This is a genomic window from Vibrio nigripulchritudo ATCC 27043, assembly GCF_000222685.1.
Taxonomy (GTDB): Bacteria; Pseudomonadota; Gammaproteobacteria; order Enterobacterales; family Vibrionaceae; genus Vibrio; species Vibrio nigripulchritudo.
The window spans coordinates 1-57,671 of sequence record NZ_AFWJ01000090.1 but is presented as its reverse complement, the minus strand read 5'-3'; the positions used below and the strand labels follow the sequence as shown (position 1 = coordinate 57,671).

Here is a 57,671-nt window from a genome sequence, read left to right as displayed (position 1 = left end):
AACGACGGTATGGGCTGGCCAATCAGTACGGTTGGTACAGCTGAAAACCTTCTAAAAGCAACCTTGAAAGAGCTTGCTGCTAATCAGTTTGAACTCACTTTACTGCTCGCTGATCAAGAGGGTGACTTGTTTGCTACAGCGGACGGTCTATCTGATTGGATCAACCATTTCATCTCTGGTTTTGGTTTAGCAAATCAGGCTTTGCAAAAAGTTCCTACAGACGTAAAAGAAGCGCTGGGCGATTTGGAAGAGATCTCCAAGCTTGGTATTGATGAAGAAGACGACTTGAATGAGCAAGCTATTTTGCTGGAACAGGTGATTGAACACGTCAAAGCATGTGTATTGACCGTTCACGCTGAATTTGGCGTAAAACCGAGTGAAGTGAAAAAGCCGACGATCCACTAACCGGAATTAGTTATGAAGCAGTATGATGTTGTTATCGCTGGTGGAGCCATGGCGGGAGCCACTCTGGCTCTGGCATTGGAGCAACACAGCGATTCATCTTTGTCGATTGCTGTTATTGAGCCCTATAAAGTCGAGCATACCAGCCATCCTGGTTACGATGCGCGCTCTATTGCCTTGTCCCATGGCACCTCACTTTTACTTGAAAAGATGAGCCTGTGGGAACAGGTACGTCCTCAGGCGACCCTGATCGAACATATTCATGTTTCTGACCGTAGCCATGCGGGTATCGCGAACATTGACAAAAGCGACGTTAGCCTCCCTGCTTTAGGGTATGTGGTTGAATTAGCTGATGTTGGTCGTATTTATCAGTCAAGGCTAGATGCCGCTCCAAATGTAGATTTCTTATGCCCTGAATCGGTCAAAGCTGTCGAAAGGCACACCGAAAGGGTCATCATTACACTGGCATCTGGTGAAAACATTGAAGCCAAACTGTTGGTTGCGGCTGATGGTGCTTTGTCGCCGTCGGCACAAAGTTTGAACTTGCCGCTCAGCGAGCACGATTTTGAACAGGTGGCTTTGATCGCTAACATCAGCTTGTCGCAACCACATCAGGGGCAGGCATTTGAGCGATTCACTGACTCGGGGCCGCTCGCTTTGTTACCTATGTCCGACAATCGGATGTCATTAGTCTGGTGTCTCAGACCAGACAAGGTCGAAGAAGTATTGAGCATGCCTGATAACGCGTTTCTTACTGCGTTGCAAAAAAGCTTTGGCTGGCGACTTGGCGAATTTACCAAAGTGGGGGAGAGGGCGTCGTACCCGTTGTTGATGCGGTCTCGTGATCAAATCATATCCCATCGCTTTGCTGCTGTCGGCAATGCTGCCCAGACACTTCACCCAATCGCAGGACAAGGTTTTAACCTCGGTATCCGTGATGTGGCATCACTGGCTGAACAAATCACCAAACATTTGGAAGACCCAGGTCACTACTCGGTGCTGAGCGCTTATCGGACCCGACGCGAACAAGACAGAAACAAAACCATGGATCTGACTTCCGGGCTGGTTCACTTGTTTTCTAACGACTACGTGCCGATGCGTGTCGGTCGCAATCTAGGATTAATGGCATTTGAAGCCTCAGGGGCGGCAAAAGCATCTTTGCTCGCCAGAGCGCTAGGAATGGTAGAAAGATAATGATGCAAAGTTTTGATATCACCATCATTGGTGGTGGCATGGTCGGCCTATCAGTTGCCGCGCTGTTGCAGGATACAGATTTAAGAATCGCCGTCATTGAAGGTCGATTGCCAGATACCAAGCTATATGATTTGCCGGATGTGCGCGTTTCCGCTTTAAGCAGGGCGAGTGAAAACATTTTAAGAAATGTTGGAGCATGGCAGGGTATTGAAAACCGACGTGCTGCGCCTTACGAAGCGATGAATGTATGGGAACAGGATAGCTTTGCCAAGATTGAGTTTGATGCCGCTGATATTTATCAGAAAAACTTAGGGCACATCGTTGAAAACCGCGTCATTCAACTTGCTCTGCTAGAGCAGGTTGAAAAACAGGATAACGTTACTCTGTTTGCCCCTGAACGTTGTAAAGACGTGGTGCTGGGTGAGAGCGAAGCTTGGGTCACCTTAGAGTCAGGAAGCTCACTGACCACCAAGTTACTGGTAGGAGCGGATGGCGCGAATTCCTGGTTGAGAAACAAAATCGACATTCCGCTGACGCATTGGGATTATGGTCATTCAGCCATCGTTGCCAATATTCGCACAGCAGAGCCACATCAAGGGGTAGCGAGGCAGGTTTTCACGCCCGATGGACCTTTGGCGTTCCTTCCTTTAGGGGAAGCCAATTTATGTTCGATCGTGTGGTCTATCGACCCACTCAAAGCCGAATTGCTGGTGGACATGGCGGAAGAAGAGTTCAACAAAGCTCTAACCAGTGCATTCGATGGCAAGCTTGGCTTATGTCAGGTAGAAGGTGAGCGTCAGGCTTATCCACTTAAAATGCGTTACGCTCGCGACTTTGTACGTGATCGAATTGTTCTGGTTGGCGATGCTGCACACACCATTCACCCGCTTGCTGGTCAGGGAGTGAACCTGGGTTTACTCGACGCTGCTAGCCTGGTGCAGGAGATCATGCAGCTATGGCAAAAGGGCGAAGATATTGGACTGAAACGCAACCTTCGACCGTTCGAGCGATGGAGAAAAGCAGAAGCCGCAAAAATGATTGCAGCGATGCAAGGGTTTAAAGAGCTATTTTCTGGTGACAATCCGCTTAAGAAGTTTGTCCGTGGAGTGGGGCTGTCTGTGAGTAATGCGGTTCCGGTTGTCAAAAATGAACTGATACAACACGCCATGGGAATGAAAGGGCACTTGCCTGAAGCGACTAAGCTTAAAAAATAACCTCACCAAGTTAAAGCAATGAAAAAGGGTCGGTAATCCGACCCTTTAAAATTCTCTGTTATGCATTTAATAATTATGCATGAGCGCATCTTAACCGCATGATTTCCTGATTGATTTCTTTTACTGCCTGGAAATGACGCTTTTCTGCTTTTTCAGGAAGAATCAACTTGCCATTGTCGAATTCAAATTTCCCTACGCCATATATATAAATTCTACCTTTAAACAACCGACTTATGTGTTTAGCTATCATACTAGGTGTATAGCGCTTAAACAGTCTCATACTTTTATCCTTATTATTTGTTGCGCCACGAATTATACGAAACTTCGTGTGACAGTATTGTGACTGAACAGGGGTTAAACACAGCTTAATGCGATGTTTTTAGCGTTTTGTGCCGCCGTCGGCATTTCGATGATATAAATGCCTTTCATCTGTGACACTCTCCTCACTTTATGCCACAAACCCCTTCAGCAAGAACTGCATTGCTTTGCCATAGTTTTATGACATTTATAAGAATAGACCATGTCAGAAATAAAAAAGTTTCAGGCAAAAAAATGCCCGATAGGAAAATCGGGCGAATAGTCACAGATGCATTACACAAAAAGTGGATTTAACTGATTGATTCAGCGGATTCACTTTCCTTGTTAAATGAGGGCTTTAAGCTCAAATGAGCAAGGGGAACTCATATTAACAAGTAACATTTACACTACATCATAATTGCCGAGATCACTATTTATTCATAAAAATAAAATAAAAATTCACTTAGTAAAATTACTAAATGTGACTTGTGTCAATTATTTTTGATTTCTGAAACGTGTTTATTAACTTTGAGTAAGAAATTAGCGCGTAATTTCAGCAAAAGTTGGCGATAAAAGAGACAAAAGATCGCTTGTGAGCAATTCAATACCTGCCATGTTGGAGCCGCTGCTAATTGTGACACGTGTTAAAGAAGTGATTTGCCTGTCAAAAATGATAGGCATGGGGGTTGCGAGTAAGAGGGGAGTGACACATCCAAGTGAATAGCCAGTCAAGCTTTCAATTTCGGGAGTGGATGCACATGTCATTCGTCTTGAGCTCAAAACGGCTCGCACTTTTTTGGGGTCTGCTTGCTTATCTCCGGGAACGCAAGCTAGAGCAAATTGCCCGCCCATGTCTTTGAGCAGAATGCATTTGACCATGATGCGAGGATCGATTCCACGCTGCTGCGCTGCGTCTTCAATGCTGACGGCTGGAGTCTGGTGAGGCAGCAGGCGAAAGCTCACCTGCTGTTTATCTAGATATTCGGTAACCTGAGTGTGGAAGTTATTCGTCATCAAGAGAATATGGCAGTGCAGAAATGGTCCATTTGGAGTTTTCCTGACCTTTAACTCGAAGAACAGTGTCTGCTTCCAAGTTATTTGGCAATATCAGCAAACCTTCAGCTGCGTTGTCTTCGTACTCAAATTGTACGATCAGTTTGCCAGCACCACGCCAGTTTTCTCCTACCGCACGCTCTAGTTCGGCGTGTTTTGGTAAGGCTTCTTCGGTGCTGCCAGAGACTTTATACAGTGCCCGTTTGTTTGTTCCGCGATACTTTGCACGTGCAACCATTTCCTGACCTGTGTAACAACCCTTAGTGAAGCTGATACCGCCTAGTGCCTGAAGATTCATTGCTTGAGGAATATGTTGAGATTGCTCTTCTTCGTCGACTCGAGGGTGCGCTTCAGAAATATCGTACTTGTCCCAGATTGTGTCAGATACGCAGTGTGCTTTCTCGGCATCGAAAACCGATTTTGCGGCATCTTGGTTCAATAAAAGAACCCAGCGGACGTCGCTGACTTTTACCGCGGTTCCGCCTTCGATAATACGAACATCGTCACGAGATTCCGTACGAGCATCAATCCAGCTTTGTGCATTAATGCCTGTTACGCCTACAAGCCACTCGTCACTTTCTTCAATCGTAACTTTTGAAAACACGGCATACTTCTTTATTTCATGCAGCTCGGTTTTCAAAGCGCTTTTTCGGTGAATCAGTGCATAGCCACCATTGTGGTGGAAGATACGGAAAATGCTCCACATTTTTCCCTTGGCATCACAGTGTGCCCCGAAAGCCGACTCATTGGCTTCCAGTGAGACAACATCACACGTTACCTGACCCTGCAGGTAAGATTTCTTGTCATCACCGACCATGGTAATGGTGCCCCAAGAAGAAAGCGGACAAATGGCTAACTCGGGCAGCTCGGATTGTGAAGAGAGAGAAAAGGGCGTTAACGTTTCAAGCCAATCCATTGTTTCAGAACCTTAAAAGATGTTTGATGAGAGTATGGTAATCCGAGCGTGACAGTTTGTCAGCCTCCAAAATGAACAAAGCAAATCACACTCTGTGACTCGCATAATAGTTGTGACCTGATGAGATTGGTACACTTCACCCACAAAGGAGTCAGCTAAGGAATAATAATGTACACCGCCGAAGAAAAAGCACGGATTAAATGGGCGTGTCGACGTGGAATGTTGGAACTCGACGTGGTGATCATGCCTTTTTATGAAGAGCAGTTTGAAAGCCTATCAGAACAAGAACAAAAAGATTTCGTCTCCCTTTTGGAGTGCGATGATCCTGATCTGTTTACGTGGATAATGGGGCATGGCAGGAGTGACAATTTGAGTCACGCAGCAATGGTAGACAAAGTCGTTGCTTACAACCTCAGTAAAGTCCGTTAATCTCTCGTATTCATTTTATGCCCGGCTCTGCCAACTAACCTTTTTGGCATTCCTAAGCTGGGCATTTGTTGCATCACCTGCTCCACTCCTCCTCACCTGTTTTGTATTTTTAACGCTTTTTCCTTATTTTCGAAGGGTTCTTTCAGCTCGTGAACCGACCGGTTTGTTGCGCTGGGAGAATGAGCGAACATTCTATGTTAATCGCGACAAACGAGTGTTAAGCCATGCGTGGACAGAGGTAGCGTTTGTTGGCGTGCTTTTGATTTTTGAAGACAAATCAAGGCTATTTGTTTGGCGAGATACATGCAGCGATGAGGAATATCGAGCGCTGTTACGTAGCCTTGGATTATTAGGAACAACAAATCCTAAGGAGCAATAAAAAAGAGCACCGGAGTGCTCTTTTAGTGCAATTATTATATTCAGATTAAAACTTTTCCGGAACCAGAATAGTCGGGCCGCTGTTTTCGGCAAGATTCGGGTAATCCAGAGTGTAATGGAGCCCACGGCTTTCCTTGCGTTCCATCGCACAACGAACCATCAGCTCCGCAACCTGAAGGAGGTTTCGCAATTCCAAAAGGTTATTGGATACGCGGAAGTTACTGTAATACTCGTGTGTTTCCTGTTGAAGCAGCTGAATACGACGTAGCGCTCGCTCTAAACGTTTATCCGTTCGAACGATGCCCATGTAGTCCCACATAAACAGGCGCAGCTCATGCCAGTTGTGCTGGATGACGACTTCTTCATCTGAGCATGTGACCTGGCTTTCATCCCACGCCGGTAAGCGAACGGCTAATTCTGCCTCATCCAGCTTGCTGATAATGTCGTCTGCTGCTGAACGAGCGTAAACCACACATTCTAGTAGCGAGTTAGAAGCCATACGGTTCGCGCCATGCAACCCGGTGTAGCTGACTTCTCCAATCGCATAAAGATGAGTCAGATCCGTTGCACCCTGCTGGCTGACCATCACGCCACCACAGGTGTAATGGGCTGCTGGCACGATGGGGATTGGCTCCTTGGTCATATCGATACCCAGATCTTTCAATCTCATATCGATAGTCGGGAAGTGCTTAGTGACAAACTCTGGATCTTTATGGCTGATGTCGAGGTACATGCAGTCTGCACCCAAACGCTTCATTTCGAAGTCGATGGCACGAGCAACCACATCACGTGGCGCAAGTTCTTCACGCTCATCAAAATCTTTCATGAAGCGAGATCCGTCAGGGCGTCTTAGATAAGCGCCTTCTCCGCGAAGAGCCTCGGTTAAAAGGAAGTTACGCGCCTCCGGGTGGAACAGACAAGTTGGGTGGAACTGGTTGAATTCCATATTGGCTACCCGACAACCTGCACGCCAGGCCATCGCAATACCATCGCCTGAGGAAACATCCGGATTAGAGGTGTATTGGTATACCTTGGACGCTCCACCTGTAGCCAGCACAACAAACTTAGCTCGTACTGTTTCAACGTGTTCTTGGTTACGGTTCCAGATATAGGCGCCAATTACCTTCTTCTTATCACCGCCGACTTTGTCTTCGGTAATCAAATCCAGTGCATTGTGACGCTCTAAAACCTGAATGTTCGGGTGACTGTGTGCGTTATCTTGCAGTGATGTCTGCATTGCCATGCCTGTCGCATCAGCAGCGTGCAGAATGCGTCGGTGACTATGACCCCCTTCACGGGTTAGGTGATAGCGTGGGCTTTCATCGGAGTCATCTTCTTCGCGATCAAACGGAACACCACCGTCTATCAGCCACTGCACACACTCTTTCGCGTTTTCTGCGATGAATTTGACTGTGTCTTCTTCACAAATGCCACCGCCTGCAATTTGGGTGTCTTGAACATGTGACTCAATGCTATCGGACTCATCAAATACTGCAGCGATACCACCTTGAGCATAATAGGTTGCTCCCTCGCTGCGCGGTCCTTTACTCAGTACGATGACTTTCCCGTGTGGCGCCACTCGTAATGCAAGCGATAGACCCGCTGCACCGCTGCCAATCACCAGCACGTCGCACTCATGTTCTCGGATATCGTTCATATAACTTTAAAAATCCCAGGTTATCTTAGAGCCTGCCCAAATTGACTCTCTTATGGCAATCAGCCTACGCCGATCCCCTGATTAAATATTTCTTCTTGGTGGTGTTTATTATCTTTATCTGCACCTGCTTGGGCAAATACAATGAAGGTTACATCACATTGCTAGATAAATTTGGCAAAAAAAATTCGTCGTGTTGAACTTTCTTTGACTATATCAGTCACAATAGTGCTCATGTAGGCGGTGGTGTCAATACTACATTTGACAGAACTTAATGTTCATACCTGCGAAGGTAAGTGCAAATAACAATAGGAGTGGACGCTCGAATGAGCGAGCAGTTAACTGATCAAGTACTAATTGAGCGGGTCCAACGAGGAGATAAACAAGCATTCAATCTTTTGGTCATTAAATACCAAAACAAAGTTTGCAACTTGATTTCTCGATACATAAACAACTCTGGTGATGTCGCAGACGTAGCACAAGAGGCTTTTATTAAGGCGTATAGAGCCATCCCGAATTTTCGGGGAGAAAGTGCTTTTTATACTTGGTTATATCGGATCGCCGTTAATACAGCTAAAAATCATATTGTTGCCCAAGGGCGCAGACCGCCAGCAACCGATTTGGATGCTGAAGAGGCAGAATATTACGAAACCGGTAGTGCATTAAAAGAAATATCGAACCCAGAAAACATTACGTTGTCCAAAGAATTGAAAAGCGTTGTTTTTGATGCGATTGAAGCACTACCAGAAGATTTGAAAACAGCAATGACATTGCGAGAACTGGATGGTCTTAGCTATGAAGAAATAGCCGAGGTTATGGATTGCCCAGTCGGGACGGTTCGTTCTCGTATATTCCGAGCTCGTGAAGCGGTTGAAAAGAAAATTCAGCCACTTTTACAGCGTTAGGTCAATGAGTTAAATGGTGAAAATAATGGCTGACAAAGAACAACTTTCAGCACTCATGGATGGAGAAAGCGTGGATCAGGCTTTGATTTCTGAGCTTGAACACGATGCGGAAGGTCTGAAGTCTTGGCAGAACTATCACTTAATTGGTGATGTGATGAGGGGGGAAGCCCCAGAGCGCACTGATTGGGACATTGCAAACAGCGTAGCACTCGCGTTAGAGAATGAGCCTGCTCACTCTCCTGTTCATGTGAGTGAACAAATCGTCACACCAGCGGTTGAGTCACAGCCAACTCCTGATGTTGCACGTGTCAGCATGCCAGGCTGGTTAAATCAGTTTGGTCAGGTTGCGATGGCGGCGTGTGTGTCGCTGGTCGTGATTCTTGGTGTCCAGCAATATAACGGTGAAAACGGCGCTCAATCTCAAAGTGAATTGCCTGTTTTGCAAACCATTCCGGTGATTGGCAGTGCAGAACCAGTAAGCTTAGCGCGTGAATCTGCAACCCCTTCTTCTAACGAAGCTCAGCTTATGGAGCAACGTAAACGCGTTAATGCATTGCTGCAGGATTACAACATGCAGCTTCGCTTCAACAGCGCAGAAATGGAAGAAGCCGTACACCCAACTAAGTCGGATATAGAATGAAGAAAATCCTGATCAGTGTGTTGGCACTGTTCAGTTTGAATGGATACGCCGCCTCTGCAGAAGAAGACTCTGCTGAGGCGTTGTTGCATCAAATGAACGAAGCAAGCCAGCAATTGAGCTATGAGCTGTCTTATATTCAAATCAAAAAAAACAGTATTGAACCCCTTCTTTATCGTCACGGTCGTCGTGACAAACAGCAACTCGCGCATTTAGTGTATTTAAGTGGACCTTCTCGGGAGGTCATCAAGCGCAACAATGAAATCAGCTATATTGAGCCAGATGTAGATCCGTTTTCTATCGAATCTGGACAAATGGTCGCACCGCTGATTCCACTGCTGAACACCCAGATAACCACACTCGAAGAGCACTATGATTTCGTCAAACTCGGACGAGCTCGTGAAGCGGGCACTCCTTGTCAAGTGATTCGAGTCGTGCCAAAAGATGGTCAGCGTTACTCATACGTTTTATGGGTAGATGAACGTAGCCACTTACCATTGCGAGCCGATCTGGTCGATCGCGATGGCGAAGTTTTAGAGCAGTACCGCACCATTTCTTATGCGGTGAACGATAAAATCTTTGATTTGTTGGCGGGGTTGAACGATGTCAAATTGCCTGATGTCATCACGCTTCCAGAAAACCATACGGACAATTCTTTCTGGCAGGTTGGCTGGGTACCTAATGGGTTTAAAGCTAACCCAATGAATCGTTATCGAATGGCGAGAACCAACAAAGTGGTTGAAAGCCAGATGTTCAGCGATGGTCTGTTCAGCTTTTCAGTTTATATTTCTGAAAAAGATGAACTTTCACTGAAAGGACAACTGGTTCGTCAGGGGCGCAGAACTCTGCACAGCTTTGTAAATGGTAACGTTGAAATATCCGTTGTCGGGGATATTCCTCCCTCTACCGCCAAACGTGTGGCACAATCTGTCACCATGAAGGCAACGACAACCCAATAATTCCTATGATGACGGCATTGGCGACTGTGGTCGCAAGTCACCCCTCTAAATCAGGATTTCGTATCCAACTCAGCTGTGAGCAACAAACCAGTTGCTCCAGTTGTTCATCTCAAAAAAGCTGCGGCACAGGTGTGGTGAGCAAAGCGTTTGGAAACAAAGCGCACGCTTGGTATCTAGAAAGCCAAAAAGCTCTTGTTCCAGGTCAGGTTGTTGAAATTGGCTTACCTGAAAAGCAACTGTTGCAATCTGCGGCATTGATTTATTTGTCACCCATCGCATTTCTGTTTGTTGGTGCGGCGCTTGGCCATTTCTGGCTTCAGCCACTACTTGGTGCTGGTGAGCTTGCTGTCATTGGCATGTCTGTGTTGTTTGCATGGATAGGAACTCTCTCTGCTAAGCACTGGATAGGTAAACTTGAGCAAGAATCAGAAGAAAAAGTGTCGCTGATTCGAGTGCTGGGGAAGCCTTTGACAGGAATTGGTACATTTCAGGATAGCGGCAAGCCCTGAAATTGGGTAGAATCTGCCAACTTGATCGAAATACCAACAAATGATCGGTATTTCTCCCATCCATTTTTGTAAGAGTTTAGTCACACCAACCTATGAAGCACATTCGTAACTTTTCGATTATCGCCCATATCGACCACGGTAAGTCGACCCTATCTGATCGTTTGATCCAAGTATGTGGTGGACTCAGTGATCGCGAGATGGAAGCCCAGGTTCTTGATTCCATGGATCTTGAACGTGAACGTGGCATCACCATTAAATCTCAAAGTGTGACCCTAAACTACACAGCAAAAGATGGTGAAACGTATCAACTTAACTTTATCGACACCCCAGGACACGTAGACTTCGCGTACGAAGTATCTCGCTCTCTGGCTGCGTGTGAAGGCGCATTATTGGTTGTCGATGCCGGGCAAGGTGTAGAAGCACAAACCCTGGCAAACTGTTACACCGCTATCGAAATGGATCTGGAAGTCGTGCCAATCCTGAACAAGATTGACCTGCCAGCGGCGGATCCTGAGCGTGTATCAGAAGAAATCGAAGAAATCGTCGGCATCGACGCGATGGAAGCAACGCGTTGTAGTGCGAAAACCGGTATCGGTGTTGATGATGTTCTTGAAAACATCGTTTCTTCAATCCCGGCACCTGAAGGTGATCCTGAAGGGGCTCTGCAAGCGCTTATCATTGATTCATGGTTCGATAACTACCTTGGTGTTGTTTCCTTGGTTCGAATCAAAAACGGCGAGCTGAAGAAGAACGACAAAATCAAAGTAATGAGTACTGGTCAGGTTTGGGGCGTTGACCGTTTAGGTATCTTCACGCCTAAACAAGTTGACACTGACGTTCTCAGAACTGGCGAAGTAGGCTGGGTAGTGTGTGGTATCAAGGACATCCTTGGTGCCCCTGTTGGTGATACGCTGACTCTAGCGAAAAACGGTTGTGAAGAAGCACTACCGGGTTTCCAGAAAGTGAAGCCTCAGGTATACGCTGGCCTGTTCCCTGTATCTTCAGACGATTATGAAAGCTTCCGTGATGCATTGGGCAAACTTAGCCTGAATGATGCGTCTTTGTTCTATGAGCCAGAGAACTCAGCAGCACTTGGTTTTGGTTTCCGTTGTGGCTTCCTTGGCATGCTGCACATGGAAATCATTCAGGAACGTCTGGAGCGTGAATACGACCTGGATCTGATTACCACTGCGCCAACCGTTGTATACGAAGTTGAGAAGACTGACGGCGGCGTGTTGTATGTTGACAGCCCTGCGAAACTGCCAGCGGTGAACGACATCGAAGAAATTCGTGAGCCAATTGCCCGCTGTAACATCCTTGTGCCTTCGGACTACCTGGGTAACGTGATTACCCTATGTGTAGAGAAGCGTGGTGTTCAGGTAGATATGGTTTACCACGGCAATCAAGTTGCCGTTGTTTACGATATTCCAATGGCGGAAGTGGTTCTGGACTTCTTCGACCGTCTGAAGTCGACATCTCGCGGATACGCATCTCTGGATTACAACTTCCAGCGCTTTGAAGCATCGAACATGGTTCGTGTAGACGTATTGCTGAATGGCGATACTGTGGATGCACTGGCGATGATTACGCACAAAGATCATTCTCAGACTCGTGGTCGCCAGCTTGTAGAGAAAATGAAAGAGTTCATTCCTCGTCAGATGTTTGATATTGCGATTCAGGCTGCGATAGGTAACCACATCATTGCTCGTTCCACCGTTAAGCAGTTGCGTAAGAACGTAATCGCAAAATGTTACGGTGGTGACGTGAGTCGTAAGAAGAAACTTCTGAAGAAACAGAAAGAAGGTAAGAAGCGCATGAAGCAGATCGGTAACGTGGAACTTCCTCAGGAAGCATTCCTTGCCATTCTTCATGTAGGAAAAGACTAAACTTTTTCGTACTTTTGCAATCAAACAAAGACTTAGGCAGAAAGGGTATCGGATACCCTTTCTTCTTTTTCCACTAAAGAATACGAAGGGAAGTAAATGGCAAATACATTTTCACTCATCCTTGTGATTGTTACCTTGGTAACGGGCATTGTATGGGCGCTTGAGAAGTTAGTTCTGGCAAAAAGACGTCAGGAAAAGCTTGGTGCGATTGAAGGTCAGACAAACGAAGGTTTAGACGCCTCTCTTCAAGCGAAAGTCGCGGCTCAGCCTTGGTGGGTAGAAAACAGTGTCTCCATTTTCCCTGTTATTGCGTTCGTGTTGGTATTGCGCTCATTCATTTACGAGCCATTTCAAATCCCATCGGGCTCAATGATGCCTACCCTTCTGGTGGGTGATTTCATTTTGGTGGAAAAATACGCGTATGGCTTAAAAGACCCAGTTTGGCGCACTCAGTTAGTGGAAACAGGTAAGCCAGAACGTGGTGATATTGTGGTGTTTAAATACCCACCTAACCCGGGTATTGATTACATTAAACGTGTTGTCGGACTACCGGGTGATGTGGTTCGCTACAGTGAGAAGAAAGAGCTTTGTGTGCAACGTAAAGGTGGCTCAAGTTGTGAAGCTATTGAGTTGTCTAATGTTCAAGAAAGTATCTTCAAGGATGAGCGCATCGGTGTACCGATGATTCAGATGGATGAAAAATTGGGTGAGGAAACTCACCAGATTCTGGTTCACCCACTGACTCGTGATGATGTGAGAGCTTACCAACCTCGCCCAGGTGTTCGTGAGTGGGTTGTGCCACAAGATCAGTACTTTGTAATGGGCGATAACCGTGACAACAGTGCTGATAGCCGTTTTTGGGGATTTGTCCCTGAAGGCAATTTAGTAGGCAAAGCGGTCGGTATTTGGATCAGCTTTGAATTTGAACGTGATTCAGACAGCGTTCTGCCGTCTTGGATCCCAACTGGCGTAAGATTCAGTCGCGTCGGTGGTATACATTAATCGAGAGAGTATGAATACTCCTATTAGTAAGTTAGAAAAACAGCTCGGCTACCAATTTCAGGATGCTGAGCTGATTCATTTGGCGCTGACTCATCGCAGCGCCAACAGTAAGCACAATGAGCGTCTTGAATTTCTGGGCGATTCAATTTTAAGTTTTGTCATTGCTGATGATTTGTATCATCGTTTTCCTAAGGTGAACGAAGGTGATATGAGCCGTATGCGTGCAACATTGGTTCGTGGCAATACCCTTGCTGAACTGGGTCGTGAGTTTGACCTGGGAGAGTACTTAAAATTAGGTCCAGGTGAACTGAAGAGTGGCGGTTTCCGTCGTGATTCGATCTTAGCGGATGCAGTTGAAGCTATCATCGGTGCTATCTATCTGGATAGTGACATTGAAGTGGTGCGTGGCATTGTACTGAGCTGGTATCAGACTCGTTTGGATGCCATTCAGCCTGGCGTATCGCAAAAAGACCCGAAAACTCGTTTGCAGGAATTCTTGCAGGGCAGAAGAAAACCTCTGCCAGCGTATTCTGTGACTAAAATTAAAGGTGAAGCACACAATCAGGAATTCACTGTCACGTGTGAAGTAGCAGGACTGGAAAAGCCTGTAATCGGTAAAGGCACCAGCCGTCGTAAAGCGGAGCAAGCAGCGGCTGAACTGGCATTAGGACAACTTACCAATGTCTGATGAAAAAGAATTCGATCTGGACGCGTATTTCGCGTCAGAAGGTCAGGAAACCTCTACTGAAAACCAGCACTGTGGTTTTGTCGCGATTGTTGGTCGTCCAAACGTGGGTAAATCGACACTGCTTAACCAGCTTCTTGGTCAGAAGATTTCCATCACGTCGCGCAAACCACAAACGACACGTCACCGCATCATGGGTGTGGATACCGAAGGCGATTATCAAGCGATATTCGTGGACACTCCGGGTCTTCACATCGAAGAGAAGCGCGCCATCAACCGTTTGATGAACCGTGCTGCAAACAGTTCTTTAAGTGACGTGAACCTGGTTTTCTTCCTAGTGGACGGCACGCACTGGACCAGTGATGATGAGATGGTTTTCACCAAGCTGAATAAGTCGAACTTCCCTGTTGTGCTTTGCGTTAACAAGGTTGACAACGTGAAAGACCGCAATGAAGTGATGCTTCACATGCAAACGCTGTCTGAAAAGATGGATTTTGTAGACGTCGTTCCTATCTCTGCAAAGCACGATAAGAACATCGATGTGCTGCGCAAGCACGTACGTGAGCACTTACCCAAAGCAACACATCACTTCCCAGAAGAGTATGTCACCGACCGTTCTCAGCGCTTTATGGCGTCTGAAATCGTACGTGAAAAGCTGATGCGCTTTACGGGTGAAGAACTGCCTTACTCGGTAACGGTTGAGATTGAGCGTTTCGACTACAACCCCGAGACTGATGGCTTCCACATCAACGCGTTGATTTTGGTTGAGCGCAATGGCCAGAAGAAAATGGTCATCGGTAAAGGCGGCGAGAAGATCAAGACCATTGGTCGTGAAGCTCGTTTAGATATGGAAGCGCTTTTTGAGCGTAAAGTTTATTTAGAGACTTGGGTGAAAGTGAAATCTGGCTGGGCAGACGACGAACGTGCGCTTCGCAGCTTAGGTTACATTGATGACCTGTAACGCCATTCTGGTGTAAGTTAAAGGGAGTATTGCACTCCCTTTTTTGTACCTGAATTTCACATAATGTGATCGTGGCGAAAAGGATTCGACTAAAAGTAATAATGAAGAGAGTCGTGTATGTCTGACGGGTTACAGCGGTGTTTTGTACTGCATCGCCGACCTTACAGTGAAACCAGCCTGATACTGGATGTATTCAGTGAAGAATACGGTCGTATGTCGATCATGGCGAAAGGTGCCCGCAGCAAACGCTCTAATTTGAAAGGTGCGTTGCAGCCCTTTACTCCTTTGCTGATGAAATGGTCTGGCAAAGGCAGTATGCGAACGCTAAGACAGGCAGAACCTATCAGCCTGGGGCTTCCGTTGGCAGGTATTCACCTCTATTCAGCTATGTACGTCAATGAATTGGTCGGACGTGTACTGGAAAGCGAAACACCATACCCCGCACTGTTCCATGATTATCTCTTTGCTCTGACTGAACTGGCTCAGGCCAATAACCCCGAGCCAGCACTGCGCCGTTTTGAATTGGCCTTGCTGTCAGCAATGGGGTATGGCGTCGATTTTCTCCACTGTGCGGGCACCGGAGAAATGGTCGAACCTGATATGACTTATCGCTATCGCGAGCAAAAAGGCTTCATCGCCAGCGTGCGAAAAGACAACCTCACTTTTCTTGGAAATGAACTGATTGCCATTAGTGAAAGACGCTTCACCACCAAAGAACAACTAAAAGCCGCAAAACGCTTTACACGCATGGCATTAAAGCCTTATCTTGGCGGCAAACCACTAAAAAGCAGGGAACTGTTTCTCCCAAGAACAGGCTTTCCCGGAGCACGGAGTATTGAAAAATGAGCTCAATTTTACTCGGGGTAAACATCGATCACATTGCTACTTTGCGTAACGCACGTGGCACAAAATACCCGGATCCCGTCCATGCGGCAGAGATCGCAGAACGTGCGGGGGCAGATGGCATTACCATTCACCTGCGAGAAGATCGCCGTCACATTGTGGATCGCGACGTTAGAATTCTGCGTGAAACACTACAAACACGTATGAATCTGGAAATGGCGGTGACTGACGAAATGGTCGAAATCGCGCTCAAGACGAAACCGGAATTTGTTTGTCTGGTACCGGAAAAACGCGAAGAACTCACAACAGAAGGCGGGCTGGATGTAGTTGGTCAGCTTGAGAAAATAAAAGCGGCAACACAAAAGCTGTCTGAAGCGGGTATCAAAGTATCTCTATTCATTGATGCTGATCGCGAGCAGATTGACGCTTCAAAAGCGTGCGGTGCGCCTTACATTGAGCTTCACACCGGTCACTATGCAGATGCAGAATCTGAAGCCGAGCAGGTTAACGAACTGAAAAAGATTGCCGCTGGTGCAAGCTACGCAGACAGCATTGGCATCAAGGTGAATGCGGGTCACGGCTTAACCTATCACAACGTTGCGCCTATCGCGGCACTGCCAGAGATCTATGAGTTGAACATCGGTCACTCGATTATTGGTCGCGCAGTGTTTGATGGCTTACACAAAGCCGTTGCCGACATGAAAGCCGTAATGGTTGAAGCTCGCCGTTAGGCAATGCACCTTTAGCCACTGTGGTAACACAGTGGCTACTTACAAGCGGAGCGGAGTAAAGATGTCCATATTTGGATTAGGGACAGACATCGCAGAAATTGAGCGATTTGAAAAATCCTTATCCCGGCTTGGTGAAGCCTTCGCTAAGCGGATTCTGACCACAATAGAGTTGTCGCAGTACAATTCAACCAAACAACAGGCCCGGTTTCTGGCAAAGCGCTTTGCCGCCAAAGAAGCTGCCTCAAAAGCACTTGGCACTGGAATTGCCAAAGGCGTAACCTTCCACGATTTTGTCATTACCAATGATGAAAATGGTAAACCCCTCTTATCACTGCATAACCAAGCGCTCACTTACGCCAATGAGAACGGCGTAACTCAGGTTCATCTTTCCATTTCCGATGAACGTCATTATGCGGTAGCAACCGTAATCTTTGAGCGATAATTCCATCACTGTTCTACACTCATATTAGTGGCTCCTTAAGCACTTGAGCTGAAAATACATTGCCATGAGAAGAGTGTATGAGGTTAACAGGGACGAGTTTACTATTCGCATTGCTTTCATTTCCGGTTCTTTCTGAGGACTGGAGTTTTTCAGGGTTTGGTAACGTCGGCTATAGCTATGACACCAGTGATAGCTTTGGCTATATGCGTGACCTCACCCAAAAAGCGGATCCCGATAGCAATGGGTCTTTCCTGCCGGATTCCAAAATTGGTGCTCAGGTCAACTACAACATTAATTATGAATGGGATGTGTCGGCACAATATGTGATCGCCGAACGAGCAGGAAATAACGCGCTAGATGGGCTTGAACTGGCATTTCTCGCTTATCGTCCAAACCCGGATCTGGATATTCGTCTCGGTCGTCTTGGGTACAACGTTTTCTGGTTTGCCGAAACCCGGCGAGTTGATTATGGCCACTTATGGGTCCGACTGCCTCAGGAAATCTACAGTTGGATCCCACTTCAAAATATCGATGGTGCTGATATTACTTACCGGTTTTATGTCGACGACATCAGCTTTTCAGCCGCTTTCCAGTACGGGTTAACTCAAGCGACCACCGACTTGCAAGAAGGTTATGAACCCAATCGCTTTTACAGCAACAGTGCTTTATCTCTGAGCCTTGTAGCGAATTGGGATGTGTGGCGAACAAGAATTTCTTACGCACAGCTCAGAGTAGACTCTGGATTCCCTGAACAGGTTAATGTCATGCGAAACGGTTTAACTAATGTCGGTAATTCAGGGCTGGGTCCCATTAGCCGTGAAGCAAATGAGTTGAATGCTGGTTTGGACATTATCGGTAGCATGGTGCGCTACGGTCAGATTGGACTCGAATATAATGACGGCAACTGGCAGGTTCTGAGTGAACTTGTCAAAGTAAAAACTGACAAGCCCGTTCTGCCAGCGGGGCAGGGTGGATACATTACCGTGGGCAAGCGTTTTGATACCGTGACGCCATATCTGACCCGTTCCTGGTTCAAGCCAAGTACAGACACGTTGCAAGCTCAAAACGACTGGAGTGTCTTGCCCGACCCTCAGTTAGCACAGCTCCAGAATGCAGCGATTACCTCAATCAATGCAACCCGGATCGATCAATCGGTCTGGTCTTTAGGTGCTCGCTGGGACGTGACCAATCAGATAAGCCTCAAAGCCCAGGTGGATTGGGTACACATAAGCGAAAACGGTCACGGTTTGTGGGCAACTCGATTACTGGAGCCTAAACCAGATACGCGAGCACAGGTTTATTCGTTGTCTGCTAGCTTCTTATTCTAGGTGGTGAAATGAGATTACTGAGTTTTGTTTTACTGCTGATGTCACCTGCAGCCCTTGCAGACATTTATGTCGTGGTTGGGGCGAACAGTAAATTGCAAAGTATTACAAAAGAGCAGCTCGGTAAGCTTTACCTTGGAAACAGCCGTGGGATGAAAAAGCAGCGAATCACTATATTGGATAGAGACGGTTCGTTGAGAGAAGATTTTTTCGATCAGGTGACAGGGCTTTCAATCAGTCAGGTAAATGCACACTGGGCAAAGTTGAAGTTCTCTGGTCGCGTCCGTGCGCCTTTGGTGATGAAGAGCGACGAACAATTGGTGGAGCGCTTAAGGGTAGACAAAAACGCGCTCAGTTACGTAACTCAGAAACCTGTCGGTTCAGATATAAGAGTGATATTAACGATTAAAAATGATGAATAAACAAGCGCTTGCTAATCGGCTTTTAGTTACCGTTGTCATATTCTCACTCATGTACCTGGTACTGGCAGCGAGTTTTTTGACTCTGTTCTATTTTGAGAGAGCCAGTCTGAATGTTCGTGATATGGAAGAGAAACTGGTCCTGACGGTATCCAACTCGGCTTCTATCGCCTTATATGTCGATAACCCTGAAATTGCGGACGAAGTCATGAGTTCGTTGCTTCTTCACGATGAGTTCAATGGGGTAAAACTCAAAGGAATTGATGGCATTGAGTTTAGCTTGTCAAAGCTCACCAGCAATCGAGAGCAATGGCAGAACCTGGAACGATTTCCGCTGGTTTCTCCGGTGAAAGATGAAGTGATTGGTCATCTGATTCTGGATGTGAATCAGGAGTATCTGGATTCGGTCACTCAGGAGAAAGTTTTCATCCAGCTAGTGATGCTGATCAGCCAGTTGCTGATGCTGCTGATTGTGACGGCCTTTGCGGTTCGAAAAGTCATTGGGTTTCCGCTTCAGAAGCTCGCTGAAAACCTGTCTAAAGTGGAGCCGGGTAAAGATGAGCTACTTCCCTATAATAATGAAAACCGCGACAACGAAATCGGGTTGGTCACCGCCAGTGTGAACCGTTTTGTTGAAGCTTCGCATCAGGCCATAGAAACCGAGCGAAACCTCAGAGCCACTATCGAACGCATGGAGCGTCATTATCGACATATATTCGAAACCACTCAGGTTGGAATTCTGGTTCTCGATAAAAATGGGCATTTAATTCACAGTAACCCAACGCTGTTTGGCCGATTAATCAAAGAGAGTTTTGAGCTGACGGCTATTCTTGAAACTCAGCCATTTTTTGAACACGTTTTTCAGAACCCAGAACTCGCGTGGCAAATGTCAGAGCAGACCATATCCAGTGGTGATATGGCGTCGGGTGATTTGCGTATTAACAAACGCTACAGCGCGGACCAATGGGTGCACCTACTGCTCTCGGCTCATAAGGATGAGCACAGTGGGGAATGGCTCATTGAGGGCATTATGTATGACATCACGGTGCGAGTGCAGAAAGAGAGAGACACTTTGCTGCTTGCGTTAGAAGATAATCTGACAGGTCTCAAAAACCGTCGAGGATGCGAACGATTCGTTGCCACTCTCGCAAGTCAGAAAAAAGCCGCATACATCGCGACGATGATGCTGGATTTAGATGGCTTCAAGGATGTTAATGATACTCATGGACATGCGGCAGGGGACGAGGTGCTTTGCACCATTGCCAGGCGCTTGAAGAAAGTCGCGCGTGGCGGGCAGGATGTCATTGGGCGGATAGGGGGCGATGAACTTTTGGTGATTCTCGCCTTGGAGCAGATCAATCCGGATGTACTGGCAGGCATTGCCGAACAGATTGTAGAGATTTGCGCCAGACCGATTGAGCTGCCTTCCCGTTCAACCGTTCGGATCGGCGGCAGCGTAGGTGTTGCCTACGCTGGAGTGAATGATATTGAATTTGATGCCTTACTTCAGCAAGCTGACGAAGCCATGTATAAGGTTAAGGAAAACGGCAAAAACGGCTATGCGTTTTATAACCCGGAGCTTCGCCGCGCTTAGCTTGTTTCGCTATCCAGATAGTGTTGCGCGCTGGCAGTCACTTTTTCCATTTCATCCTGAAGTTCAAACAACTCTGGTTCAATGGACTCCACATCTGAACCAGAACGAAGGGCTTTCTCAATGGTTGCACAAACCTGCTTCAATCTGGGCACACCACTGTAGGAGCAACTGCCGTGCAGCTTATGGATGTGATGAATAAGCTGATCGCTGTCCTGACTGTCATCGTTCAAAACACCTTCTACAAACTGATCCACTTCGCCAATGTAATCCACCAGCATCTGCAGCATCTCTTTGGCTAAGTCTTCCTTATTTGCTGCCTGTTTCAGGGCAAGGTTCCAATCGATAATGACGTTGTTATTGCTTTCGTCCTGAGACACTTCCGGTGATGCCTGCTCGCTGATCTCCAGTTTGTCGACCTGCTGCTCATCGGTGTGAGGGCTCCAGTGCACCAGAACCTGCTGAAGAATGTGCTCTTCAATCGGTTTGGTCAGATAATCGTCCATACCCGCTTTAAGTAGTCGGTCGCGTTCACCCACCATAGCGTGAGCGGTGACGGCGATAACCGGAGTATGAGAGTTGAGTTTGGTGTTTTTCACTTCCTGACAGGCAGTCACGCCGTCCATTTTGGGCATTTGAATGTCCATTAGGATCATATCGAAAGCCTGTTGCTGAGCAGCCGCGACAGCTTGCTCACCATTGCTGCAAGTTACGACCTGTTCAACTCGCTCCTGTAATAGTGCGGAAATCAGCTTCAGGTTGGCGGGGTTGTCGTCTACCGCCATGACTTTTAGTGGCAGCTTGCTCTCAGAGTCCAACTGATCAATGAGAGGGAGTGCAGCGTCTTCAGTAATATGGCATTGGGTTAGCGACTGAAGTAGCTTTCTGCGAGAAAGAGGTTTGGTGATGCACTGTACCTGATGCTCAGACACCAGCTGTTCAGAAAGGGCTAGCTCGGTGCTTGGCAGACCAAGAACGATGTTATTGGCAATCTCTTTAGCCCGGCTGATCCATTGCTCGACAGACGTAATATCAAAGCGTTGGTTCGGCGGCAGGTTAAGCAGCACAAATTCGTGAGGCTCTATATGTTCTGGCATGTTTGAGCGATAGGTCACCAGTAATCCTTCGTTGATCAACTGCTGCTGAATCACAGAGGCAGCCTGCATGTTTGGTTCTATCAGCAGGATCTTCTTGCCATTAAGCTGGTGCGTATCCACATCGCTGGCTACAGGCATATCGCTGGTTGCCAGTCTGAGTGTAAACCAGAAGGTCGAACCCTGATGCAGACGACTGGTCAGGCTGACTTCGCCTCCCATCTGTCCGACCAGCTTCTGAGTGATAACCAGACCCAATCCAGTACCGCCATAGCGCCTCGAAATGCTGGCATCCGCCTGACTGAATGCCTGGAACAATTGCGCCTGCTGGCGCTCAGAAATACCGATACCAGTATCCCGAACCATGAATTGCAACTCGATGAAATCTTCTTTCTGAGTGCGAAGCTCGACGCTGATGTCGATATTGCCTCGCTCAGTAAACTTGATGGAGTTGCCAACAAGGTTGGTCAAGACCTGCTGAATCCGAAGCGGGTCACCCACCACGCCAGCTGGGATCTTAGGATCGATCTTAAGCGTCAGCTCCAGACCTTTTTCGTGCGCGCTGGTGGCTTGCAGGCTGGCGACTTCTTCCAGACATTCCTGGAAGTCGAATGGAATGTTTTCCAGTGCCAGCTTTCCAGCCTCCAGTTTGGAGAAGTCCAGAATATCGTTGATGATACTAAGCAGGTTATTGGCACTGCGTTCAATGGTTTGTAGATAATCCTGCTGGCTGGAAGACAAACGGGTCTTCAGCATTTGTCGTGTAAAGCCAATTACACCATTAAGCGGCGTACGAAGCTCGTGAGACATGTTTGCTAAGAACTCTGATTTCACCCGCGCCGCTTCTTGAGCGCGCTTCTTGGCGATATCCAGTTCTACGTTTTGAATCTCAAGCTGCTCTAGGGTTTCACGCAAGTCAGATGTGGCCTGATCAATACTGTGCTGCATTTCCACATGGTACTCAGACAGTGACATCGCCATCGCGTTGATGCCATTTTTCAGAGCATCCAGTTCCCCGTGCATTTTGCCTTCAATTCGGACATCCAGATGACCACGGCGAATACGGTCCACCATGTTTTTCATATGAGTGATCGGCAATGTCACGTCGCGCATCAGTCGATAAGCAAAGAGGGCAGACAAACCTAAGCCAAGAAGCAATACCAGAAGTGCTGCAAAAATTTCCTGATACTGCTGCAAACGCACTGCGGATAAATCCAGCTCAATCGCAATATAACCTAATGCCTGATTCAGCTCGGTCTTATTCCCTACGTTATTGGTGAACTGCCCTTCTGCCAAAATGGGGGTGCGGATGACCAAATCGGTATCCACCAGTTTTATTGTGCTGAGTAACGGAATGGGCTGATCTTTCGGAAAAGTAAGAGACTCGAAATTTGGGTGGAAGTTAGACGTCACAAACAGTTCGTGCCGGGCATTAAATACTGCAATGCTGCGCACGATGTCGGAGTTCTTTCTGTGAGCGTAACTGATCAGCCTTCGCACAGCTTCACGGCTTTGCTGAGTCATTCCATATTCACTGGCAATCGCAATCGGTTCGATGATGCTTTTACCCGTCGAAATCAACTGAGATTCCAGATCGTTATAACGATTTGAAGTAAAGAAGGCGCTGAGCAGCAAACCAACGATAAGAGTAGGGGCTAGGGTGAGAGTTATTACGCGTGCTCTTAAGCCGTATCGTGTCATGTTCTCATTACTGTCTGGATATGGGAAAATAGCGGCAAATTATTCAAGCCGCGAGCTCTAACAAGCGTGAATGGCTTGATTACTAACATTATAAACGAATAAGCGGCTAGCTTAATCAAGTCTGCTATGTTCGACAATCTCTCTGGGGTGAAATAGTGACCCTGAATGAGAAAACACTGAAGCAAAATGAGCAAATAAAATATGGCGCGTTTTTATCAGCCGAAGAAAAAGTCCGCAGTGAATACCAAGCATCAGATTTTCAATATCGAAAAACTGGATCATCATGGTGCAGGCATTGCCTATCACAATAAGAAGCCCGTTTTCATTGATGGTGCGCTTCCCGGAGAATCTGTCATTGGGCAGTTTACCGAGCAGAAAAGCAAGTTTGCCCGTGCAAAGCTCATTAAAATCCAAAAAGAAAGTGAGCAACGCGTAACGCCTTTCTGCCAGCACTATCAAACCTGCGGTGGCTGTAATTTGCAACACTTGGCCCGTCAAAGTCAGGTTGAGCATAAAAATCAGACTCTTCAGCAATTGATGAAGAAATTCTCCGGTAGCGAATTAACGGCTGAAAAGGAAGTGACTGCAGGCAACCTCGGCTACCGACGTCGTGCCCGAATCAGCTTATTTGTCGATAAAAAGTCCCGAGAACTGCAATTTGGCTTTCGAGAAAAAATGAGCAAGCGGATCACCAATATCGACAACTGTGCGGTGCTGCATCCCGATCTGGAAGCCTTACTTATTCCTGTTAGGCAGCTATTGGTTGGCTTTGCAGGTCAGGAAAATCTGGGTCATGTTGAACTGGTTAAAGCGTCAAACACTCGCGTCCTGCTTTTAAGACATACCGCGGCACTCAAAAATAAAGACAAACAAAGCCTTCTTGCTTTCGCGGACGAGCATGACCTGACTCTCTATTTAATGCCTTCAGCCGATGAACTGGAGCGAGTACGTGGCGAGCAACCCATTTATGATGAAGTAGGGGTTGAATTGCCGTTTGAACCCACCAACTTTATTCAAGTGAATGAAGAGGTCAATCAGAAAATGGTGGCACAGGCTTTGGAGTGGCTAAACGCCAAATCCGATGAACACATTCTCGACCTGTTTTGTGGGTTGGGGAATTTCAGCCTGCCACTGGCGAAACAAGCAAGCACAGTGACTGGTGTTGAAGGTGTGCAGGAAATGGTGGATGTTGCGACCAGAAACGCTCAGTTAAACCGAATAGAAAATGTGAGTTTCTATCAGGCAAACCTCGAAGAAGACATGACCCATTCACCTTGGGCAAAGAAACAGTTTGATAAGATTTTGCTCGACCCGGCTCGCGCTGGAGCAGCAGGTATCGTCGACCAATTTTCGCGCTTGGGAGCGAAAGCAGTCGTGTATGTTTCCTGTAATCCTGCTACGCTTGCACGTGACAGCCAAAGCCTGCTGAATCAAGGCTACAAATTAAAAAAAGTGGGCATGCTTGATATGTTTCCACACACCAGCCATCTGGAAAGTATGGCGTTATTTGAAAAAGATTAACTTCTCTAACTTAGGGTCTGTTGGCCTTTCGAGCTGATTTTTGCAGCAATTTGTGGGTTCTTTATACAAGGCAGCGCTTATTCGGTGTAGTCGTTCTACATCAATAAGCGGTAACACAGTAGAAAGGAGCCACAAATGCTGCCCGAAGGGTTCGTTTCTATGTGCTTTACTCTTTGTTGCAAGGTATTTGCTTAGAACGACTAAGCTAAAGACCTTGCGCCGCGATTAAACCACATAGAACTCGAACAAAATTTAACCGCGAAAGGTCAACAGACCCTAGAGAGGAACTTACGGGCAAAAAAGCTTGTATGTCTGTTGCTAGAAATTAGGAAAAAAACATGGTCGCTGTACGCGGTGCACATTTAAATACCGAAGAATTTGAACTGGACACTTGGATTACCAGTCTGAAACAGGACGACAAAACCAGCCGAAAATTGCTGGACGTATATCGTCACTGTGAAGACTTACTTGGTGAAAACGAACAGGCTCAGCTATTGTTGTGGCGTGGGCGTGAAATGATCGAAATTCTGATCACCCTATCCATGGATACCGCGACCTTAGTTTCTGCTCAACTTTTCCCTATTGTGACATCTGGCTTTTATGAACGTGAAGCGCTTGAAGAAAAGTATGGCAAAGAAACCGTCAAGCTGATTGATGGCGTTGAAGAAATGGCCGCCATCGGGCAGCTGAATGTCACGCTCGACGGTGAAGCTGCTTCCAGTCAGGTGGATAATGTTCGTCGTATGCTACTGGCGATGGTGGATGATTTCCGCTGCGTGGTCATCAAGCTTTCAGAACGAATCTGCAATCTTCGAGAAGTCAAAGATGAATCCGACGAAGTGCGTCAGGCTGCCGCAAAAGAGTGTGCCAATATCTACGCACCACTTGCCAACCGTCTGGGTATTGGTCAGTTAAAGTGGGAAATCGAAGATTACGCGTTCCGTTACCAGCACTCGACAACCTATAAACAGATCGCCAAACAGCTTTCTGAACGCCGAATTGTGCGTGAGCAATACATCGAAGACTTCGTTTCTGACTTAGCAAGTGAAATGAAGACCTCACACATCAACGCAGAAGTGAGTGGTCGCCCTAAGCACATCTACAGCATCTGGCGAAAAATGCAGAAGAAAAGTCTCGCGTTTGATGAACTGTTTGATGTCCGTGCTGTGCGAATCATTGCCGACAAACTGCAAGATTGTTACGCCGCGTTAGGTGTTGTGCATACCAAATACAAACATCTTCCGAGCGAGTTTGATGACTATGTCGCTAACCCTAAACCCAATGGGTATCAGTCGATCCATACGGTGATTCTTGGTCCGGAAGGCAAAACCATTGAAATCCAGATCCGAACTAAGCAGATGCATGAAGATTCGGAGCTTGGGGTTGCGGCGCACTGGAAATACAAAGAAGGCTCATCAAGCGGTCGCAGCGGTTACGATGAAAAAATCACATGGCTTCGCAAGCTAATCGATTGGCAGGAAGAGATGTCCGATTCTGGCGAAATGCTGGATGAGCTTCGTAGTCAGGTATTCGATGATCGTGTGTATGCCTTTACCCCTCGCGGAGATGTCGTCGATTTGCCGATGGGCGCAACCCCACTAGATTTCGCCTACCACATTCACTCTGAAGTGGGTCACCGCTGTATCGGCGCAAAGGTGGCAGGGCGAATTGTTCCATTCACCCATAAACTGACCATGGGCGATCAGGTAGAAATCATCACCTCGAAAGTGCCGAACCCATCTCGTGACTGGTTAAACCCATCCATGGGCTTTGTGACATCAGGCAGAGCACGTGCAAAAATCAATGCATGGTTCCGTAAGCAAAGTCGCGAGAAGAACTTAGAAGCGGGTCGAGAGATCTTAGAAACCGAACTCGCCAAGATTGGCGCATCGTTGAAAGACGCTGACCAGTACGCGCTAAAACGATTCAACGTAAACACGCCAGACGAGCTATACGCCGGTGTGGGAAGCGGTGATTTGCGTATCAACCAGATCGTCAACCACATCAATGCACTGGTAAATAAACCCACGGCAGAAGAAGAAGATCAGCAAGCGCTTGAACGTCTTCAAGAAACCGAGAACAAAACGCCAGCGCAAAGTCGACCGAAGAAAGATGCGGTTGTCGTCGAGGGGGTTGATAACCTGATGACGCACCTTGCACGTTGTTGTCAGCCTATCCCAGGAGATGAGATTTCCGGATACATCACTCAAGGGCGCGGTATCTCAGTCCACAGAAGCGACTGTGAACAGCTTGAAGAGCTTCGTCACCATGCGCCTGAACGTATCATTGATACCGTCTGGGGCAGTGGTTTTGTCGGGTCTTACATCATTACAGTTCGAGTGGAAGGATTAGAGCGTGGTGGTCTGCTAAAAGACATCACCACCTTGTTTGCTAACGAAAAAATCAAGGTCACCAGCATGCGTAGCCGGGTGGACTACAAAAAGCAGATGTCGGTGATGGATTTTGATTTGGAAGTCACTAACGTGGAAGTGTTTACGCGAGTCACTAAGCGTGTTGAGCAAATCAAAGATGTGATGACGGTGAAACGTTTAGGCTAACTTTCACTTCGCATTTGTCATTTTTACTGCGTTAACGGCGCTCATTCCGGAGTGCCGGTCCAGGCTCATCACATAGCCAGCTATGCTCAGGAGTCTCACTCGCTTGTTGCCTTGTTAAAACGGCAACTGCTTCGCGAAAGAGAACAGTAAAATGAAAGGCGAGCAGTTATATTGCTCGTCTTTTTCTTTATATAACTTTGTCAAAGGAACAGAAATGAGTCATCCAATTGAACAGCTTAAGCAAATTATGGCGCAGCTAAGAAATCCTGATGGTGGGTGCCCTTGGGATCTGAAGCAGGACTTTGACACCATCGTGCCTCATACTATTGAGGAAACCTACGAGGTGGTGGATGCCATTCATAAGCGCGACTGGAACAATTTGAAAGAAGAGTTGGGTGACTTGTTGTTTCATGTGATTTTCTACAGCCAGTTGGCAAACGAAAAAGGTCTGTTTGATTTTGAAGAGGTCGTGGAAGGAGTAAATGAAAAACTCACCCGACGTCACCCTCATGTTTTTTCCGATGCCGAGTTTGCAAGTGACGCTGAAATCCATGCCAACTGGGAGCAGGAAAAAGCCAAAGAGAAAGAAGAAAAAGGGATCACCGAAAACAGCATCCTCGATGCGGTTCCCGTCGCCCTTCCCGCCATGGCTAGAGCCAACAAAATTCAGAAGAAATGCGCCAAATACGGTTTCGACTGGAAAACCTTAGGTCCTGTTGTAGACAAAGTGCGTGAAGAGATCGATGAAGTCATGGATGAAGCACTGCAAGTCTCACCGAATTCGGATTTGGTGGAAGAAGAAATGGGCGATCTGCTTTTTGCGGTAGTAAATTTCTCACGCCACCTGAATACCAATCCGGAATCGGCACTCAGCAAAGCTAATACCAAGTTCGAGCGCCGATTCAGGCAAGTAGAAGAGCAAGTTCGCCAAAACGGCAAGGTACTGGAGGACTGCTCACTGGAAGAGCTTGATTCTATTTGGGATCAGGTCAAAATCGCCGAAAAAAATAAAAAATGTCCCTAGGTTCAAGAGAACCCTCAAGCGTAAATACTGGTTTTACCATTGCCACAAAAGGGAAATTTTCTTTGCAGTAGCACGTGAAATTAACTAACTTGTTGAACTTTGCTGATTTGATTTGAAGCAAAAAATAAAAATTTTGAGTGTGATAAGTTTCACGTTGTGGCGGTAACTGGCTTCTGGTATATTTACATCCCGTCCAGAAGAAATCCATTTCCCTCATTCAACCAATTTCAGGTTAAACATGACGACAAATTACATTTTTGTTACTGGCGGGGTCGTATCCTCTCTAGGTAAAGGTATTGCTGCAGCATCTCTAGCAGCCATTCTTGAAGCTCGTGGTCTTAAAGTGACTATGATGAAGCTTGACCCTTACATCAACGTTGATCCAGGCACAATGAGCCCAACTCAGCACGGTGAAGTGTTCGTTACAGAAGATGGCGCAGAGACTGACCTTGACCTTGGTCACTATGAGCGTTTCATTCGCACCAAGATGACTAAGCGTAACAACTTTACTGCAGGTCGTGTTTACGCTGACGTTCTACGTAAAGAGCGTCGTGGCGATTACCTAGGCGCTACCATTCAGGTTATCCCGCACATCACTAACTCCATCAAAGACCGCGTAATTGCAGGTTCTGAAGGTCACGACGTGGCTATCGTTGAAGTAGGTGGTACGGTTGGTGATATCGAATCTCTGCCATTCATGGAAGCGATTCGTCAGCTAGCTGTTGAACTGGGTCGTGAGCGTGCAATGTTCATGCACCTGACTCTGGTTCCTTACCTTGCAGCAGCAGGTGAAGTGAAAACTAAGCCGACTCAGCACTCTGTTAAAGAGCTGCTTTCTATCGGTATTCAGCCAGACATCCTTGTTTGTCGGTCAGATCGCATGATCCCAGCGAACGAACGTAAGAAGATCGCGCTTTTCTGTAACGTGTCAGAAAAAGCGGTTATCTCAATGAAAGACGTAGATTCCATCTACAAAATCCCTCAGCTTATAAAAGCTCAAGGTCTTGATGACCTTGTATGTACTCGCTTTGGCATTGATGCGCCAGAAGCAGACCTGTCTGAGTGGGAGCAGGTAATCTACGAAGAAGCGAACCCAACAGGCGAAGTCACCATTGGTATGGTTGGTAAGTACATCGAACTGCCAGATGCATATAAATCGGTGAACGAAGCTCTGAAACACGCAGGTCTTAAGAACCGCCTGAGCGTTAAGATCAAGTACGTTGATTCTCAGGACGTTGAAAGCAAAGGCGAAGAAGCACTAGAAGGTTTAGATGCAATCTTAGTTCCTGGTGGTTTCGGCGATCGTGGTGTAGAAGGTAAGATTCGTGCAGCACAATACGCTCGTGAAAATAACGTACCTTACCTGGGTATCTGTCTGGGGATGCAAGTGGCACTGATCGAATACGCGCGTAACGTTGCGGGTATGGAAGGTGCACATTCAACAGAATTTAACAAAGAGACCAAGTACCCTGTGGTAGGTTTGATCACAGAATGGGTTGATGGTGAAGGTAAAGTCGAAGAGCGTACTGAAACTTCAGACCTTGGTGGTACTATGCGTCTTGGTTCACAGCTATGTCACCTGGAAAAAGGAACGAAAGCTCGTGAACTGTACGGCAACGCAACGATTCATGAGCGTCACCGTCACCGTTATGAAGTGAACAACAACCTTCGTCCACAAATCGAAAAAGCAGGTCTGAAAGTATCTGGTTTGTCAGCAGACAAGAAGTTGGTCGAAGTGATTGAGAACCCAGCTCACCCATGGTTTGTAGCGGCTCAGTTCCACCCAGAGTTCACTTCAACACCTCGCGATGGTCACCCACTATTCGCAGGTTTCGTGAAAGCCGCTGGTGAATATCAGCGCGACGAATTAGAGAAGTAAAAGGATACGGGCAGTAGCGAGTGTAGTGCTACTGCCCTTTAAATTTGACATTTATATTTGAACGAGAGGAAACATTAATGTCTAAGATCGTTAAAGTTCTAGGTCGTGAAATCATCGACTCACGTGGTAACCCAACTGTAGAAGCTGAAGTACACCTAGAAGGCGGTTTCGTAGGTATGGCGGCAGCTCCATCTGGCGCATCTACAGGTTCTCGCGAAGCTCTTGAGCTACGTGACGGCGACAAAGCACGTTTCCTAGGTAAAGGTGTTCTTAAAGCTGTTGAAGCAGTAAACGGTGCAATCGCTGAAGCTCTAACTGGCAAAGACGCGAAAGACCAGGCTGCTATCGACGCAGTAATGATCGACCTAGACGGTACTGAGAACAAATCTAACTTCGGTGCAAACGCAATCCTAGCGGTTTCTCTAGCGAACGCTAAAGCAGCAGCTGCTGCGAAAGGCATGCCTCTATACGAGCACATCGCTGAGCTAAACGGTACTGCTGGTCAGTTCTCTATGCCTCTTCCAATGATGAACATCATCAACGGTGGTGAGCACGCAGACAACAACGTTGACATCCAAGAGTTCATGATCCAGCCAGTTGGTGCTAAGACTCTTAAAGAAGCTCTACGTGTAGGTGCTGAAGTATTCCACAACCTAGCTAAAGTTCTTAAGTCTAAAGGCTACAGCACTGCAGTTGGTGACGAAGGTGGTTTCGCTCCTAACCTTAAGTCTAACGCTGAAGCTCTAGAAGTTATCGCAGAAGCTGTTGCTAATGCTGGTTACGAGCTAGGTAAAGACGTAACTCTAGCTATGGACTGTGCTGCATCTGAGTTCTTCGACAAAGAAGCTGGCATCTACAACATGAAAGGCGAAGGTAAGACTTTCTCTTCTGAAGAGTTCAACCACTACCTTGCTGAACTAGCTAGCCAATTCCCAATCGTTTCTATCGAAGACGGTCTAGACGAGTCTGACTGGGATGGCTTCAAGCACCAAACTGAACTACTAGGTAGCAAACTTCAGCTAGTAGGTGACGATCTATTCGTTACTAACACTAAGATCCTAGCGGAAGGTATCGAGAAAGGCGTAGCTAACTCTATCCTTATCAAGTTCAACCAAATCGGTTCTCTAACTGAGACTCTAGCTGCAATCAAGATGGCTAAAGACGCAGGTTACACAGCTGTAATCTCTCACCGTTCTGGCGAAACTGAAGACGCAACTATCGCTGACCTAGCGGTAGGTACTGCTGCAGGTCAAATCAAGACTGGTTCTATGAGCCGTTCTGACCGTGTTGCTAAGTACAACCAACTTATCCGTATCGAGGAAGCACTAGGCGAGAAAGCTCCTTACAACGGTCTTAAAGAAGTAAAAGGTCAAGCTTAATTCTGAATTGAATGATTAGCTTAGCTTTTATGCTTTAAAAAAATGCCCTGCAAATGCAGGGCATTTTTGTATCGGATGTATTCTGTTTTCATGTGACCGGCTTCGCGATAAGCGTCTGAATATGGTATATATAGCCCGTTGACCTGAATGCGAATACATCAGGCAATGCACCTTTCTTTTTTCTTGGATGACATCATGAGAATATTTGCCATAGTTTTAGTTGGATTGTTGATTGCGTTGCAATACGCGGTCTGGTTCAGCAAAAACGGAGAACTCGATTTGGCAACCACTCAGCGAGATATTCAGATCCAGGAAGAAGTAAACGAGAAGCTGCGCCAGCGAAACCAAGAAATGTACGCTGAAATCGATGATTTACGACAAGGTCTTGATGCCATCGAAGAGCGGGCACGTAATGAGCTCGGACTGATCAAAGACGACGAAACCTTCTACCGAATCATCGGTGATGAAAACAGACCCTAAACGAAGTAATGAACAAAACAGATTCTAATCAGAATGGCATTGTTGCCATTGTTCCTGCGGCAGGCGTGGGTAGCCGAATGCAGGCAGATTGCCCCAAGCAGTATCTCACCATTAGCTCAAAAACGATCTTAGAGCACACGCTAACACTCTTATTGTCGCACTCAGAGATTGAGCACGTAGTCGTTGCCATTAGCGAGGGAGACGAGTATTTCTCTGAGCTAGATGTGGCAAATCACCCTAAAATTACGCGAGTGGCGGGGGGCTCAGAGCGTGCGGATTCGGTGTTATCGGGTCTGAAATACGTCAATGAGCATTTCGCCAGCACCGAATGGGTATTAGTACACGACGCCGCCAGACCGTGCGTCACCCATAAGGACATCGACAAGTTGATCAGCGAATGCCGTAGTCATTCCGTTGGGGGCATATTGGCAGCACCTGTCAAAGACACGATGAAGCGCAGCGACGCTACAAATTCTATTCAGAAAACGGTAGAGCGTAAAAACTTGTGGCATGCCCTGACACCACAGATGTTCCGCTGCCAGGATCTAAAGGATGCACTGCAAGACGCATTAGAGAAAGGCGTTGCGATTACCGATGAAGCGTCGGCAATGGAATGGCTGGGTCATCAGCCATTGCTGGTGGCAGGACGTTCTGACAACATCAAAATCACACAACCAGAAGACTTGGCGCTTGCCGAGTTCTATTTGAACCGAAATGGTTAAGGAAACAACATGATTCGAATTGGACACGGCTTTGACGTACATAAATTTGGTGGAGAAGGTCCGGTTATCATAGGTGGCGTTAACGTTCCCTATGAACAGGGTCTGGTTGCTCACTCCGATGGTGACGTTGCTTTGCATGCACTGTCAGATGCCCTTTTAGGTGCCATCGCGGAAGGTGATATTGGTCGTCACTTCCCGGATACCGACGATAAGTGGAAAGGCGCAGACAGCCGAGCTCTTCTGCGTGATGTCTACCGTTTGGTGAAAGAGAAAGGGTATGTCGTCGGTAACGTAGATGTCACCATCATAGCTCAGGCTCCAAAGATGGCTCCTCACATTCAAGCCATGTGCAAAACCATTGCAGAAGATTTAGAAACCGACATCACGAATGTGAACGTAAAAGCCACAACATCTGAACGTTTGGGCTTTACTGGTAGAAAAGAAGGCATTGCGACTGAAGCGGTTGCCTTAATTATCAAGAAATAAACCATGACAGATATTCTCGCACCCTTTGCTTATGCCTACGGCAAACCAAAATCCGACGCCAAGTTGAAAGCTCAGCCGGCGCATTTCATCGTTAAAGAAGACTTAGGGTTTGATTTTTCAGGCGATGGCGAACACCTAATGCTGCGCATTCGCAAAACGGGTGAGAACACCAGTTTTGTAGCGAATGAACTGGCAAAAGCCTGCGGTGTTAAATCAAAAGACGTAAGCTGGGCGGGCTTAAAAGACAGGCACGCGGTGACAGAGCAATGGCTAAGTGTTCATCTACCGAAAGGAGAAACTCCTGATCTTTCCGAGTTTCTAGCGCAGTATCCAAGTATTGAAATTCTGTCGAAAGAGCGACACAACAAGAAACTGCGTCCAGGTGATCTCCGTGGTAACCACTTTGAAATCACGTTAACAGAAGTGACAGAGGTTCAAGACATTGTATCTCGTCTGGAGAAAGTAGAAAAACAAGGTGTGCCTAATTACTTTGGGGCTCAGCGTTTCGGACGCGATGGCAACAATGTTGATGAAGCGCGTCGTTGGGGCAGAGAAAACGTTCGAACTCGTAACCAAAACAAACGCAGCCTGTATTTGTCTTCTGCCCGTTCGTGGATTTTCAATCACATCCTGTCTTCTCGTATTGAAAAACAGCTCTGGACGACTCCTGTTGATGGCGACATCCTGTTAACACAGGGTGAGCAGCTAACAGTCACAAGCGAGAATTTAAACCAGAGCCAGGCTCAGGTACTCGGCGGCAGTGCAGATATCAGTATCGCGATGGCTGGCGACAACGCATTGCCAACCAGCGGTGAAGCTTTGGCATTGGAGCAGCCGTGTCTGGATAAAGAGCCTGATTTGATGGCGCTTATCCGTGGGAATCGGATGCGTCATGAGCGCCGTGCTGCCACACTCTTTGCGAAAGATTTATCGTGGGAAGTTCAGGATAATGAGATCGTACTCAAATTCTGGTTACCTTCGGGATGTTTTGCTACATCTATTATGCGTGAATTAGTCAATGCGGTAGAAGATGAGCGACAATTTTAACCTTCTGAATGTCAGGAAAAGATTCCGATGAAAATATTATTGAGCAATGATGATGGTGTTCATGCTCAAGGAATACATGAACTCAAATCAGCTTTGGAAGACATCGCCGAAGTTGTCGTGGTGGCTCCGGACCGAAATCGTTCAGGGGCTTCGAACTCCCTGACACTCGAAAGTCCTCTAAGGGTTATCGAACTGGAGCCCAATGTCTTTTCTGTACAGGGTACACCGACAGATTGTGTTCATTTCGCTTTGAATGAACTCATGAAGGACGATAAACCTGATCTGGTTGTGTCTGGCATTAACCACGGTGCTAACCTTGGCGACGATGTTCTGTATTCAGGAACCGTGGCTGCCGCGATGGAAGGACATTTTCTTGGTGTTCAGGCCATCGCCATCTCCCTAGCTGGCAAGCAACATTTCAAAACCGCAGCTCATGTTGCTAAGCAATTGGTCGAACAACATCTTTCTCATCCTATCCCGACCAATCGCCTGATTAATGTCAACGTGCCTGATATTCCAGTTTCCGAATTAAAGCCTTATAAGGTGACACGCCTTGGTGCACGTCATCATGCTGAAGACATGATTAAGCAGAAAGATCCAAGAGGGCTTGATATCTATTGGCTTGGTCCTCCGGGTAAGGAACAAGACGCCGGAGAGGGAACGGATTTCCATGCGATTACCAGCGGTCTGGTTTCAGTGACGCCATTACAGGTGGACCTGACGGCGCATGAATCTTTACCAAGCATGGAGAATTGGTTGAAAGGGAGCAATTGAATGAGCCATCCGCAAGCCCATAAATTAATTGAATTTCTGCAAGAAATGGGAATCCAAGACCACAAGGTATTGGAAGCCATCAAGCGCTTGCCTCGGGAATCTTTTGTTTCTGAAGCCATGATGCATCAAGCCTACGATAATAATGCATTGCCTATTGGGGCGGGTCAGACCATTTCTCAGCCCTACATTGTGGCGAAGATGACAGAACTGCTTCAGTTAAAACCTGATAGCAAGTTGCTTGAGGTTGGCACAGGTTCCGGTTATCAAACCGCGGTGCTGGCGCAACTCGTTGACCATGTATACTCCGTAGAGAGAATCAAATCTCTGCAATGGGATGCAAAACGTCGCCTGAAGCAACTGGATATCTACAACATATCCACAAAACATGGTGATGGATGGCAGGGCTGGTCTGCGAAAGCCCCATTTGATGCCATTATTGTTACAGCAGCTGCCAGTGAGATCCCAAAAGCATTGGTAGATCAACTAAATGAAGGTGGGATCATGGTGATCCCTGTCGGTGAAGCCGAACAAACTTTGATCAAAGTACAAAAAATGAATGGCAATGTAGTTACAGAACTGATTGAAATGGTTAGATTTGTACCTTTGGTCGCAGGTGATTTGGCTTAAGGGTATTGAGTGTCACTGAAACGAAAAGCGTCTCTTGTTCAAGTTATTCTCGCTACAACGCTGGTTGGATGTGCTGCGCATAATCCCGCACCCGTTACTAGCTTAGGGAAGAACTATGATCAGGTTGAAAGAGGTAGCTATCGTGGCAGCTACTATGAAGTGGAAAAAGGTGACACGCTCTACTTTATTGCTTACGTAACAGGGAAAGACGTTAACCAACTGATTAAATACAATCGACTTTCTCCTCCTTATACCATTCATCCCGGTCAGAAAATCAGTCTCTGGAGACCTGCTTATTCTGCACCCGATTTTTCCGGTACAGGTGCTGGTGTCGCAACAGCTGCCACAAAAACCACAGCATCAACGGCAGCAGTAGCAGCAACAAGTACGGCATCGACAGCATCTTCTGTACCGAAAACGAAAAGCTCTGAGCCGAAAAAGAAAGAATCAGCATCGTCTAAAAAAGAATCAACAAAGAAGCTTGATCAATCCAGATCAAAGGAGTATGTTGAAAATAAAAGTAAACAGGTTGTTAACAAACCTGCTCAAACAACAAAAAAGAATAATACTAAAATTTCCAAATGGTTATGGCCTACAAAGGGTCGGATCATTAAAGGTTTTTCCACAGGGGATCAAGGAAATAAAGGGATCGACATTGCGGGACAGCGAGGTCAATCCATAGTATCCACTGCGGGAGGAACAGTCGTTTATTCAGGTAATGCGCTGCGCGGATATGGCAATCTTGTCATCGTCAAACATAATGACAACTACCTCAGTGCTTATGCCCATAATGAACGCTTGCTAGTAAGAGAAGGACAAAGTGTAAAAGCTGGTCAGAAGATTGCTACCATGGGATCGTCTGGTACTAACAGCGTGAGATTGCACTTCGAAATTCGCTATCAGGGAAAGTCAGTGAATCCAAAGCGCTACTTACCCTAAAACATTTCAACGACATTGATAGTAGTAATGTCTTGCGAACTCGCCAGGGGGAGGCACTATGAGTATCAGCAATGCAGTAACGAAAGTCGAAGAAGAGTTTGATTACGAAGCGGTAGGTATGGAACAAACCACCAGGGAAGAATCTACTCTCACTCAAGAAAAACAGTCTGAACAGAAAGAAGAATTTGAGGTAAGTGCAAAAAGTTTAGACGCCACTCAACTGTATCTCGGAGAGATCGGTTTCTCACCTCTTCTCACAGCAGAAGAAGAAGTCCTGTATGCACGTCGCGCACTTCGAGGAGACGAAGCTGCACGCAAACGCATGATCGAAAGTAACCTTCGTTTAGTTGTTAAAATCTCTCGCCGTTACGGTAACAGAGGGCTGGCGCTGCTCGATCTGATCGAAGAAGGCAACCTAGGACTGATCCGTGCAGTTGAGAAATTTGATCCTGAAAGAGGTTTCCGTTTTTCAACGTACGCAACATGGTGGATTCGTCAAACCATCGAACGTGCATTGATGAACCAAACTCGCACTATTCGTTTGCCCATACACGTAGTGAAAGAGCTGAATATCTATTTAAGAACGGCTCGGGAGCTATCGCAAAAACTGGATCATGAACCAACGGCAGAAGAAATTGCTCAGCAACTTGATAAGCCCGTTGATGATGTCAGCAAAATGCTTCGTCTGAACGAAAGAGTTAGCTCCGTGGATACCCCAATCGGTGGTGAAAGCGAGAAAGCGCTTCTTGATATCATTCCAGACGTCAACAACTCTGATCCTGAAGTCTGTACTCAGGACGATGACATCAAACATTCTCTGATCGATTGGCTGGATGATTTGAATCCTAAGCAGAAAGAAGTACTTGCACGCCGTTTTGGTCTTCTAGGGTATGAACCTTCAACATTGGAAGAAGTGGGTCGTGAGATCAATCTGACTCGAGAGCGTGTACGTCAGATCCAGGTAGAAGGTCTTCGCCGACTTCGTGAGATCCTGGTGAAACAAGGTCTGAACATGGAATCATTGTTTAACGTTGAAAATGACTAAAGCAACAAAATTAGCTCATTGATATATAAAGAAGGGCGAGAAACATCTCGCCCTTTTCGTTTGTTAAATTACAGCCGCTACTTCAATCAAAGCATCTTCTTCAATCGATACAGCGCATCCAGTGCTTGCCTTGGCGTGAGATCATCAGGATCGATATCCGCAAGTGCCAACTCAATATCACTCGGCTCCGGAATCAAGCTTAATTGATTGGCTACATCCACTTGGCTTGGCGTCGTTGGTTGATCGTTGGTAAGTTGTTCCAACTGGTTCAACTTCGCCCGCGCATTTTTGATCACGGTTTTAGGTACGCCTGCCAATCCAGCCACTGCCAGACCATAAGATTTACTTGCCGCCCCTTCCTGTACAGCATGCATAAAGGCGATGGTGTCACCGTGCTCAACCGCATCTAAGTGGACATTCGCCAATGTTGGGATCTGATTTGGCAATTCGGTTAACTCAAAATAGTGAGTAGCGAATAAAGTCATCGCACTGATCTGTTTAGCCAGCCACTCCGCACTTGCCCACGCCAGTGATAAACCATCGTAAGTACTGGTTCCACGACCAATTTCATCCATCAAAACCAGGCTTCGATCTGTGGCATTGTGCAGAATATTCGCGGTTTCGGTCATCTCCACCATAAAGGTAGAGCGACCAGATGCCAGATCGTCCGATGCGCCAATACGAGTGAATATACGATCAATAGAGCCAATGGTGGCGGACTCAGCGGGCACGTAAGAACCAATATGTGCCATCAACGCAATCAGTGCGGTCTGACGCATGTAGGTCGATTTACCCCCCATGTTTGGTCCCGTGATAATCAGCATTTTACGCTGTTCACCCAGCTCAATAGGGTTAGCAATGAAAGGTTCGTCCATAACCTGTTCCACCACCGGATGGCGACCGCCCTGAATTCGAACGCCAATGTCTTCGTTCAGTGTTGGCTTACAGTAATCTAAGCTCTCTGCGCGCTCCGCTAGGTTTTGTAGAACATCCAGTTGCGACAGGGCAGAAGCTAGGTTTTGCATCGACTCTAAATGTGGAAGCAGAAGATCGAACAGTTCTTCCCAAAGCTGCTTTTCAATCGCCAGCGCTTTGGATTTAGAATTTAAGACCTTATCTTCGTGTTCTTTCAATTCCGGGATGATGTAGCGTTCGGCATTTTTTAGTGTCTGGCGACGTACATAATGAGGAGGAACAAGGTGGCTCTGACCACGGCTTACCTGAATGTAGAAGCCATGAACATTGTTGTATCCCACTTTTAGGGTATCAATGCCGTGGCGATCGCGTTCATCGGCTTCTAGTTTCTCAAGGTACTCAGTTGCACCGTCAGCCAGTTTTCGCCATTCGTCCAGCTCGGCGTTATAACCCTCTGCAATTACACCACCATCTCGAATCACCACGGGTGGGTTTTCTTTAATGGCACGCTCTAGCAAGTCGCAAAGTTCATCTTGTGGTGCGGTAAAACCTGCAAGCTTACCAAGGTATGGATGGTTAACCTGACCAAGAATCTCCGAAAGTTCAGGAAGCTGCTGCATGGCATGACGAAGGCGAGCCAAATCACGTGGGCGAGCGCTGCGAATTGCCAAGCGAGCTAAGATACGCTCAATATCACCGATTTGTTTGAGCACTGGATGTAAGTCGCCAAACAGCGCGGTGTCTTTGATTTCGGTAATGGCGTCAAGGCGCTGGTTAAGCGTATCGAGCTGGCGCATTGGCTGGTGTAACCAACGCTTCAGCATCCGGCTGCCCATTGCCGTTGCAGTGTGGTCAAGCACTTCTGCCAGCGTATTGTCGGTTCCACCCGCTAAGTTTTGCGTAATCTCTAGATTGCGGCGCGTGGCAGCATCTAAAATGACCGAATGGTCTTGTCGGTCGTATGTCAGTGAGCGGATGTGAGGTAAGGCCGTGCGTTGCGTGTCTTTGACATACTGAATCAAACTGCCCGCGGCACACAGACCAAGTTCAGCGTTCTCTACTCCAAAACCGACCAGGTCTTTAGTGCCAAACTGCTGGTTAAGCTGCTGTTTCGCTGTATCTAATTCAAATTCCCAGACAGGGCGGCGGCGATTGCCATTTCGGCTTGCCATCAAATGCACCGCTTCGAAATCTTCTGGGAACAACAATTCTTTTGGAGAGGTGCGCTGCAATTCTGCTGACATCGCCTCTTCGGTTTCTGGTTCCATCAACTGGAATCGACCCGAAGTCATGTCTAACGTCGCGTAGCCAAACTTACCATCATGGCTGTATATGGCTGCGATAAGGTTATCAACACGCTCAGCCAGTAAGGCTTCGTCGGTTACTGTACCTGGGGTAACTATGCGGACAACCTTTCTTTCCACCGGACCTTTGCTGGTGGCTGGGTCGCCAATCTGTTCACAAATCGCGACTGATTCACCAAGCTGAACCAGCTTCGCCAGGTAGCCTTCTACTGCATGAAAAGGTACGCCAGCCATTGGGATTGGCTCACCAGCAGAAGAACCGCGCTTGGTTAAGGAGATATCCAGTAACTGAGAAGCACGTTTCGCGTCGTCGTAAAATAACTCGTAAAAATCCCCCATACGATAGAAAAGCAAGATATCGGGATTTTCCGCCTTGAGCTTAAGATACTGTTGCATCATCGGCGTGTGTTTCTGCGTCGCGGTGCTGGTGGTCACTGAATTATCCTTGTTTTAGTTATATCTGAGCTGAAGTGAATTCTCAGCAAAGGCAAATGATATTAATCAGACCGTCAGAAAGCAATGGAGTTTTGGTGTGGGTCGCAATCTTGCACAGAGGTCGTACTTCGTGGGTTAAAAACGCTTTACCCAAATTCGATTTTACAAACAGAATGGTGGACTTTATTGAAAATATTCATCAGCAAATACTTATTAAGTTATTTATGGTGAGTTCTCATTGATAATAATTTCATTAATTTTTTTTGAAGCGCATCAATAAACCCTGAAAGCAGGTTTTATTTTTCCAAAGCGTTCTGTATCTTTTTGATATTAAAATCATAGATAGAAAAATTTCAGCACGATTCGGCTTGATTGTGACTGAAATACAAGTTGGATAGGGACATGGCTTTTGAACTGTTTTTGTCGGTGTTACTTTCGTTCCCGACAAACGTATTCTTTATTCCTTTTATAATATTTTTCGTCATCATGCTTATCGATCTGATCTTCGATGTATTCGAAGGTCTTTTGGGTGAGTTAGATATTGTTGATTTAGACAATATTACCGGTGGCAGCCTGATATTACCGCCGATATTAACCAAGGTACCACTGCCTATTGCGCTGTGCGTTAGCCTGTTTATCGCGACTATTATTGAGTTTTATCTCGACACCTATCTTCTGTCTTCTCTCTCGGAAACGCTGTCACTGATTTCAGGCGTTATATCTCTTCCTGTCGTGGCGTACATAGCCTTGTATATCGCCGCTATTTTGCTTAAGCCTCTGGCTCCATTTTTCAATAAGAACAATGCGTTTGCTTCAATCGATTACGTTGGTTTGCGTGCCAAAGTGCACAGCAGTCAGGTTAGTCAGGAAGTGGGCGGTGAAGTCATTGTCGTACACAATGGCAATGAAGTGCTTCTGGACGTGATGTCACACAGCACTCAGGAAATCCGATACGGCGACGAAGTCGTCATCGTCTCTAAAGATAATGAATCGCAGCGTTATTTCGTCGCGAAAGCATAAATACAATTAAACCTCTCAAGGAGTTGGTCATGGCTTTATCCCCCAGTATGATGTTCATCTTAGCTGGTGTTGCACTATTTTTATTGGTTCTGATTTTTCTTACCTCTCGTTATAAGAAGGTAAGAATTGAAGGTGAAGCGCTTATTGTGAACGGTGTGGATCGCACCCGAGCTTCGCTAACCGGTACCTTTGTATGGCCGGTAGTGAACCGATTCGAATACATGGATATTACCCGTAAGAAGATTTCCGTCATCCGCAGTGGTCGTAAAGATCAGGAAGGCGAAGAATATGAAGGTCTTCACTGCAGCGATAATATTCGTGCGGACTTAAAAGTAGACTTCTACATAGGTGTAAATCACGAAGAAGACGACATTGTACGCGTGGCAAAACTGTTTACGGCAGTTGAAGCATCAAACCTTGAGCGTCTGAAAGAGCACTTCCAGCCTAAATTCTCCGAAGCACTAAAAACCGCAGTGAAGCAGTTCGAATTTGAAGAGCTGTTGACCAACCGCCGCGCGTTCCGTGATGCTGTTGTTCAGGTTATCGGTAGCGAAATGGATGGCTTCAAAATCTACGACGTGGTAATCGATAAAATTGACCAGACTTCTCTGGAAGCCCACAACCCAGACAACATTCTTGATGTAGAAGGTATCCGTAAGATCTCTTCCATTACTGCGCAGAAGAACACGGAAACCAACGCGATTCGTCAGGATGAGCGCACCACCATTAAGAAGAAAGATGTAGAAGCGGAAGCGAACCGTCTGCAACTGGATAAACAAGAGAAAGAAAGCATCGCCCGAACTCAGCGTGAAATTGAGATCATCGAAGCGCAAGAGAATGCCCTGTCTGAAGAAAAGCGTCAGGAATACGAGCGCATTTCCTCTTTGGCGAAACTAGAAACCGAAGAAGAAGTAGCGAAAAAGCGTGAAAGCGTAGAAATGGAAGTCGAAATGACGCGTATTGCCAATAAGCGTCAGGTCGCTATTCAGGAAGAAGAACTGAGCCGTGCTGTAGAAACAGAGAAGGTTCGTACCTCTTCTGAAGTGGCTCAGAAAGAGATGGAAAAAGAAACCACGGTTGAAGAAGCGCTGAAATCTGTGGCAGAAACACGCTCTCAACGTGTTGAAATTGAACGCAAGATTGCTCGTGAAGAAGAAGAAACTGAAAACCTTCGAGTGAACGAGCAAGTGAACCGTAAGAAGCGCGTGTCCATGGTAGAAGCCGAAGCGGTGGCTGAAGCGAAACAGCTGGAACTTCTGGTGGCAGCCCGTGCCGAGAAAGACGCAGCGAAAGAGAAAGCTGAACGCCTGCTGATCGAGAAAGACGCCGAGCTGAAAGTGAAGACGCGTGATGCCGAAAATGATCTGGCAGTGAAGACTCGTGAAGCCGAAGCGGCGCATATTGTTGCGACCAAGCAAGCGGATGCAGAGAAAGTGGTTCGTCAGCGTCAGGCTGAGGCAGAGCTAGAAGCGGCAGCCAAAGAAGCTGAAGCACGATACATGCTGAAAGAGCGTGAAGCAGCAGCGAAAGAGCGCATGGCTCACGCTGAGAAAGAACAAATCAGTGCGACGGGTCTGGCGCAAGTGGAAGTGGATCGTGAGCGTGCACAAGCGATTCGTGAAACGGGTGAAGCGGAAGCATACACATTGCAAAGCGCAGGTGAAGCAGAAGCACAGGCACTACGTGCGAAAGGCTTGGCGGAAGCGGAAGCACAAACGGCTCGTTTCGATGCGGCTCAGAAATACGATGACCAAACGCGTGAGCACGACAAGTGGGTTATGCAGCTGCAGCAAGAGAAAGAGCTGGATCTGGCGCGTATCGACGCACAAAAAGACGTGGCATCAGAAAACGCGAAAGCACTGGCACAAGCACTGGCAGCGGCCGATATCAAACTGTTTGGTGGCGACGGTATGGAGCAAATCCGCCGTACGGTTATCGATTCTGCTTCTATGGATACCAAGTTTGAGGAATCCAAAGTCCTTAACCCACTGGTGTCTGAGTACGTGAATGGCAACCGCAGCCTGCCGCAAGACATCAAGGACATCCTTGAAAATACCGAACTGAAAAGCAGTGACCTAAGCAACGTTGCTTTGGCAAGCCTGCTGAATTCACAAGGTGGCGCGACAGAACTTCTGAAGAAAATTCAGCAGTCCGTCAGCAGCTCAGATTCTACTGAGTCTTAATCGCCCATCTTGAGTCATACACCCACACTTACCACCCGTAAGTGTGGGTTTTAAAGGTATAAGCATGTCAGAATCAACCCAGCAGGCTGTCACAGAAGGCGGTGCCTACGAGGTACTCAAGTCACGCCTTTCGCAACAAGGCAGCAAACTTAAAGACATTTCCCACCAGTTCAATCAGGAAAGGCAGCAAGTTTTCGGTGGTCAGGAGCTTTCCCTTATCGGTAAAGCCAATGTGCAAACCGAAGCGCGTTGTGTGCCTGTCGACATGGCGCAGGTCAACGAGCAGCTTCTGTTTGGTTACGAAGTGCATGTGGGAATGAAAGCCCAGCCTTCTCTAGAAGACGTATTCGGGCTGTATCAACTTCATGAAAAAGATGGCACCTTCCGCATTGAACCCGTCAGCCTGGAAGGCAGCTTCCTGTCAGATACTCGTTTTGTTCACGAGTTTACCGAGCTGTTTACCTATTATCAGGATGCCAAGCTCTCTCAGATCTCTCGTCAGGAAAGCACCCTCTACATCGCATTTCAAATCGGCATGCGCGCCGAAGACCGCAAAGTATTTCGCTTTCAACTGAACAAGCATTCGATTGAGTACATAGACTCTCTCGGACATAAGTCGTTGGAGTCGGCGGTTCAGCGTGACTTTGACTGGATTGAAACCACACGAGAAGACCACGTGCTTGGTAAGCACCCCCATGTGTCTATCAAAGACAAGCTATTTGTCGAGTGTGTCGGTGGCGACCTGACCATTAAGGTGGAAGACAACACCGAAGAAGGCAAAGGGGTTTACCGAGAAGAAGTCGAAGACCCACACCAAAGTGTGGCAGATGCCAGCATTGCCTACGCGTTTGTGGGTGATTTGATTGCCCTTCGCGTCTTGCCGAACCGTGAAAAAACGGAACGTTACTTCCTGTACAACCCACTAAATCAGACCGTGACTCGTGCCGATGCACTTGGCGTCAGTGCCAAAGAACTGCCTGAAGAGCACGGCATTTTGTACTCGCATGGTTACGTGCTGGCGAATGGAGAAGCCAAGCGCTTTGATATGCCGTGGGCAGATCTTAAGTTTTTCCAGAAAATCGCCTCACCAAACGGCGAAGACCTGATGTACTTCTTCTTTAACATGGTGAAAGGGTATTACGTTGTTTATACCTACAACATGATAGAAAAGTCGTTTTCAGCTCCTATGGACAGCCACGGTTACAGCCTGTATCCAGATGGTCGCATGCTGGTATTCCAACTGTCTGAAAACGCAGAAGCGTCTACCATTCATCCACTGCGAATCTGGGACACACCATTTGCCACCCCGGAACACTACAGCCGCCACAGTGCAAAAAGCGATGCCTCCAGCCCCTTGTTTAATCTCGGCAATGCAGAGCTGGTACGTGCACTGTCTTCCGTACTGTCAATTTGTCACTTCGCTTCAACCGAAGAAGTTACGCAAGCCGCGTATGAAGCACTGCTGAAGCAGTGTCAGGCGACTCTTGATCACTACCACTGGCTCGCTCACGATTATGCGATGGGGCTGGGGGATGCGATTCAGGATGTAATGTCGACTTCTGACAAGATCATCGATGAATTCGCCAAAGTTCAGCAGCTTCAGGCTCATGCTCAGCATGCGATTGAAGAAGAATCCGAATCCGTCGCCACTCTGATTAGCAAAGTAAAACTGGCGCCCAAAGATCAGGCGGCGAGTTTGCTAACTCTGCTTTCAGAAGTGAAAACGCAAGTCGGCAACACCATGGCTCTGCGCCAGCAACATTACATCGATATTGCCAAAGTCGATGAGTTGCTAGGTTCGCTGGATGAGCAACGCCAGTATCTAAATCAGCAGTTGCTTGAGTTGCTGCAAGATGAAAAAGCCTACCAGCCATTCAAAAAGCAAATCCATACTGTGGAAGAGCAGTTGGAAACGGTTGAGAAAACCTCGGATATTCAGGAGCTTCAAGAGCAGATTGAAAAGCTTCGTGCTGAGCTGCAATTGGTGACTGAAGAAGTCACCGACATCGAAACCGAAGATCCAACACAGTCGACCCGCATTCTGGATTTGACCACCGAAGTGTCGTCCATGCTGAATGCCGTGTCCGCCAAGCTGCGCAACAAAAACAGTGGGCTACGCAGCGACGAAGCGAAAGCAGAATTTGGGGCGCAGTTTAAGCTGCTGGCTCAGTCAGTAAACAGCGCGATGGAGCAGGCTACCACACCCGATGAGTGTGATAATCAGCTTGCGAAGTTGATTGGACAGCTAGAGAAGCTGGAATCTCGCTTTGCGGATTTCGACGAGTTTCTGGGAGAAATTTACACCAAGCGCGATGAAATTCAGTCAACGCTAGAAAACCACAAGCAGCAGTTGGTGAGTGCTCAGCAACGACGCATTCAGAATTTGCTTCAAGCAGCGAATGTTACCTTTAACAGCATCGAAAAACGCGTAGCACGATTCGATGATGTCGCATCTCTGAACAGCTATTTTGCCACCGACGCCATGGTGATGAAGCTGCGCCAGTTGTCGGAATCCATCCGTGAACTGGGCGACAGCGTGAAAGCCGACAGCGTCGACGCTAAACTCAAATCCGTTCAGGACCAGTCACTGAGATCGCTTCGTGATAATCAGGATATTTTCGAAGACGGCGGTAAAATCCTGCGACTGGGTAAGCATCGATTCAGCGTGAACCAGCAGCCTTTGGATGTGACGCTGGTTGGGCACGATGACGAGCTTTGTACCCACATCTCAGGCACCGATTTCTATCAGCCGATTGAAGACGAAACGTTTCTGGCGCTTCAGAACATTTCGAAGCTGGATATCGCTTCCGAAACCGACGACATTTATCGCTCGGAATACCTGGCTTATCTGATTCTGCATTCTGCCATGAACCTCAGTGACGACTTCGATACCGAAGCCTTGCTGCACGCGCGAAAGTCGGGTGAGCTATTAAGCCTAGTACAACGCTTTGCTTCGCCTAGGTACAAAGAAGGCTACATCAAAGGTATTCACGATCACGATGCAGAGAAAATACTGAACCAGCTTCTCCCTGTTTTTGAACAGGCAGGGTCGCTACGCTTTGGTCAGCAAGAGCGAGCCATCGCCTGGATGTGGTTGATAGCCCAAGATGGTACATCGCTCGAAGAATGGAAGAGCAAAGCTAATAACGCCAACCTGCTCAAAGTGCACCTTCAGTCGCCAGACGCATACCAAAGCCTGCAAGCCGAGTTAGAAAAAGAGCTGGGCGAGTCGGGCAGTGGATTTTTGTCTGATGCCAGTGATTACCTGATTCAATTGCTCGCCAAAAGTGAATCTCGAATCGAGGTCAGCCGTGATGCCATGGAGCTGTGCGATGATTACCTTCAGTTCCGCCGAAGCCTTGGCTGGTCTGGCAATCAACACTCGCCAAGCGTCAGTATGCAAGATCACCTTCAATGGCTAACAGCGTACACTCAGCAAAAATCGCTGGGCAAAGCGTTTGTGACTGAAGCGGCTGCGATAGCAGTATGGAAAGAGCAGGACAATGCGCCTTTGAGCCCGGTTGATTTCTCACTCACTTGTGAAGTAGAAAGTCTACTGGGGGAACATCGCAATATCGATCAGGGTAAGCTAAGTCTGGTATTGGATGGCTTTTTGCAACGTTGTGAGCAGCACCGAAGCGTAACGATTCCTCAGTTTGAATCGTACCTCAATAAACGTGCAGACCTGCTGCAAGACGCGAAATCGAATTTCCGTCTGAATGAATTCAAACCACGCCCACTGACGTCGTTCGTGCGTAACAAGTTGATCAGCGAGAGCTACTTACCACTCATTGGTGACAACTTCGCCAAACAAATGGGTACGGTTGGCGACAACAAACGTACCGACTTGATGGGTATGCTTTTACTTATCTCACCTCCGGGTTACGGTAAAACCACCCTGATTGAATACGTGGCGCACAAGCTTGGTCTTGTGTTCATGAAGATCAACGGTCCTTCCATTGGTCATCAGGTGACATCGCTCGATCCAAAGGATGCGCCGGATCAGAACGCTGCTCGTGAGATCGAGAAGATCAACTTAGCCTTTGAGATGGGCAACAATGTCCTGCTGTATCTTGATGATATTCAGCACACCCATCCCGAGTTCTTACAGAAATTCATTTCTCTGTGTGACGGTACTCGTCGAATCGAAGGGACATGGCGTGGCGAAACCAAAACTTACGACATGCGTGGTAAGAAGTTCTCGGTTGTGATGGCGGGTAACCCGTACACCGAATCGGGAGACATGTTCCGAATCCCAGACATGCTGGCAAACCGTGCCGACATCTACAACCTGGGTGACATGCTGTCGGATCAGAAAGCCGCGTTTGAGCTCAGTTTCGTCGAGAACTCCTTGACGTCGCATCCTGTTCTGGCACCGCTGGCGACTCGTGACCTGAACGATTTGTATCGCTTCGTGCGGATGGCTAACGGTGAAGGCATACCGCTGAGCGACATGTCTCACTCGTATTCAGCAACCGAGTCTTCCGAAATTGTCTCTACCTTGCAGAAGCTTCTGACGGTTCAGCAGACCGTACTCAAAGTCAACCAGCAGTACATTGCTTCTGCGGCAACCGCGGATCAGTACCGTGTTGAGCCACCGTTTAAGCTTCAGGGTTCTTATCGAAACATGAATAAGCTGGCGGAGAAGATTTCGTCTGTCATGACTGAAGAAGAGCTGCAAACGCTTCTGCAAGATCACTATCAAGGTGAAGCGCAAACACTGACCAATGGTACAGAAGAAAACTTATTGAAACTGGCTGAACTTCGAGGGGATATGACTGATGAGCAGCAGGCTCGCTGGAATGAAATTCGTGAAGGGTATCAGCGTAATCAGTTGATGGGTGACTCAGAAGACAGAGCAGGACAGGTTGTCCAGCAACTGGCGGCATTGAACCAAACCATGAGTCGTGTGACTCAAGGGCTAGGAGAAAATAATGAATAGGGAACAACTGCAACAACTCCTTCAATCTTCCATTGAAGATCATCGTCTGGATGATTCTGAAAGGCGCGAACTTAACGACCAGTTGAGCAACGCCGAGTTAAAACAGGAAGACCGTTCATTTCTGCGTAATCAGAGCTTCAAACTGGCGCAGCAATCCCTCAAAGAGGGGGCGGACGCCAGTGACATCGTTCGTTGGTTAGAGAAAACCATCAAAGTGTTGGACAACGCAAAGTCGGATGCGGGTGGTGATCTGGTTGGGTGCTGGTTTTCCCCAGGGCGTTCCTGCGCCGAAGGCATCATTAAGCAGCTAAATCAGGCACGTCACACTATCGATATCTGTGTATTTACCATTGCCGATGACAACCTTACGGCGCACATCGTGAAGGCACACAAACGTGGCGTAAAAGTGCGCGTCGTGACCGACAACGATAAGATCTTCGATAAAGGCAACGACGTGAATTATCTGGTGGAACAAGGTGTAGAGGTTAAAGTCGATACCACGTCTTATCACATGCATCATAAGTTCGCGATTTTTGACGGTGTACGCATGCTGAATGGCAGTTTTAACTGGACCCGAAGCGCGTCTAAGTACAACGAGGAAGACATCACGCTGACTGATGACATGCGTTTTGTACAGCCTTTCCAAAAGCAGTTTGAAGAACTTTGGCAGAAATTCCCGTTCCATCAACCTGAGCTAGCATAAGGAGGATTTACAATGACAGACATGGTTCAAACCGAAGAGTTAAAAGAAGAAGCCCTGAGCCCTCAGGTACTGGAGCTGGCGCAAAATTTCGACCCGTTTGATACGGTAGCGACCATTACTTTCGGTAAAGAAGCGCTTGAAAGTATTACCGCTTTTTCTGATAGCGTGCTTGAGCAAGTAAGAGTGCGAGACAGCGGAGAAGCTGGAGAAATCCTGCAATCCATGGTCAGCGCCATGAGCAGTGCGGAATTTGATTATCTCAAAGACAAAAGCTTTTTGGCGAGCCTGCCGCTTATCGGCGAGCTATTTGATTCGTTCAAAAAGTTCTCTGACAGCTTTGATTCCGTAAAGAGCAGCTTGGAGCAGCTTTCCGATAAGCTGGAAGCGCAGGAACTGAAACTGGGACACGACATCAATCGTCTGGATACCTTGTACGATGAGAACCTGAACCTGCTCAATGGGCTGGACAACTACATCGCCGCGGGTAAGTGGAAACTGAACCAGATGAATACGGACGTATTGCCTTCGCTACTGGCTGAAGCTGAAAAGTCCGCAGATGCTCTGGATGCTCAAAAGCACCGTGACGCCGTTCAGGCAGTCGCTCGTTTGGAAAAACGGATTCACAATCTTGAATTGACTCGAATGGCGGCAATTCAAACCGCTCCTCAGATTCGCCTTTCTCAGGAAGGCAATAAGATGCTGATGGAAGACATTCAGGACATCGTGCACAACACTTTCCCGTTGTGGAAGCGCCAGTTCCTGATTGCGATTTCCAATTACGAGAAAGAGAAAGCACTAAAAGTGACGCGTGCGGTGAAAGACTACACCAATGAGCAGTACGTGAAGAACGCTGAAAAGCTGAAAGTGCTGGAAGAGCAAATTTCCGAAAACTATCAGCGCGGCATTCTGGATCTCGAATCTCTGGAAACGGTCAACCAACTGACCATTGAAACCCTGAATAACACGCTATCTCGCGTGAAAGAGGGCAGAGAGCAACGTGCGCATGCTCAGACGGTGATTGAGCAGGCAGAGCAAGAGCTTAAAGACGCGCTGTCGCAAACTCTCGAAAGCTAAGGCTTGTCGCTGATACCCTAAAAGCCGAGAATATCGAACCGATGTTCTCGGCTTTTTAATGGAACCTGAGTTCAGGTTATGGAGAGAAAACATGGCGTTGATGAATCAATTAAGCCAGCAATTGGGTGAAGCGTTGCTCGATAAAGGGCTGGTCATGACCACTGCTGAGTCGTGTACTGGCGGCGGTGTTGCGACGGCGGTGACGGACATTGCGGGCAGTTCTGCCTGGTTTGACAGAGCGTTTGTGACCTACAGCAATGAAGCCAAAATGGAGATGCTGGGCGTAAATGCGTCGACACTAGAGGCTCATGGTGCGGTTAGTGAACCTGTAGTAACCGAAATGGTGGCAGGAGCACTGGCGAATTCCAATGCATCGATAGGCGTTTCCATTAGCGGTGTAGCGGGACCGGGTGGCGGTAGCGAAGAGAAGCCAGTGGGGACAGTATGTTTCGGATTTCAATCGGAGCAGGGCTGGCAAAAAATTGAAACTTGTTACTTTGAGGGTGATCGGGCTCAAGTCCGCAGACAGGCAGTCCTTCATGCTCTTCAGGTTTTGCTACAGTACCTAACAGAGTAATTTGGCGGATAAAGCCAGAATCGAAAAATTTTTTCATACAGGTATAGACACTGTATGAATCAACAGTATAATAGCCAACATAATCACGAACACGTTGTGTGGAGATACGGATGGACGATAACAAACAAAAGGCGTTAGCCGCAGCACTTGGTCAAATTGAAAAGCAATTCGGTAAAGGCTCTATTATGCGCCTTGGTGACAACCGCGCGATGGATGTTGAAACCATCTCAACCGGTTCTCTGTCACTGGATATCGCTTTGGGTGCTGGTGGTTTGCCGATGGGACGTATCGTAGAAATCTACGGTCCTGAGAGTTCGGGTAAAACCACGCTAACTCTTGAGCTTATCGCAGCAGCACAACGTGAAGGTAAAACCTGTGCATTTATCGATGCAGAGCACGCGCTAGACCCTATCTACGCGAAGAAGCTTGGTGTCGATATCGAAGCACTGCTTGTTTCTCAGCCTGATACAGGTGAGCAAGCGCTGGAAATCTGTGACGCGCTGGCACGTTCTGGTGCTATCGACGTAATGGTAGTTGACTCCGTAGCAGCTCTAACACCAAAAGCGGAAATCGAAGGTGAAATGGGCGACAGCCACATGGGCTTGCAAGCACGTATGCTTTCTCAGGCTATGCGTAAGCTAACAGGTAACCTAAAGCAGTCTAACTGTATGTGTATCTTCATCAACCAGATCCGTATGAAGATTGGTGTGATGTTTGGTAACCCAGAAACCACCACAGGTGGTAACGCACTGAAATTCTACGCATCTGTTCGTCTTGATATCCGCCGTACTGGTTCTATCAAAGATGGTGACGAAGTTGTTGGTAACGAAACTCGCATTAAAGTCGTTAAGAACAAGATTGCGGCACCGTTCAAGCAAGCTGAAACACAAATCATGTATGGTCAGGGGTTCAACCGTGAAGGTGAACTGATTGATCTGGGTGTGAAGCACAAGTTGGTTGAAAAGGCGGGTGCTTGGTACAGCTACAACGGCGACAAGATTGGTCAGGGTAAAGCGAACGCAGGCAAATTCCTTCGCGAAAACTCGAATATTGCACTAGAAATCGATAGCAAACTGCGTGAGATGCTACTTACGACGGCTCAGCCTGAAGAGCCAGAACAAGGCGAAATGCCAAAAGAAGAAGAGTTTTAATCACTCATTCAATTACCAAAAGCCCTGCATTGCAGGGCTTTTGCGTATCTGGCTAAAAACCATATCCACTGTTTTTATTGAAATTTTGAGTATGTATCCAAAGAAAAATCCTCCAGCCCTCTCAAGTAAAGAAGCCGCGATTCAGTTACTCAGCCGACGTGACCACGGTGAGTACGAACTTTACCAAAAGCTGGCTTTTAAAGGATACGATGAAGAACAGATCCAAGATGCGGTGAATTTCTGTATTGATCATAATTACTTAGACGATCTTCGTTATGCCAAAAGCCAGATCAGACAACATGTCTACAAAGGGCATGGTGAACGTCGAATTCGCCAGGAACTCAGCCAAAAACGTGTATCAGAATCGGTGATTGAAGAAGCGTTGCAAGAAGAACCACAAGACTGGTTTGAACTTGCCAAAGCGGCGGCGGAAAAAAAGTTCAAAGGCATAAAAGCCAAAGATCAGAAAGAATACGCCAAGCAAGTCAGGTTTTTACAATATCGGGGCTACAGCTTTGACCAGATCAGTTACGCCTTAAGTGATGAGGAATAGTCTTATCTAAGCCTTGAACTACCGAGTTAAACGAGCCTTTTTTGGCTTCCCCATCTTTTTCTATTCTTCCCTCATGAAAAAACGGATTTTTCTGTCCATCTTCTTTTGAATCAAACCGCCTAAGATCCTGTTTTCACGTTTCTTTTATAAATAGCGATTTCACACAAGAATAAATTCTTGTGGAATCTCGCATCTTGAGGTCGGTTGGGTATACAATGTGGCAAAATTCTAACTCGACTATTTTCAGGAAGAGCTGCATGTACATGAGCACAGATGAGGTTCGTAACGCGTTCCTCAAGTTCTTTGAAAGCAAAGGACACCAAATCGTAGACAGTTCATCGTTAGTACCACATAACGATCCAACCCTGCTATTCACTAACGCAGGTATGAACCAATTTAAAGATTGTTTCTTAGGCTTAGAAAAACGAGCCTACACTCGAGCGACTACGGCCCAACGCTGTGTACGTGCTGGCGGTAAGCACAATGACCTTGAAAACGTGGGCTTTACAGCTCGCCACCATACCTTCTTCGAAATGTTGGGTAACTTCAGCTTCGGTGATTACTTCAAAGAAGACGCGATCTCGTTTGCCTGGGAATTTCTGACAGAAGTTCTTCAACTTCCGAAAGACCGTCTGCTGGTGACTGTATACGAAACCGACGATGAAGCTTTTGATATCTGGAACAAAAAAGTAGGTGTTCCAGCTGATCGCATTGTTCGCATTGGCGACAAAGAAGGCGGTAAGCCATACGAGTCAGATAACTTCTGGCAAATGGGTGACACAGGTCCATGTGGCCCATGTACTGAAATCTTCTACGATCACGGCGATCACATCTGGGGCGGTCGTCCGGGCACACCAGAAGAAGACGGTGACCGTTTTATCGAGATTTGGAACAACGTATTCATGCAATTTAACCGTCATGCCGATGGCACGATGGAACCGCTACCAAAACCATCGGTAGACACGGGCATGGGTATCGAGCGTATTTCTGCCATCATGCAGGGCGTGCATTCCAACTACGAAATCGACGTTTTCCAAACCCTAATTAAAGCCGCTGCTGAGGTGACTGGTCATGAAGACCTGTCTAACCAATCGCTCCGCGTAGTTGCTGACCACATCCGTTCATGTGCGTTCCTAATCGTTGATGGCGTGATGCCTTCAAACGAAGGTCGTGGTTACGTGCTTCGCCGTATTATCCGCCGCGCTGTTCGCCACGGTAACAAGTTGGGTGCACAAGGTGCGTTCTTCCACAAGCTGGTTGGTGTACTGGCCGAAGTGATGGGCACGGCGGGTGTTGAACTTAAGAAGCAACAAGCACTGGTTGAAAAAGTACTTCGCATTGAAGAAGAGAACTTTGGTCGCACGCTAGAGCGTGGCATGTCTATCCTAAACGAAGCGTTAGATGGTTTGGAGGGCAAAGTACTTGATGGCGAAACAGTATTCAAACTTTACGATACCTACGGCTTCCCAGCAGATTTAACCAACGACGTAGCGCGTGAGCGTGACTTTGCTATCGACGAAGAAGGCTTCGAGAAAGCGATGGAAGCTCAGCGTCAGCGTGCACGTGAAGCGGGTCAGTTTGGTACGGACTACAATGCTGCCATCAAAGTGGATGCATCCACCGAGTTCTGCGGATACACAAGCACCGAAGGCAGCAGTACAGTGTCGGCACTGTTCGTTGAAGGTAACGAAGTCGAAGCACTATCCGCGGGCGACAAAGCAATCGTAATTCTTGAAGAAACGCCATTCTATGGCGAGTCAGGCGGTCAGTGTGGCGATACAGGTACATTGAAAACTGACGCTGGTCTTTTCCAGGTTGAAGATACTCAAAAGCTAAACAACGCAGTTGCGCACCACGGTGTGTTGGTTGAAGGTGTTTTTGCCAAAGGTGATAGCGTTGCTGCAACCGTTGATGCCGCGCGTCGTGCAGCGATTATCCTTAACCACTCAGCGACTCACCTACTGCACGCGGCGCTTCGCCATGTACTGGGTGACCACGTTGCTCAGAAAGGCTCGCTTGTAAAAGCTGAAGGTTTACGATTTGACTTCTCTCATCTTGAAGCAATGACACCTGCAGAAATCAAAGAAGTTGAGCGTTTGGTAAACATTCACGTTCGCCGTAACCATAATATCCAGACAGACATCATGAACATCGAAGACGCAAAAGCGAAAGGTGCGATGGCTCTGTTCGGTGAGAAATACGACGACCAAGTGCGTGTTCTTACCATGGGTGAATTCTCAACCGAATTGTGTGGCGGTATTCACGCCTCAAGCACGGGTGATATTGGCCTATTCAAGATCACCTCAGAAGGTGGTATCGCAGCAGGTATTCGACGTATTGAAGCTGTGACAGGTGAAGGTGCGCTGGATGCTATCGAAGCCGAAAATAGCAAATACGAAGAGAAGCTTTCTGAAGCAGCAAGCAAAGCGAAAGCTCTTGAGAAAGAGATCCAACATTTGAAAGACAAGTTGGCGTCTCAGGCTAGTGCAAGCCTGACTAGTCAGGTAAAAGAAATTGCTGGCGTGAAAGTACTTGTGTCTAAGCTGGACGGTGCAGACAACAAAGCACTACGCGGCATGGTTGACGAGCTTAAGAATCAGCTTGGTAGCGGCATCATCATGTTAGGTAATGTTGCTGGCGATAAAGTTGGTCTGATCGCGGGCGTGACCAAAGATCTGACGGGCAAAGTGAAAGCCGGCGAACTGGTCAACATGGTTGCTCAACAAGTTGGTGGTAAAGGCGGTGGTCGTCCTGATATGGCGCAAGCCGGTGGTACTGATGCCAATGCACTTTCAGCAGCGCTAGACTCAGTTGATGCCTGGCTAGAAGAGCGTTTGTAACTTTTATTTTTTTGAATGCCACTGGCTGATAAAGTCAGTGGCATTTGTGTATAACGACAACGGGGATTAAGCCCCAGGAAGGTGAAGAAAGGTGACACAGTCATTACGTGAATCTCTAGTAGTTCAGAAGTTCGGCGGAACTTCAGTTGGATCTATCGAGCGCATTGAAGCGGTAGCGGATCGAATCATTAAAACCAGGCAAGAGGGAAAACAATTGGTGGTTGTGGTTTCGGCCATGTCAGGCGAAACAAACCGCTTATTAGGGTTGGCTCATCAGGTTGATGCTGTACCAACTGCCCGAGAGTTAGACGTGCTGTTGTCAGCAGGTGAACAGGTTTCGATGGCGTTGTTAGCCATGACACTGAATAAGAAAGGTGTTAATGCCGTTTCTTTGACAGGTGCTCAAGCTGGTGTGAAAACCAATAATGTTCACAATGATGCGAAAATTGAATCGATAGAAACAGAAACGATTCTGAACTATTTAGAGAAAGATCACGTGGTGATAGTTGCTGGTTTTCAGGGGATGTCTGAAAGCGGAAATATCACAACCCTGGGTCGGGGAGGATCGGATACATCTGCGGTAGCACTGGCAGGTGAACTGCGTGCGTCCGAGTGCCAAATCTTTACAGATGTGGATGGGATCTATACCTGCGATCCTCGTGTCGTTAAAGATGCGTTAAAACTAGATGTGATTGATTTCCCAAGCATGGAAGAGATGGCAAGAAAAGGAGCGAAAGTGCTTCATCTTCCATCTGTGATACATGCATGGAAACATGGCGTCCCTCTGAGAGTCCTGTCTTCATTTTCTGAAGAGTCTGGAACTTTGGTGGTTGGAGAAGAGTCTGATAGTCCAATCAGTGGATTAGCGATCCAGCGTGATTTGGTGGTAGTGGAAGTCAAATCCAGTGCCAAGCAGTCTATTCTGGATCAGTGTCAGATGCTTGGTATTGAGGTATGGGCAGCAGCGGACGAATCCGGTGTAACCGATATTGTGATTCCAAACTCATCTTTGGCTAAGCTTTCACTGATTGCTGCCGATAGCATAGCTAAGTCCACACCTGTATCTGCGGTAAGCTGTGTTGGTTGCAAAGCGCAACAAGCACAACCTTTATTGACAGATGTGTTTGAACAGCACCAAATTCCACTTTTAGGTGAAGTAAAGGACGTCCGTTCTTGCACTTACTTTATTGAACCTGAGAGAATAGAAGAGATTTCCAATCTTCTTCACAGTTTTATAGTAGCTGGACATTTAGAGCTTGATGGTCATCAAAAGCTAATGGTTTCATAGTCAGAAGGGATTATGGAATTGTTAATTTTCTAAGATGGTGACATCATAGAGAAAAATAACTCAGAGATTACTCAAGGAGCACAAGAATGCTAATTTTGACTCGCCGCGTAGGTGAAACTCTTATGATCGGTGATGAAGTAACTGTCACCGTGCTTGGTGTTAAAGGTAACCAGGTTCGAATCGGTGTTAATGCACCTAAAGAAGTATCTGTACACCGTGAAGAAATTTACATGCGTATACAAGCCGAGAAAGGCAACGGTGGTTCAGTTTCTGGTAACTACTAACACTAAGAAGGTCAGCAGAAGCTGGCCTTTTTAATAGGCATCAAAATCACGCGTTCAGGGAAAAGTTTGATTTCCCGCCACTTTGATTAAATACCCAACGCTTAAGCTGTTTTTTGCTATTTTTGCCAAGAAAATGTTTGACATATTTTCGGTAAATCGTAATATGTGCCTCCGCAAGACGGTGAGGTGGCCGAGAGGCTGAAGGCGCTCCCCTGCTAAGGGAGTATACGGTTTGTAGCCGTATCGAGGGTTCGAATCCCTCCCTCACCGCCATTCTTGCATTTCTTATAAAGTTGATACTCTCAACACAAAAATAAGAATCAGCGCGCTCGTAGCTCAGCTGGATAGAGTACCTGGCTACGAACCAGGCGGTCGAAGGTTCGAATCCTTCCGAGCGCGCCATTATTCCTTATTTGGAATACTACGTCGGTGAGGTGGCCGAGAGGCTGAAGGCGCTCCCCTGCTAAGGGAGTATACGGTTTGTAGCCGTATCGAGGGTTCGAATCCCTCCCTCACCGCCATTTATTGGCCTGAGGTCAATTTTTTTGTTTCTGATGAAATGAAATGTGATATAGTTCACAACCTGCGCGCTCGTAGCTCAGCTGGATAGAGTACCTGGCTACGAACCAGGCGGTCGAAGGTTCGAATCCTTCCGAGCGCGCCATTATTTAATTGTCTGACGTCTGTCATACAA

The 57,671-nt window shown here is 47.2% G+C and carries 49 protein-coding genes and 4 tRNA genes (1 of these 53 running past the window's edge); 47 read left to right on the top strand and 6 right to left on the bottom strand.

Annotation, left to right across the window (positions count from 1 at the left end):
• The 3 genes in view from RH89_RS09350 to RH89_RS09340 are tightly spaced (at most 12 nt apart) and all read left to right on the top strand, a layout consistent with a single transcriptional unit that may run on beyond the window.
• Positions 1-405, top strand: the 3' portion of a protein-coding gene (locus RH89_RS09350; RefSeq protein ID WP_004401338.1) for a YecA/YgfB family protein. 165 nt of this gene lie to the left of the window's left edge; the window shows 405 of its 570 coding nt (coding positions 166-570); its start codon lies off the left edge, out of view; its stop codon occupies positions 403-405.
• 12 nt (positions 406-417) lie between these two features.
• Positions 418-1,596: a 2-octaprenyl-6-methoxyphenyl hydroxylase gene (gene ubiH, locus RH89_RS09345; protein ID WP_004401337.1), complete on the top strand. Its 1,179-nt coding sequence runs from the start codon at positions 418-420 to the stop codon at positions 1,594-1,596.
• Positions 1,596-2,810 carry an FAD-dependent 2-octaprenylphenol hydroxylase gene (locus RH89_RS09340; protein WP_004401336.1) on the top strand — a complete coding sequence of 405 codons (1,215 nt, stop codon included), beginning with the start codon at positions 1,596-1,598 and terminating at the stop codon, positions 2,808-2,810. Before ubiH ends, RH89_RS09340 begins: the two co-directional genes overlap by 1 nt.
• Positions 2,811-2,883: 73 nt before the next feature.
• Here the strand turns inward: RH89_RS09340 and RH89_RS09335 are convergent, their stop codons facing one another.
• From RH89_RS09335 to ygfZ, 3 genes are all read right to left on the bottom strand, one after another.
• The gene (locus RH89_RS09335; protein WP_004401335.1) at positions 2,884-3,090 is read right to left on the bottom strand and encodes a DUF1107 domain-containing protein; all 207 of its coding nucleotides are present in this window, start codon (positions 3,088-3,090) and stop codon (positions 2,884-2,886) included.
• A gap of 557 nt (positions 3,091-3,647) precedes the next feature.
• Positions 3,648-4,121, bottom strand: a complete 474-nt coding sequence (locus tag RH89_RS09330; RefSeq protein WP_004401334.1) for an aminoacyl-tRNA deacylase — start codon at positions 4,119-4,121, stop codon at positions 3,648-3,650.
• A complete protein-coding gene (ygfZ, locus tag RH89_RS09325; RefSeq protein ID WP_004401333.1) occupies positions 4,111-5,076 on the bottom strand; it encodes a tRNA-modifying protein YgfZ in 966 nt (321 codons plus the stop codon). The genes RH89_RS09330 and ygfZ overlap by 11 nt, the downstream gene beginning before the upstream one ends.
• A 168-nt stretch (positions 5,077-5,244) precedes the next feature.
• On the opposite strand from ygfZ, the gene RH89_RS09320 reads away from it, so the two are divergent.
• Together RH89_RS09320 and RH89_RS30665 are read left to right on the top strand one after the other, a co-directional pair.
• The gene (locus RH89_RS09320) at positions 5,245-5,505 is read left to right on the top strand and encodes an FAD assembly factor SdhE (RefSeq protein WP_004401332.1); all 261 of its coding nucleotides are present in this window, start codon (positions 5,245-5,247) and stop codon (positions 5,503-5,505) included.
• Positions 5,477-5,884, top strand: a complete 408-nt coding sequence (locus RH89_RS30665) for a protein YgfX (RefSeq protein ID WP_425277036.1) — start codon at positions 5,477-5,479, stop codon at positions 5,882-5,884. The genes RH89_RS09320 and RH89_RS30665 overlap by 29 nt, the downstream gene beginning before the upstream one ends.
• 45 nt (positions 5,885-5,929) lie before the next feature.
• Here the strand turns inward: RH89_RS30665 and nadB are convergent, their stop codons facing one another.
• The gene (nadB, locus tag RH89_RS09315) at positions 5,930-7,540 is read right to left on the bottom strand and encodes an L-aspartate oxidase (RefSeq protein ID WP_004401331.1); all 1,611 of its coding nucleotides are present in this window, start codon (positions 7,538-7,540) and stop codon (positions 5,930-5,932) included.
• Between the two features lie 323 nt (positions 7,541-7,863).
• On the opposite strand from nadB, the gene rpoE reads away from it, so the two are divergent.
• From rpoE to RH89_RS09245, 14 genes are all read left to right on the top strand, one after another.
• Positions 7,864-8,442 (top strand): RNA polymerase sigma factor RpoE, encoded by a 579-nt coding sequence (gene rpoE, locus RH89_RS09310; protein WP_004401330.1) that lies wholly within the window; start codon positions 7,864-7,866, stop codon positions 8,440-8,442.
• Positions 8,443-8,455: 13 nt separating this feature from the next.
• Complete coding sequence (locus tag RH89_RS09305) at positions 8,456-9,082, top strand: RseA family anti-sigma factor (protein ID WP_022591214.1); 627 nt, start codon at positions 8,456-8,458, stop codon at positions 9,080-9,082.
• Entirely contained in the window at positions 9,079-10,038 is a 960-nt protein-coding gene (rseB, locus tag RH89_RS09300) for a sigma-E factor regulatory protein RseB (protein ID WP_004401328.1), read from the top strand. The genes RH89_RS09305 and rseB overlap by 4 nt, the downstream gene beginning before the upstream one ends.
• Positions 10,039-10,043: 5 nt before the next feature.
• Entirely contained in the window at positions 10,044-10,547 is a 504-nt protein-coding gene (locus tag RH89_RS09295) for a SoxR reducing system RseC family protein (protein ID WP_004401327.1), read from the top strand.
• Between the two features lie 92 nt (positions 10,548-10,639).
• A complete protein-coding gene (gene lepA, locus RH89_RS09290) occupies positions 10,640-12,433 on the top strand; it encodes a translation elongation factor 4 (RefSeq protein WP_004401326.1) in 1,794 nt (597 codons plus the stop codon).
• A gap of 96 nt (positions 12,434-12,529) precedes the next feature.
• Positions 12,530-13,435, top strand: a complete 906-nt coding sequence (gene lepB / locus RH89_RS09285) for a signal peptidase I (RefSeq protein WP_004401325.1) — start codon at positions 12,530-12,532, stop codon at positions 13,433-13,435.
• A 10-nt stretch (positions 13,436-13,445) separates the two neighbouring features.
• Entirely contained in the window at positions 13,446-14,123 is a 678-nt protein-coding gene (gene rnc, locus RH89_RS09280; RefSeq protein ID WP_004401324.1) for a ribonuclease III, read from the top strand.
• Complete coding sequence (era, locus tag RH89_RS09275; RefSeq protein WP_004401323.1) at positions 14,116-15,081, top strand: GTPase Era; 966 nt, start codon at positions 14,116-14,118, stop codon at positions 15,079-15,081. Before rnc ends, era begins: the two co-directional genes overlap by 8 nt.
• Before the next feature lie 117 nt (positions 15,082-15,198).
• Positions 15,199-15,927: a DNA repair protein RecO gene (gene recO, locus RH89_RS09270; protein WP_004401322.1), complete on the top strand. Its 729-nt coding sequence runs from the start codon at positions 15,199-15,201 to the stop codon at positions 15,925-15,927.
• Positions 15,924-16,655, top strand: coding sequence for a pyridoxine 5'-phosphate synthase (gene pdxJ, locus RH89_RS09265; RefSeq protein WP_004401321.1), 732 nt, complete (start codon positions 15,924-15,926; stop codon positions 16,653-16,655). Before recO ends, pdxJ begins: the two co-directional genes overlap by 4 nt.
• Positions 16,656-16,716: 61 nt before the next feature.
• Entirely contained in the window at positions 16,717-17,097 is a 381-nt protein-coding gene (acpS, locus tag RH89_RS09260; protein ID WP_004401320.1) for a holo-ACP synthase, read from the top strand.
• Between the two features lie 77 nt (positions 17,098-17,174).
• On the top strand, positions 17,175-18,425 hold the full coding sequence (locus tag RH89_RS09255; RefSeq protein ID WP_004401319.1) for a hypothetical protein: 1,251 nt from the start codon (positions 17,175-17,177) through the stop codon (positions 18,423-18,425).
• 8 nt (positions 18,426-18,433) lie between these two features.
• The gene (locus RH89_RS09250; RefSeq protein ID WP_004401318.1) at positions 18,434-18,844 is read left to right on the top strand and encodes a type 2 periplasmic-binding domain-containing protein; all 411 of its coding nucleotides are present in this window, start codon (positions 18,434-18,436) and stop codon (positions 18,842-18,844) included.
• Entirely contained in the window at positions 18,834-20,435 is a 1,602-nt protein-coding gene (locus RH89_RS09245; RefSeq protein WP_004401317.1) for a sensor domain-containing diguanylate cyclase, read from the top strand. Before RH89_RS09250 ends, RH89_RS09245 begins: the two co-directional genes overlap by 11 nt.
• Here the strand turns inward: RH89_RS09245 and barA are convergent.
• On the bottom strand, positions 20,432-23,227 hold the full coding sequence (gene barA, locus RH89_RS09240; protein WP_004401316.1) for a two-component sensor histidine kinase BarA: 2,796 nt from the start codon (positions 23,225-23,227) through the stop codon (positions 20,432-20,434). The two genes, RH89_RS09245 and barA, sit on opposite strands and share 4 nt — an antisense overlap.
• 201 nt (positions 23,228-23,428) lie before the next feature.
• Here barA and rlmD point away from each other — a divergent pair, with 201 nt between their 5' ends.
• The 13 genes from rlmD (at position 23,429) to rpoS (ending at position 37,708) form a co-directional block, all read left to right on the top strand.
• On the top strand, positions 23,429-24,748 hold the full coding sequence (gene rlmD / locus RH89_RS09235; RefSeq protein ID WP_004401315.1) for a 23S rRNA (uracil(1939)-C(5))-methyltransferase RlmD: 1,320 nt from the start codon (positions 23,429-23,431) through the stop codon (positions 24,746-24,748).
• Positions 24,749-25,086: 338 nt separating this feature from the next.
• Positions 25,087-27,306 (top strand): GTP diphosphokinase, encoded by a 2,220-nt coding sequence (gene relA, locus RH89_RS09230; RefSeq protein WP_004401314.1) that lies wholly within the window; start codon positions 25,087-25,089, stop codon positions 27,304-27,306.
• 214 nt (positions 27,307-27,520) lie between these two features.
• Positions 27,521-28,330 (top strand): nucleoside triphosphate pyrophosphohydrolase, encoded by an 810-nt coding sequence (gene mazG / locus RH89_RS09225; RefSeq protein WP_038145403.1) that lies wholly within the window; start codon positions 27,521-27,523, stop codon positions 28,328-28,330.
• Positions 28,331-28,568: 238 nt separating this feature from the next.
• On the top strand, positions 28,569-30,209 hold the full coding sequence (locus RH89_RS09220) for a CTP synthase (RefSeq protein ID WP_004401312.1): 1,641 nt from the start codon (positions 28,569-28,571) through the stop codon (positions 30,207-30,209).
• 77 nt (positions 30,210-30,286) lie between these two features.
• Positions 30,287-31,588 (top strand): phosphopyruvate hydratase, encoded by a 1,302-nt coding sequence (gene eno / locus RH89_RS09215; RefSeq protein WP_004401311.1) that lies wholly within the window; start codon positions 30,287-30,289, stop codon positions 31,586-31,588.
• A 195-nt stretch (positions 31,589-31,783) separates the two neighbouring features.
• Positions 31,784-32,068, top strand: a complete 285-nt coding sequence (gene ftsB / locus RH89_RS09210) for a cell division protein FtsB (RefSeq protein WP_004401310.1) — start codon at positions 31,784-31,786, stop codon at positions 32,066-32,068.
• An 8-nt stretch (positions 32,069-32,076) separates the two neighbouring features.
• Positions 32,077-32,790, top strand: coding sequence for a 2-C-methyl-D-erythritol 4-phosphate cytidylyltransferase (ispD, locus tag RH89_RS09205; RefSeq protein ID WP_004401309.1), 714 nt, complete (start codon positions 32,077-32,079; stop codon positions 32,788-32,790).
• A 9-nt stretch (positions 32,791-32,799) separates the two neighbouring features.
• A complete protein-coding gene (gene ispF, locus RH89_RS09200) occupies positions 32,800-33,276 on the top strand; it encodes a 2-C-methyl-D-erythritol 2,4-cyclodiphosphate synthase (protein WP_004401308.1) in 477 nt (158 codons plus the stop codon).
• Between the two features lie 3 nt (positions 33,277-33,279).
• Complete coding sequence (gene truD, locus RH89_RS09195) at positions 33,280-34,323, top strand: tRNA pseudouridine(13) synthase TruD (protein WP_004401307.1); 1,044 nt, start codon at positions 33,280-33,282, stop codon at positions 34,321-34,323.
• A 27-nt stretch (positions 34,324-34,350) separates the two neighbouring features.
• A complete protein-coding gene (gene surE, locus RH89_RS09190; protein WP_004401306.1) occupies positions 34,351-35,097 on the top strand; it encodes a 5'/3'-nucleotidase SurE in 747 nt (248 codons plus the stop codon).
• The gene (locus RH89_RS09185) at positions 35,098-35,724 is read left to right on the top strand and encodes a protein-L-isoaspartate(D-aspartate) O-methyltransferase (protein WP_004401305.1); all 627 of its coding nucleotides are present in this window, start codon (positions 35,098-35,100) and stop codon (positions 35,722-35,724) included.
• Positions 35,725-35,733: 9 nt separating this feature from the next.
• Positions 35,734-36,663, top strand: coding sequence for a murein hydrolase activator NlpD (nlpD, locus tag RH89_RS09180; protein ID WP_004401304.1), 930 nt, complete (start codon positions 35,734-35,736; stop codon positions 36,661-36,663).
• A 58-nt stretch (positions 36,664-36,721) separates the two neighbouring features.
• The gene (rpoS, locus tag RH89_RS09175) at positions 36,722-37,708 is read left to right on the top strand and encodes an RNA polymerase sigma factor RpoS (RefSeq protein WP_004401303.1); all 987 of its coding nucleotides are present in this window, start codon (positions 36,722-36,724) and stop codon (positions 37,706-37,708) included.
• An 86-nt stretch (positions 37,709-37,794) separates the two neighbouring features.
• Here rpoS and mutS read toward each other — a convergent pair whose 3' ends face one another.
• On the bottom strand, positions 37,795-40,326 hold the full coding sequence (gene mutS, locus RH89_RS09170; RefSeq protein WP_038145401.1) for a DNA mismatch repair protein MutS: 2,532 nt from the start codon (positions 40,324-40,326) through the stop codon (positions 37,795-37,797).
• A gap of 438 nt (positions 40,327-40,764) precedes the next feature.
• Here mutS and RH89_RS09165 point away from each other — a divergent pair, with 438 nt between their 5' ends.
• The 15 genes from RH89_RS09165 (at position 40,765) to RH89_RS09095 (ending at position 57,641) form a co-directional block, all read left to right on the top strand.
• On the top strand, positions 40,765-41,382 hold the full coding sequence (locus tag RH89_RS09165) for a DUF1449 family protein (protein WP_004401300.1): 618 nt from the start codon (positions 40,765-40,767) through the stop codon (positions 41,380-41,382).
• A gap of 29 nt (positions 41,383-41,411) precedes the next feature.
• Positions 41,412-43,565, top strand: a complete 2,154-nt coding sequence (locus RH89_RS09160; RefSeq protein WP_004401299.1) for a flotillin family protein — start codon at positions 41,412-41,414, stop codon at positions 43,563-43,565.
• Positions 43,566-43,629: 64 nt separating this feature from the next.
• A complete protein-coding gene (locus tag RH89_RS09155; protein WP_004401298.1) occupies positions 43,630-48,507 on the top strand; it encodes a DNA repair ATPase in 4,878 nt (1,625 codons plus the stop codon).
• Entirely contained in the window at positions 48,500-49,210 is a 711-nt protein-coding gene (locus RH89_RS09150; RefSeq protein ID WP_004401297.1) for a phospholipase D-like domain-containing protein, read from the top strand. The genes RH89_RS09155 and RH89_RS09150 overlap by 8 nt, the downstream gene beginning before the upstream one ends.
• 12 nt (positions 49,211-49,222) lie before the next feature.
• Positions 49,223-50,284: a toxic anion resistance protein gene (locus RH89_RS09145; RefSeq protein WP_004401296.1), complete on the top strand. Its 1,062-nt coding sequence runs from the start codon at positions 49,223-49,225 to the stop codon at positions 50,282-50,284.
• Between the two features lie 91 nt (positions 50,285-50,375).
• Positions 50,376-50,861: a nicotinamide-nucleotide amidase gene (pncC, locus tag RH89_RS09140; protein ID WP_004401295.1), complete on the top strand. Its 486-nt coding sequence runs from the start codon at positions 50,376-50,378 to the stop codon at positions 50,859-50,861.
• A gap of 110 nt (positions 50,862-50,971) precedes the next feature.
• Positions 50,972-52,012, top strand: a complete 1,041-nt coding sequence (gene recA / locus RH89_RS09135; RefSeq protein WP_004401294.1) for a recombinase RecA — start codon at positions 50,972-50,974, stop codon at positions 52,010-52,012.
• Positions 52,013-52,103: 91 nt separating this feature from the next.
• Positions 52,104-52,565, top strand: a complete 462-nt coding sequence (gene recX, locus RH89_RS09130; RefSeq protein WP_004401293.1) for a recombination regulator RecX — start codon at positions 52,104-52,106, stop codon at positions 52,563-52,565.
• 257 nt (positions 52,566-52,822) lie between these two features.
• Positions 52,823-55,405, top strand: a complete 2,583-nt coding sequence (gene alaS, locus RH89_RS09125; protein ID WP_004401292.1) for an alanine--tRNA ligase — start codon at positions 52,823-52,825, stop codon at positions 55,403-55,405.
• Positions 55,406-55,496: 91 nt separating this feature from the next.
• Entirely contained in the window at positions 55,497-56,693 is a 1,197-nt protein-coding gene (locus tag RH89_RS09120) for an aspartate kinase (RefSeq protein WP_004401291.1), read from the top strand.
• 86 nt (positions 56,694-56,779) lie between these two features.
• Positions 56,780-56,977, top strand: a complete 198-nt coding sequence (gene csrA / locus RH89_RS09115; protein ID WP_004401290.1) for a carbon storage regulator CsrA — start codon at positions 56,780-56,782, stop codon at positions 56,975-56,977.
• 180 nt (positions 56,978-57,157) lie between these two features.
• Positions 57,158-57,250: transfer RNA gene (locus RH89_RS09110), tRNA-Ser, on the top strand.
• A 52-nt stretch (positions 57,251-57,302) separates the two neighbouring features.
• Positions 57,303-57,379 (top strand) — tRNA-Arg (locus RH89_RS09105).
• A gap of 26 nt (positions 57,380-57,405) precedes the next feature.
• Positions 57,406-57,498 (top strand) — tRNA-Ser (locus RH89_RS09100).
• A 66-nt stretch (positions 57,499-57,564) separates the two neighbouring features.
• Positions 57,565-57,641, top strand: a tRNA-Arg gene (locus tag RH89_RS09095).
• The last annotated feature ends 30 nt before the right edge of the window (positions 57,642-57,671 follow it).

Bases quoted from the DNA above. Each gene is read 5' to 3' on its own strand.
- rpoS (WP_004401303.1), top strand. From the start codon at position 36,722: ATGAGTATCAGCAATGCAGTAACGAAAGTCGAAGAAGAGTTTGATTAC.
- era (WP_004401323.1), top strand. From the start codon at position 14,116: ATGTCTGATGAAAAAGAATTCGATCTGGACGCGTATTTCGCGTCAGAA.
- ftsB (WP_004401310.1), top strand. From the start codon at position 31,784: ATGAGAATATTTGCCATAGTTTTAGTTGGATTGTTGATTGCGTTGCAA.
- mazG (WP_038145403.1), top strand. From the start codon at position 27,521: ATGAGTCATCCAATTGAACAGCTTAAGCAAATTATGGCGCAGCTAAGA.
- RH89_RS09340 (WP_004401336.1), top strand. From the start codon at position 1,596: ATGATGCAAAGTTTTGATATCACCATCATTGGTGGTGGCATGGTCGGC.
- pdxJ (WP_004401321.1), top strand. From the start codon at position 15,924: ATGAGCTCAATTTTACTCGGGGTAAACATCGATCACATTGCTACTTTG.
- RH89_RS09185 (WP_004401305.1), top strand. From the start codon at position 35,098: ATGAGCCATCCGCAAGCCCATAAATTAATTGAATTTCTGCAAGAAATG.
- RH89_RS09155 (WP_004401298.1), top strand. From the start codon at position 43,630: ATGTCAGAATCAACCCAGCAGGCTGTCACAGAAGGCGGTGCCTACGAG.
- barA (WP_004401316.1), bottom strand. From the start codon at position 23,227: ATGACACGATACGGCTTAAGAGCACGCGTAATAACTCTCACCCTAGCC.
- RH89_RS09150 (WP_004401297.1), top strand. From the start codon at position 48,500: ATGAATAGGGAACAACTGCAACAACTCCTTCAATCTTCCATTGAAGAT.
- lepB (WP_004401325.1), top strand. From the start codon at position 12,530: ATGGCAAATACATTTTCACTCATCCTTGTGATTGTTACCTTGGTAACG.
- rpoE (WP_004401330.1), top strand. From the start codon at position 7,864: ATGAGCGAGCAGTTAACTGATCAAGTACTAATTGAGCGGGTCCAACGA.
- RH89_RS09320 (WP_004401332.1), top strand. From the start codon at position 5,245: ATGTACACCGCCGAAGAAAAAGCACGGATTAAATGGGCGTGTCGACGT.
- RH89_RS09330 (WP_004401334.1), bottom strand. From the start codon at position 4,121: ATGACGAATAACTTCCACACTCAGGTTACCGAATATCTAGATAAACAG.
- RH89_RS09335 (WP_004401335.1), bottom strand. From the start codon at position 3,090: ATGAGACTGTTTAAGCGCTATACACCTAGTATGATAGCTAAACACATA.
- nadB (WP_004401331.1), bottom strand. From the start codon at position 7,540: ATGAACGATATCCGAGAACATGAGTGCGACGTGCTGGTGATTGGCAGC.
- relA (WP_004401314.1), top strand. From the start codon at position 25,087: ATGGTCGCTGTACGCGGTGCACATTTAAATACCGAAGAATTTGAACTG.
- RH89_RS09245 (WP_004401317.1), top strand. From the start codon at position 18,834: ATGATGAATAAACAAGCGCTTGCTAATCGGCTTTTAGTTACCGTTGTC.
- recX (WP_004401293.1), top strand. From the start codon at position 52,104: ATGTATCCAAAGAAAAATCCTCCAGCCCTCTCAAGTAAAGAAGCCGCG.
- RH89_RS09305 (WP_022591214.1), top strand. From the start codon at position 8,456: ATGGTGAAAATAATGGCTGACAAAGAACAACTTTCAGCACTCATGGAT.
- recO (WP_004401322.1), top strand. From the start codon at position 15,199: ATGTCTGACGGGTTACAGCGGTGTTTTGTACTGCATCGCCGACCTTAC.
- RH89_RS09255 (WP_004401319.1), top strand. From the start codon at position 17,175: ATGAGGTTAACAGGGACGAGTTTACTATTCGCATTGCTTTCATTTCCG.
- lepA (WP_004401326.1), top strand. From the start codon at position 10,640: ATGAAGCACATTCGTAACTTTTCGATTATCGCCCATATCGACCACGGT.
- alaS (WP_004401292.1), top strand. From the start codon at position 52,823: ATGTACATGAGCACAGATGAGGTTCGTAACGCGTTCCTCAAGTTCTTT.
- recA (WP_004401294.1), top strand. From the start codon at position 50,972: ATGGACGATAACAAACAAAAGGCGTTAGCCGCAGCACTTGGTCAAATT.
- ygfZ (WP_004401333.1), bottom strand. From the start codon at position 5,076: ATGGATTGGCTTGAAACGTTAACGCCCTTTTCTCTCTCTTCACAATCC.
- RH89_RS09250 (WP_004401318.1), top strand. From the start codon at position 18,434: ATGAGATTACTGAGTTTTGTTTTACTGCTGATGTCACCTGCAGCCCTT.
- ispD (WP_004401309.1), top strand. From the start codon at position 32,077: ATGAACAAAACAGATTCTAATCAGAATGGCATTGTTGCCATTGTTCCT.
- acpS (WP_004401320.1), top strand. From the start codon at position 16,717: ATGTCCATATTTGGATTAGGGACAGACATCGCAGAAATTGAGCGATTT.
- RH89_RS09145 (WP_004401296.1), top strand. From the start codon at position 49,223: ATGACAGACATGGTTCAAACCGAAGAGTTAAAAGAAGAAGCCCTGAGC.
- RH89_RS09165 (WP_004401300.1), top strand. From the start codon at position 40,765: ATGGCTTTTGAACTGTTTTTGTCGGTGTTACTTTCGTTCCCGACAAAC.
- rnc (WP_004401324.1), top strand. From the start codon at position 13,446: ATGAATACTCCTATTAGTAAGTTAGAAAAACAGCTCGGCTACCAATTT.
- ubiH (WP_004401337.1), top strand. From the start codon at position 418: ATGAAGCAGTATGATGTTGTTATCGCTGGTGGAGCCATGGCGGGAGCC.
- csrA (WP_004401290.1), top strand. From the start codon at position 56,780: ATGCTAATTTTGACTCGCCGCGTAGGTGAAACTCTTATGATCGGTGAT.
- eno (WP_004401311.1), top strand. From the start codon at position 30,287: ATGTCTAAGATCGTTAAAGTTCTAGGTCGTGAAATCATCGACTCACGT.
- rseB (WP_004401328.1), top strand. From the start codon at position 9,079: ATGAAGAAAATCCTGATCAGTGTGTTGGCACTGTTCAGTTTGAATGGA.
- RH89_RS09220 (WP_004401312.1), top strand. From the start codon at position 28,569: ATGACGACAAATTACATTTTTGTTACTGGCGGGGTCGTATCCTCTCTA.
- RH89_RS09295 (WP_004401327.1), top strand. From the start codon at position 10,044: ATGATGACGGCATTGGCGACTGTGGTCGCAAGTCACCCCTCTAAATCA.
- RH89_RS09160 (WP_004401299.1), top strand. From the start codon at position 41,412: ATGGCTTTATCCCCCAGTATGATGTTCATCTTAGCTGGTGTTGCACTA.
- truD (WP_004401307.1), top strand. From the start codon at position 33,280: ATGACAGATATTCTCGCACCCTTTGCTTATGCCTACGGCAAACCAAAA.
- pncC (WP_004401295.1), top strand. From the start codon at position 50,376: ATGGCGTTGATGAATCAATTAAGCCAGCAATTGGGTGAAGCGTTGCTC.
- rlmD (WP_004401315.1), top strand. From the start codon at position 23,429: ATGGCGCGTTTTTATCAGCCGAAGAAAAAGTCCGCAGTGAATACCAAG.
- surE (WP_004401306.1), top strand. From the start codon at position 34,351: ATGAAAATATTATTGAGCAATGATGATGGTGTTCATGCTCAAGGAATA.
- mutS (WP_038145401.1), bottom strand. From the start codon at position 40,326: ATGATGCAACAGTATCTTAAGCTCAAGGCGGAAAATCCCGATATCTTG.
- ispF (WP_004401308.1), top strand. From the start codon at position 32,800: ATGATTCGAATTGGACACGGCTTTGACGTACATAAATTTGGTGGAGAA.